64 protein-coding genes, 2 tRNA genes and 2 pseudogenes (1 of these 68 running past the window's edge) are annotated in these 57671 nt (G+C 29.4%); 39 read left to right on the top strand and 29 right to left on the bottom strand.

The window, feature by feature from the left end:
• From guaA to HZY31_RS02005, 3 genes are all read right to left on the bottom strand, one after another.
• Window positions 1-435 carry the 5' portion of a glutamine-hydrolyzing GMP synthase gene (gene guaA, locus HZY31_RS02015; RefSeq protein WP_297317803.1) on the bottom strand. 498 nt of this gene lie to the left of the window's left edge, so 435 of the gene's 933 nt are visible here — the first part of the coding sequence; its start codon is at window positions 433-435; the stop codon falls past the left edge of the window.
• 14 nt (window positions 436-449) lie between these two features.
• Entirely contained in the window at window positions 450-800 is a 351-nt protein-coding gene (locus HZY31_RS02010) for a UPF0058 family protein (protein ID WP_297317802.1), read from the bottom strand.
• Between the two features lie 80 nt (window positions 801-880).
• Window positions 881-2224: a phosphomannomutase/phosphoglucomutase gene (locus tag HZY31_RS02005; protein WP_297317801.1), complete on the bottom strand. Its 1344-nt coding sequence runs from the start codon at window positions 2222-2224 to the stop codon at window positions 881-883.
• 122 nt (window positions 2225-2346) lie between these two features.
• Between HZY31_RS02005 and HZY31_RS02000 the strand changes: the two genes are divergently transcribed.
• On the top strand, window positions 2347-3168 hold the full coding sequence (locus HZY31_RS02000; RefSeq protein WP_297317800.1) for a 2-amino-3,7-dideoxy-D-threo-hept-6-ulosonate synthase: 822 nt from the start codon (window positions 2347-2349) through the stop codon (window positions 3166-3168).
• Window positions 3169-3268: 100 nt separating this feature from the next.
• Here HZY31_RS02000 and HZY31_RS01995 read toward each other — a convergent pair whose 3' ends face one another.
• From HZY31_RS01995 to HZY31_RS01980, 4 genes are read right to left on the bottom strand one after another with little or no spacing between them, the layout of a single operon-like run.
• Window positions 3269-3454 carry a 30S ribosomal protein S27e gene (locus tag HZY31_RS01995; RefSeq protein ID WP_297317799.1) on the bottom strand — a complete coding sequence of 62 codons (186 nt, stop codon included), beginning with the start codon at window positions 3452-3454 and terminating at the stop codon, window positions 3269-3271.
• A 41-nt stretch (window positions 3455-3495) separates the two neighbouring features.
• Entirely contained in the window at window positions 3496-3780 is a 285-nt protein-coding gene (locus HZY31_RS01990; RefSeq protein ID WP_297317798.1) for a 50S ribosomal protein L44e, read from the bottom strand.
• Window positions 3758-4264: a DNA replication complex GINS family protein gene (locus HZY31_RS01985; protein ID WP_297317839.1), complete on the bottom strand. Its 507-nt coding sequence runs from the start codon at window positions 4262-4264 to the stop codon at window positions 3758-3760. Before HZY31_RS01985 ends, HZY31_RS01990 begins: the two co-directional genes overlap by 23 nt.
• A gap of 18 nt (window positions 4265-4282) precedes the next feature.
• Entirely contained in the window at window positions 4283-5026 is a 744-nt protein-coding gene (locus HZY31_RS01980) for a DNA polymerase sliding clamp (protein WP_297317797.1), read from the bottom strand.
• Between the two features lie 156 nt (window positions 5027-5182).
• On the opposite strand from HZY31_RS01980, the gene HZY31_RS01975 reads away from it, so the two are divergent.
• From HZY31_RS01975 to hemC, 15 genes are all read left to right on the top strand, one after another.
• Entirely contained in the window at window positions 5183-5470 is a 288-nt protein-coding gene (locus HZY31_RS01975; protein ID WP_297317796.1) for a chorismate mutase, read from the top strand.
• 21 nt (window positions 5471-5491) lie between these two features.
• Window positions 5492-5680: a 30S ribosomal protein S17e gene (locus HZY31_RS01970; RefSeq protein ID WP_297317795.1), complete on the top strand. Its 189-nt coding sequence runs from the start codon at window positions 5492-5494 to the stop codon at window positions 5678-5680.
• A gap of 13 nt (window positions 5681-5693) precedes the next feature.
• Window positions 5694-6563 carry a 4-hydroxy-tetrahydrodipicolinate synthase gene (gene dapA / locus HZY31_RS01965; protein ID WP_297317794.1) on the top strand — a complete coding sequence of 290 codons (870 nt, stop codon included), beginning with the start codon at window positions 5694-5696 and terminating at the stop codon, window positions 6561-6563.
• A gap of 35 nt (window positions 6564-6598) precedes the next feature.
• Window positions 6599-6847, top strand: a complete 249-nt coding sequence (gatC, locus tag HZY31_RS01960) for an Asp-tRNA(Asn) amidotransferase subunit GatC (RefSeq protein ID WP_297317793.1) — start codon at window positions 6599-6601, stop codon at window positions 6845-6847.
• A gap of 299 nt (window positions 6848-7146) precedes the next feature.
• Complete coding sequence (locus tag HZY31_RS01955; RefSeq protein WP_297317792.1) at window positions 7147-7584, top strand: Rrf2 family transcriptional regulator; 438 nt, start codon at window positions 7147-7149, stop codon at window positions 7582-7584.
• 6 nt (window positions 7585-7590) lie between these two features.
• A complete protein-coding gene (gene cyaB, locus HZY31_RS01950) occupies window positions 7591-8121 on the top strand; it encodes a class IV adenylate cyclase (protein WP_297317791.1) in 531 nt (176 codons plus the stop codon).
• Window positions 8122-8311: 190 nt separating this feature from the next.
• Window positions 8312-8383 (top strand) — tRNA-Arg (locus HZY31_RS01945).
• A 281-nt stretch (window positions 8384-8664) separates the two neighbouring features.
• Window positions 8665-9972 (top strand): diaminopimelate decarboxylase, encoded by a 1308-nt coding sequence (gene lysA, locus HZY31_RS01940; protein WP_297317790.1) that lies wholly within the window; start codon window positions 8665-8667, stop codon window positions 9970-9972.
• A gap of 187 nt (window positions 9973-10159) precedes the next feature.
• A complete protein-coding gene (locus HZY31_RS01935) occupies window positions 10160-10447 on the top strand; it encodes a hypothetical protein (RefSeq protein ID WP_214400032.1) in 288 nt (95 codons plus the stop codon).
• Window positions 10448-10482: 35 nt separating this feature from the next.
• Window positions 10483-12057, top strand: a complete 1575-nt coding sequence (locus tag HZY31_RS08145) for a DUF2202 domain-containing protein (protein ID WP_297317789.1) — start codon at window positions 10483-10485, stop codon at window positions 12055-12057.
• A gap of 90 nt (window positions 12058-12147) precedes the next feature.
• A complete protein-coding gene (locus HZY31_RS01925) occupies window positions 12148-12384 on the top strand; it encodes a hypothetical protein (RefSeq protein WP_297317788.1) in 237 nt (78 codons plus the stop codon).
• A 4-nt stretch (window positions 12385-12388) separates the two neighbouring features.
• Entirely contained in the window at window positions 12389-12673 is a 285-nt protein-coding gene (locus HZY31_RS01920; RefSeq protein ID WP_297317787.1) for an ArsR/SmtB family transcription factor, read from the top strand.
• A gap of 15 nt (window positions 12674-12688) precedes the next feature.
• The gene (gene argC, locus HZY31_RS01915) at window positions 12689-13714 is read left to right on the top strand and encodes an N-acetyl-gamma-glutamyl-phosphate reductase (protein ID WP_297317786.1); all 1026 of its coding nucleotides are present in this window, start codon (window positions 12689-12691) and stop codon (window positions 13712-13714) included.
• A 40-nt stretch (window positions 13715-13754) separates the two neighbouring features.
• The gene (locus HZY31_RS01910) at window positions 13755-14426 is read left to right on the top strand and encodes a diphthine--ammonia ligase (RefSeq protein ID WP_297317785.1); all 672 of its coding nucleotides are present in this window, start codon (window positions 13755-13757) and stop codon (window positions 14424-14426) included.
• Between the two features lie 12 nt (window positions 14427-14438).
• Window positions 14439-15317 carry a hydroxymethylbilane synthase gene (gene hemC / locus HZY31_RS01905; protein WP_297317784.1) on the top strand — a complete coding sequence of 293 codons (879 nt, stop codon included), beginning with the start codon at window positions 14439-14441 and terminating at the stop codon, window positions 15315-15317.
• 7 nt (window positions 15318-15324) lie between these two features.
• Here the strand turns inward: hemC and HZY31_RS01900 are convergent, their stop codons facing one another.
• Window positions 15325-15705 carry a metal-dependent transcriptional regulator gene (locus HZY31_RS01900; RefSeq protein WP_214400026.1) on the bottom strand — a complete coding sequence of 127 codons (381 nt, stop codon included), beginning with the start codon at window positions 15703-15705 and terminating at the stop codon, window positions 15325-15327.
• Between the two features lie 111 nt (window positions 15706-15816).
• On the opposite strand from HZY31_RS01900, the gene HZY31_RS01895 reads away from it, so the two are divergent.
• The 3 genes from HZY31_RS01895 to HZY31_RS01885 are packed head-to-tail and all read left to right on the top strand — an operon-like array spanning window position 15817 to window position 18558.
• A complete protein-coding gene (locus HZY31_RS01895; protein ID WP_297317783.1) occupies window positions 15817-16038 on the top strand; it encodes a FeoA family protein in 222 nt (73 codons plus the stop codon).
• Window positions 16039-16059: 21 nt separating this feature from the next.
• Window positions 16060-18096: a ferrous iron transport protein B gene (gene feoB / locus HZY31_RS01890; protein ID WP_297317782.1), complete on the top strand. Its 2037-nt coding sequence runs from the start codon at window positions 16060-16062 to the stop codon at window positions 18094-18096.
• A gap of 21 nt (window positions 18097-18117) precedes the next feature.
• Window positions 18118-18558 carry a hypothetical protein gene (locus HZY31_RS01885; RefSeq protein ID WP_297317781.1) on the top strand — a complete coding sequence of 147 codons (441 nt, stop codon included), beginning with the start codon at window positions 18118-18120 and terminating at the stop codon, window positions 18556-18558.
• 7 nt (window positions 18559-18565) lie between these two features.
• Here the strand turns inward: HZY31_RS01885 and HZY31_RS01880 are convergent, their stop codons facing one another.
• Both HZY31_RS01880 and HZY31_RS01875 read right to left on the bottom strand, forming a co-directional pair.
• Window positions 18566-19534, bottom strand: coding sequence for a respiratory chain complex I subunit 1 family protein (locus HZY31_RS01880; RefSeq protein ID WP_297317780.1), 969 nt, complete (start codon window positions 19532-19534; stop codon window positions 18566-18568).
• A 26-nt stretch (window positions 19535-19560) separates the two neighbouring features.
• Window positions 19561-20004 carry an NADH-quinone oxidoreductase subunit B family protein gene (locus HZY31_RS01875; RefSeq protein WP_297317779.1) on the bottom strand — a complete coding sequence of 148 codons (444 nt, stop codon included), beginning with the start codon at window positions 20002-20004 and terminating at the stop codon, window positions 19561-19563.
• Between the two features lie 645 nt (window positions 20005-20649).
• On the opposite strand from HZY31_RS01875, the pseudogene HZY31_RS01870 reads away from it, so the two are divergent.
• Window positions 20650-20916: pseudogene (locus HZY31_RS01870) on the top strand (acylphosphatase); the annotation flags it as partial.
• Window positions 20917-20934: 18 nt separating this feature from the next.
• Here the strand turns inward: HZY31_RS01870 and HZY31_RS01865 are convergent.
• On the bottom strand, window positions 20935-22041 hold the full coding sequence (locus HZY31_RS01865) for a GTPase (RefSeq protein ID WP_297317778.1): 1107 nt from the start codon (window positions 22039-22041) through the stop codon (window positions 20935-20937).
• A 188-nt stretch (window positions 22042-22229) separates the two neighbouring features.
• Here HZY31_RS01865 and HZY31_RS01860 point away from each other — a divergent pair, with 188 nt between their 5' ends.
• Both HZY31_RS01860 and HZY31_RS01855 read left to right on the top strand, forming a co-directional pair.
• Complete coding sequence (locus tag HZY31_RS01860) at window positions 22230-22931, top strand: TIGR00703 family protein (RefSeq protein ID WP_297317777.1); 702 nt, start codon at window positions 22230-22232, stop codon at window positions 22929-22931.
• Window positions 22932-22965: 34 nt separating this feature from the next.
• Window positions 22966-23214: a hypothetical protein gene (locus HZY31_RS01855; protein ID WP_214400017.1), complete on the top strand. Its 249-nt coding sequence runs from the start codon at window positions 22966-22968 to the stop codon at window positions 23212-23214.
• A gap of 10 nt (window positions 23215-23224) precedes the next feature.
• On the opposite strand, the gene HZY31_RS01850 is transcribed toward HZY31_RS01855, so the two are convergent.
• Window positions 23225-24478, bottom strand: coding sequence for an ammonium transporter (locus HZY31_RS01850; RefSeq protein WP_297317776.1), 1254 nt, complete (start codon window positions 24476-24478; stop codon window positions 23225-23227).
• Between the two features lie 252 nt (window positions 24479-24730).
• On the opposite strand from HZY31_RS01850, the gene glnA reads away from it, so the two are divergent.
• Both glnA and queC read left to right on the top strand, forming a co-directional pair.
• Window positions 24731-26077, top strand: a complete 1347-nt coding sequence (glnA, locus tag HZY31_RS01845; protein WP_297317775.1) for a type I glutamate--ammonia ligase — start codon at window positions 24731-24733, stop codon at window positions 26075-26077.
• Window positions 26078-26167: 90 nt separating this feature from the next.
• A complete protein-coding gene (gene queC / locus HZY31_RS01840; RefSeq protein WP_297317774.1) occupies window positions 26168-26866 on the top strand; it encodes a 7-cyano-7-deazaguanine synthase QueC in 699 nt (232 codons plus the stop codon).
• 4 nt (window positions 26867-26870) lie between these two features.
• On the opposite strand, the gene HZY31_RS01835 is transcribed toward queC, so the two are convergent.
• From HZY31_RS01835 to HZY31_RS01815, 5 genes are all read right to left on the bottom strand, one after another.
• Entirely contained in the window at window positions 26871-27950 is a 1080-nt protein-coding gene (locus tag HZY31_RS01835) for a Coenzyme F420 hydrogenase/dehydrogenase, beta subunit C-terminal domain (protein WP_297317773.1), read from the bottom strand.
• Between the two features lie 65 nt (window positions 27951-28015).
• Entirely contained in the window at window positions 28016-28792 is a 777-nt protein-coding gene (locus HZY31_RS01830; protein WP_297317772.1) for a GltB/FmdC/FwdC-like GXGXG domain-containing protein, read from the bottom strand.
• 67 nt (window positions 28793-28859) lie between these two features.
• A complete protein-coding gene (locus HZY31_RS01825; protein ID WP_297317771.1) occupies window positions 28860-30392 on the bottom strand; it encodes a glutamate synthase-related protein in 1533 nt (510 codons plus the stop codon).
• Between the two features lie 53 nt (window positions 30393-30445).
• Window positions 30446-31534 carry a class II glutamine amidotransferase gene (locus HZY31_RS01820; protein ID WP_297317770.1) on the bottom strand — a complete coding sequence of 363 codons (1089 nt, stop codon included), beginning with the start codon at window positions 31532-31534 and terminating at the stop codon, window positions 30446-30448.
• Window positions 31535-31670: 136 nt separating this feature from the next.
• Window positions 31671-32426 (bottom strand): ATP-binding protein, encoded by a 756-nt coding sequence (locus tag HZY31_RS01815; RefSeq protein WP_297317769.1) that lies wholly within the window; start codon window positions 32424-32426, stop codon window positions 31671-31673.
• Between the two features lie 97 nt (window positions 32427-32523).
• Between HZY31_RS01815 and HZY31_RS01810 the strand changes: the two genes are divergently transcribed.
• The 9 genes from HZY31_RS01810 (at window position 32524) to HZY31_RS01755 (ending at window position 44900) form a co-directional block, all read left to right on the top strand.
• Window positions 32524-33636, top strand: a complete 1113-nt coding sequence (locus tag HZY31_RS01810) for a pyridoxal phosphate-dependent aminotransferase (RefSeq protein WP_297317768.1) — start codon at window positions 32524-32526, stop codon at window positions 33634-33636.
• Between the two features lie 70 nt (window positions 33637-33706).
• On the top strand, window positions 33707-39493 hold the full coding sequence (locus HZY31_RS08140; RefSeq protein WP_463671213.1) for an RtcB family protein: 5787 nt from the start codon (window positions 33707-33709) through the stop codon (window positions 39491-39493).
• A gap of 143 nt (window positions 39494-39636) precedes the next feature.
• On the top strand, window positions 39637-40473 hold the full coding sequence (locus HZY31_RS01785; protein WP_297317767.1) for a transketolase: 837 nt from the start codon (window positions 39637-39639) through the stop codon (window positions 40471-40473).
• Window positions 40474-40516: 43 nt separating this feature from the next.
• Window positions 40517-41224: a ribulose-phosphate 3-epimerase gene (rpe, locus tag HZY31_RS01780; RefSeq protein WP_297317766.1), complete on the top strand. Its 708-nt coding sequence runs from the start codon at window positions 40517-40519 to the stop codon at window positions 41222-41224.
• 17 nt (window positions 41225-41241) lie between these two features.
• Complete coding sequence (locus HZY31_RS01775) at window positions 41242-42207, top strand: transketolase family protein (RefSeq protein ID WP_297317765.1); 966 nt, start codon at window positions 41242-41244, stop codon at window positions 42205-42207.
• Between the two features lie 20 nt (window positions 42208-42227).
• On the top strand, window positions 42228-43220 hold the full coding sequence (gene pdxS, locus HZY31_RS01770) for a pyridoxal 5'-phosphate synthase lyase subunit PdxS (protein WP_297317764.1): 993 nt from the start codon (window positions 42228-42230) through the stop codon (window positions 43218-43220).
• A 29-nt stretch (window positions 43221-43249) separates the two neighbouring features.
• Window positions 43250-43516: a PLD nuclease N-terminal domain-containing protein gene (locus HZY31_RS01765; RefSeq protein ID WP_297317763.1), complete on the top strand. Its 267-nt coding sequence runs from the start codon at window positions 43250-43252 to the stop codon at window positions 43514-43516.
• Between the two features lie 17 nt (window positions 43517-43533).
• Entirely contained in the window at window positions 43534-44478 is a 945-nt protein-coding gene (locus HZY31_RS01760) for a radical SAM protein (protein WP_297317762.1), read from the top strand.
• Window positions 44475-44900, top strand: a complete 426-nt coding sequence (locus HZY31_RS01755) for a UPF0146 family protein (protein WP_297317761.1) — start codon at window positions 44475-44477, stop codon at window positions 44898-44900. The genes HZY31_RS01760 and HZY31_RS01755 overlap by 4 nt, the downstream gene beginning before the upstream one ends.
• A gap of 1 nt (window position 44901) precedes the next feature.
• Here the strand turns inward: HZY31_RS01755 and HZY31_RS01750 are convergent, their stop codons facing one another.
• From HZY31_RS01750 to HZY31_RS01730, 5 genes are all read right to left on the bottom strand, one after another.
• Entirely contained in the window at window positions 44902-45057 is a 156-nt protein-coding gene (locus tag HZY31_RS01750; protein ID WP_297317760.1) for a 50S ribosomal protein L39e, read from the bottom strand.
• 9 nt (window positions 45058-45066) lie between these two features.
• On the bottom strand, window positions 45067-45660 hold the full coding sequence (locus HZY31_RS01745; RefSeq protein WP_297317759.1) for a DUF7411 family protein: 594 nt from the start codon (window positions 45658-45660) through the stop codon (window positions 45067-45069).
• Between the two features lie 6 nt (window positions 45661-45666).
• Window positions 45667-45996 carry a DNA-binding protein gene (locus HZY31_RS01740; RefSeq protein ID WP_297317758.1) on the bottom strand — a complete coding sequence of 110 codons (330 nt, stop codon included), beginning with the start codon at window positions 45994-45996 and terminating at the stop codon, window positions 45667-45669.
• Window positions 45997-46007: 11 nt separating this feature from the next.
• Window positions 46008-46454, bottom strand: coding sequence for a 30S ribosomal protein S19e (locus HZY31_RS01735; protein ID WP_297317757.1), 447 nt, complete (start codon window positions 46452-46454; stop codon window positions 46008-46010).
• Between the two features lie 159 nt (window positions 46455-46613).
• Window positions 46614-46688, bottom strand: a tRNA-Cys gene (locus tag HZY31_RS01730).
• Window positions 46689-46917: 229 nt separating this feature from the next.
• On the opposite strand from HZY31_RS01730, the gene HZY31_RS01725 reads away from it, so the two are divergent.
• From HZY31_RS01725 to HZY31_RS01700, 6 genes and pseudogenes are all read left to right on the top strand, one after another.
• Window positions 46918-47103 carry a 50S ribosomal protein L37e gene (locus tag HZY31_RS01725; RefSeq protein WP_297317756.1) on the top strand — a complete coding sequence of 62 codons (186 nt, stop codon included), beginning with the start codon at window positions 46918-46920 and terminating at the stop codon, window positions 47101-47103.
• A gap of 31 nt (window positions 47104-47134) precedes the next feature.
• Complete coding sequence (locus tag HZY31_RS01720; RefSeq protein ID WP_297317755.1) at window positions 47135-47563, top strand: translation initiation factor IF-2 subunit beta; 429 nt, start codon at window positions 47135-47137, stop codon at window positions 47561-47563.
• 18 nt (window positions 47564-47581) lie between these two features.
• Window positions 47582-48361 carry a hypothetical protein gene (locus tag HZY31_RS01715; protein ID WP_297317754.1) on the top strand — a complete coding sequence of 260 codons (780 nt, stop codon included), beginning with the start codon at window positions 47582-47584 and terminating at the stop codon, window positions 48359-48361.
• A gap of 29 nt (window positions 48362-48390) precedes the next feature.
• A pseudogene (locus HZY31_RS01710) lies at window positions 48391-48797 on the top strand (DUF2209 family protein).
• Between the two features lie 25 nt (window positions 48798-48822).
• Window positions 48823-49743 (top strand): methanogenesis marker 7 protein, encoded by a 921-nt coding sequence (locus HZY31_RS01705; protein WP_297317753.1) that lies wholly within the window; start codon window positions 48823-48825, stop codon window positions 49741-49743.
• Between the two features lie 15 nt (window positions 49744-49758).
• On the top strand, window positions 49759-50187 hold the full coding sequence (locus HZY31_RS01700) for a hypothetical protein (protein WP_214399363.1): 429 nt from the start codon (window positions 49759-49761) through the stop codon (window positions 50185-50187).
• Between the two features lie 7 nt (window positions 50188-50194).
• On the opposite strand, the gene tfrB is transcribed toward HZY31_RS01700, so the two are convergent.
• From tfrB to HZY31_RS01665, 7 genes are all read right to left on the bottom strand, one after another.
• Entirely contained in the window at window positions 50195-51667 is a 1473-nt protein-coding gene (gene tfrB, locus HZY31_RS01695; RefSeq protein ID WP_297317752.1) for a fumarate reductase (CoM/CoB) subunit TfrB, read from the bottom strand.
• Complete coding sequence (locus HZY31_RS01690) at window positions 51667-52593, bottom strand: calcium/sodium antiporter (RefSeq protein ID WP_297317751.1); 927 nt, start codon at window positions 52591-52593, stop codon at window positions 51667-51669. Before HZY31_RS01690 ends, tfrB begins: the two co-directional genes overlap by 1 nt.
• Window positions 52594-52606: 13 nt before the next feature.
• Window positions 52607-53824: a U32 family peptidase gene (locus tag HZY31_RS01685; protein WP_297317750.1), complete on the bottom strand. Its 1218-nt coding sequence runs from the start codon at window positions 53822-53824 to the stop codon at window positions 52607-52609.
• Between the two features lie 270 nt (window positions 53825-54094).
• Window positions 54095-55183, bottom strand: coding sequence for a WD40 repeat domain-containing protein (locus HZY31_RS01680; RefSeq protein ID WP_297317749.1), 1089 nt, complete (start codon window positions 55181-55183; stop codon window positions 54095-54097).
• A gap of 54 nt (window positions 55184-55237) precedes the next feature.
• Window positions 55238-55993, bottom strand: a complete 756-nt coding sequence (locus HZY31_RS01675) for a hypothetical protein (protein ID WP_297317748.1) — start codon at window positions 55991-55993, stop codon at window positions 55238-55240.
• Window positions 55971-56096: a hypothetical protein gene (locus HZY31_RS01670; RefSeq protein WP_297317747.1), complete on the bottom strand. Its 126-nt coding sequence runs from the start codon at window positions 56094-56096 to the stop codon at window positions 55971-55973. Before HZY31_RS01670 ends, HZY31_RS01675 begins: the two co-directional genes overlap by 23 nt.
• Before the next feature lie 168 nt (window positions 56097-56264).
• Window positions 56265-57008 (bottom strand): ATP-binding protein, encoded by a 744-nt coding sequence (locus tag HZY31_RS01665; protein ID WP_297317746.1) that lies wholly within the window; start codon window positions 57006-57008, stop codon window positions 56265-56267.
• Window positions 57009-57671: the final 663 nt, after the last annotated feature.

Raw genomic sequence — 57671 nt, 5'->3', positions numbered from 1 at the left:
ATGATGACTCTTTATATTTCCTTTGGTTTCAATCCAATCTGGAGCAATAGTTCCTTGAACTAAAACCTCTGCCTTAATTTTTTCAGCGATTTCTTCAAAAACTTCAATGAATAATTTTCCAATAATTTTTCTTTTTTCTTCTGGATCTTTAATACCTTTTAAAGCATTTAAAAATCTATCTTTTGCATCAACAACTATTAAATTTAATCCTAACTTATCTCTAAATGTTTTTTTAACCTCTTCTTTCTCTCCCTTTCTCATTAAGCCAGTATCTACAAATACCGCAGTTAATTTATCTCCAATTGCCTTATGTGTTAATACAGCCGCAACTGAACTATCAACTCCACCACTTAAAGCAATTACTGCCTTTCTATCCCCAATTTGTTTTTTTATCTCTTCTATTGACTCTTCAATAAATTTCTGCGGATTAAACATAATAATTTCACCTTTTATTTTTCAATCTCATCGTTATATTCTTCTAAAATATTAACTTTCTCTAAAATATTCTTTTTATTACAAATAAGTAAGTGTTTAATAGCGTTTTCTTTAAGTTTTTTAGCTAAATTTTCTGGAACGTTGTCTAAATTATTGGCTAAAAAACTGGCTACATAAGCAGATAATAACAATATGGCCGCTTTCTGTTCATTTTTAAGTCGATGAATATGATGAGGTCTTATATCTAACATTTCATATAATCTAAGCAATTCTTTACAATCTCTATTTAGATTATTATCCTCATTGATATCCTTTACAACATAAACAAAAAATTGATGTAATTTCATTAACTGCTCTTTATCCATAATATCACGAGTAATAAAAATAAAAGTTATTAAAAATATCTATTTGGACTTCTAATTTTTAAAAATAATTTTTAATAAATTTAAATATATTCAATTTCTTTATTATATTTCTCAATAAGATTTTTAATTTCTTCTACCTTCTCCTTCATTATATTTTCATTGTCTGCCTCTAAGTTTAATCTCAATAATGGTTCTGTATTAGAAGGCCTTAAATTGAACCAGAAATCTTTACAATAAACTGAAATTCCATCTAACTCTTCAATTTTGCAATTTTTAAAGTGTTCTTTTATTTTTTCCATTATATATTTTTGGTCTCTTACTTTAAAGTTTATTTCACCACTATGTGAATATTTATTATATACTTTATTTAATTCAGATAATTTTTTATTTTCTTCTTCCATTGCCTTTAAAATATAGTTTAATGCTAATAAAGGACTTTCAAAATATCCAATTTCTTTAAAGTAGAAATGATTACTCAACTCTCCGGCAAATTCTGCATCTATTTCATGCATTAACTTTTTAATAAAGTAATGTCCTACTCTACTCTTTACTGGAATTCCCCCATACATTTTAATAATTTCTGGAACTATTTTAGAACATCTTAAATCATAAACAATCTTAGATTTTGGTTTTTCTTTTAAAATTTCTTTTGCTATTATTGCAGTTAAAATATCCCCTCTTAATACATCTCCATTTTCATCAACAATTCCTAATCTATCCCCATCTCCATCAAAGATTAATCCCAAATCACAGTTATTTTCTTTAACAGCCTTTATTATATCTTTTAAACATTCCATCTTTAAAGTGTCTGGCTGATGACTTGGAAAATTTCCATCTGGATAGTCATTTATAAAAATAGCATTTTCAAATAATTCCGATAATATTTCTTTTTCAGCAATTGTTGTAGAGCCATTTGCAAAATCAACCGCTATTTTTACATCTGATGAACTACACCTATTTAAAAAAAACTTTTTATAATCTTTTATAATATCTACTCTAAAATCTTCCAAATTTAGATTTTCTGCCTCTAATTTTATTTTATCATTTAACTCATACTCTTTAAATATTGGTTTAATTTCCTCAATTGGAGATATTGGAATAGCGTTTTTATCACACATCTTAAATCCAGTATATTCTGGTGGATTGTGAGAGGCTGTCAATATAACTCCTAAATCATATTTATCCTTGGTTCCAAAATACATTAATGGTGTAGATATAGTTCCAGCATAATAAACATTTGAATGTTCCTTTAAACCTACAATAAAGTATGGTAGTAGTTTTTTAGAACCAATTCTTACATCATTTCCAACTAATATATTTTTATCTTCATATTTTTTTCCTAAACATTTTCCTAAGGAGTATGCAAATTTTTCATTTAAATCTTTACCATATATTCCCCTAATATCATATGCCTTAAATACCATCTAATCACCATAAACATAAATTTTAAATATTAATGGGCAACATTTTTCTATGACTACAACTACTTTTATTAAATTAATAATATATATAGGTTAAAACAAAAAACTACTAAAAATGTGATAGTATGAAATTATTTGCTAATATTAAAAATCTAGGAAAACTTGTAAGGTTGGAAAGAATATTTAATAAAGATAGTGAGAGAACAGTAATTGTTCCAATGGATCACGGAGTGTCAAATGGTCCAATTAAGGGATTAATAGATATGAAGAAAACTGTAAATGATGTAGCTGAAGGAGGCGCTAATGCAGTTTTATTACATAAAGGGATTGTTAGACATGGATATAGAGGCTATGGCAAAGATATTGGATTAATTATTCATTTATCAGCAGGAACCTCAATATCACCAAATCCTTTGAAGAAAGTTATTGTTACAACAGTTGAAGAAGCTATTAGAATGGGAGCAGATGCTGTTTCAGTTCATGTAAATGTAGGTTCAGATGAAGACTGGGAAGCATACAGAGATTTGGGAATGATAGCAGAGACATGTGAATACTGGGGAATGCCTCTAATTGCTATGATGTACCCAAGAGGAAAACATATTAAAAATGAGAGAGATCCTGAATTAGTTGCTCATGCAGCAAGATTAGGGGCGGAGTTAGGAGCAGATATAATTAAAACAAGTTATACAGGAGATATCGATTCATTTAGAAATGTAGTTAAGGGTTGTCCAGCTCCGATTGTAGTTGCAGGAGGTCCAAAAACTAATACTGATGAAGAATTTTTACAAATGATAAAAGATGCCATAGAAGCAGGAGCTGTAGGAGTAGCAGTTGGAAGAAACATATTCCAACATGATGATGTCGTAGGAATGACAAGGGCTGTTTGTAAAATAGTTCATGAAAATGCTGATGTTAAAGAGGCTTTAAAAGAGATTAAGAGATTATAAAAGTTATCTCTTTTGCTTTTTATTTAATTAATTACATTTATATATTTACATATTTAGATACCAAATAAAATAATAAAAAATAAAAGAAAAAAATTAAAATTTAACCTAATATTTCTAAGATTTTTGCTTTAACTCTACCCTTACCTCCTCTTGGCTCTACCAAAACTTTTCCACATGTTAAACATTTGACTACAGTTGCTGGACTTCCAAATACTATCTGCTCATTGTTACATTCAGGACATTGAACTTTTAAGAATTTACTTCTTGGTTTTGGGATTAAGTCCATCATCTCCCCTCTTTCAAATTTTATTTAATTTTAGCCTAAAATTATTTTTCAACTATTTCAAATCTTCCAGATCTAAAGCAACCATTAGCCTTTGTATGCATTTTTCCACAAACTGTACATTTAAATCTTAAATCAATTTTTTTAACTGGCTTGGATCTGTCTGGTAAAGGTCTTGGGAAACCTCCATAACCTGCTGTAACTCTTCTGAACTGTCTCTGACCCCAAGTTAATTCACTTGGTTTTCCTTTTTTTGCTTTTTCTACAATGTGTATTGTGTGTTTTTTACAATATGGACAGTATCTTCTAATCTTCTTTGGCATCTTCATAACTTTCACCTATCTTTGATACAATGTTGTGTTTTTGTAAAATATTAACTATTTTTTTATTTAAAGAGATTACATCATTTTTATTTAAGTGATATATAAAAGTGCCATCTGTGAAAGGAGGAAAGTTTTTGTCTATCTTTACAACATCAATATCATTAGTTGTATATATAGATTTTGGTATATCTATATCTTCATTTTCTTCTTTAAGTTCTTTAATTTTAACTTCAATATCAATATCTTCAATAGATTTTATAATATTATCCTCTTCTGGAAGTAAATACTCTCTACATTTATCCAAATATAAGGCTTTATATATTCTTAACTTTCTAAGTTCTTTAAAATAGTATTTAACTCTCTCGATTTCAATTTCATCATTTATTTCATTTATATACTTTCTAATGTCTTCATAAAAATTGTCAGGTAGTTTTAATAATTTGTCTGATTTAATTTCTTCAAAAAAATAATTTTTTAATAGATTATAAATATTATCCATAATCTCACATTAACTTTCGATTCTTGGAGCTAAAAGGAATGTTAAATTTACCCCTGCCAAAGAATATTCTATTTTTACAGGCATGTCAGTTCCCAAATAAATTTTAATTATATCCCCTTTACTAACTCCTTTAACCATATCCATTAAATAATCTAAGTTAAATGCACTTTTTGCCTCTTCTTTTACATCTAAACTTATTATTGCTGAACTATCTTTTTCAAATATAGCCTCACTTTCATTTAAGTCACTTTTTGCATGTACTACGAATTTTTCCTCATCCACTTTTAAAATTACATAATCACTGAATAAATCAGCATCTTTTAATGCCTCTTTAAAGGCATCTCCTTTAATCATTATTACATTTGGATATTCTATATCTGGAACTTTTATTGATGATGAACTAATATCTAACAATGCCAAACTAAATTTTCTCTTACCAGTATTTTCAAATATAACATTTAATTTATTTTTATCTTCATCTAATTCCAAAATCAATTTATCTTTTGATTTTGCTCTATTCATAACTTTTTTAAATGCCTCTAAATCAATTCCAATATCATGAGAATCTGCTTCATACTCTTCAAATGCTAATCTTGGTATTTCTAAACTTACTAATGCTACGTGACTTGGATCCATTGCCGCTGCTTTAACACCTTCTTCATCTACTTCAAAGCAAATTTCATCTAAAAGTGTTGCTACTGTATCAACCACTTTTTTAAACTCCTTAGCACTTTCTAAAACTCCCCTAAACATATTACATCACCAACAAAAATATTTATGTAACTTCTAAATATAATTTTGTATCTATATGATATTGAAAACATTTTTATATCCCTTTCTATTTTTTAAATATTGCTTATTTTGTTATTAAAATTAAACTCTCTATAGTAAATTTTTAGGAGAGTTAAAATGATAGAGAAACTTAGTGAAATTAGAAAAAGAATTGATGAAATTGACAACCAGATATTAAAGTTAATTGCTGAAAGAAATAGTTTAGCCAAGGAAGTTGCTAAAGTTAAAAAGGAACTAGGAATTCCTATTAATGATCCAGATAGAGAAAAATATATATACAATAGAATAAGAAAACTTTGTAAAGAACATAATGTTAATGAAGATGTTGGTATAAAAATATTTCAAATATTAATTGAACATAATAAATACCTCCAAAAAAAATATCTGAAAGAAACACAAAAATAAATAACTTAGGTAGGTGAGAAAATGGGAAGAGTAAGGCAAGCATTTATTAAAAGAACTTCTATGGAGTTAATTAAAAAATATAGAGATTTATTTACAACTGACTTTGAAACCAATAAAAAAGTTTTAGAAAAAGTTGCTGTAATATCTACAAAAAGATTAAGAAATAGAATCGCTGGATATATAACTCACAAAATGAGACAGATACAATAATAAAGGTGAAGATATGTTTAAAGGGGTTTATCCCGCAATTGTTACTCCTTTCAAAAATAATGAAGTAGATTATGAGGGATTAGAAGAAAATATAAATTTTTTAATTGAAAATGGAGTTAGTGGTATTGTAGCAGTTGGAACTACTGGAGAAAGTCCTACACTATCTCATGAAGAGCATAAAAGAGTTGTTGAAAAAGTTGTCGATATAGTAAATGGTAGAGTTCAGGTAATTGCAGGTGCAGGATCAAACTGCACAAGAGAGGCTATTGAACTATCAGTATTTGCTGAAGATGTAGGAGCAGATGCTGTTTTATCTATAACTCCATACTATAATAAACCACCTCAAGAAGGTTTAAGAAGACATTTTAGTAAAATAGCTGAATCTATAAATATTCCTATTATTTTATATAATGTTCCTTCAAGGACTTCTGTTAATTTAGAACCAAAAACCGTTAAAATGTTGGCAGAAGAATATAGTAATATTTCAGCAGTTAAAGAGGCTAATCCAAATCTCTCTCAGGTTTCTGAATTAATATATGATGCCAAAGTTACAGTTCTTTCAGGAAATGATGAATTAACCTTACCAATAATTGCGTTAGGAGGCAAAGGAGTTATAAGCGTTGTAGCAAATATAGTTCCAAAAGAATTCGTTGAAATGGTTGATTCTGCACTTAAAGGAGATTTTGAAAAAGCGAGAGAGATTCATTATAAACTCTTTCCCTTAATGAAAGCAATGTTTATTGAAACAAATCCAATTCCAGTTAAAACTGCTCTAAATATGATTGGAAGACCAGGAGGAGAGTTAAGACTTCCTCTATGTGAAATGAGTGAAGAACATAAGAAAATATTAGAAAATGTTTTAAGAGATTTAGGTTTAATTTAATGTTTAATTTTCTATTAATTTTATGGTGAATTAATATGGACGAAAAAACTATTGAAAAGTTAAAGAAAGAGGCTGAAGAAATAATTAATAAATTCAGCGAAGTTTTAGAAAAATATAACTTAGAGATGGAAGAAAGTTACTATATTATTGATAGTAGAAATGTTCTTAGAGATGATGAAGCAGTAGAAAGCGATCCAGAATTTAGAGAAAATTTCTTAAAAATAGCCCCTAAGGCAAATAAAGAAGGTTATATCATAGTAGAAAAAGGTAGTTGGCTAAAATAAAAATATATATAATACCTATCACTATTACATCTTAACAATTTACTTCTAAAAGTTTTATAAATAGAAAAAAATAATATAGAGGGTGATACTATAAAGAGAAGTTCAAGAAGATGGAAAAAGAAAGGTAGAATGAGATGGAAATGGTATAAGAAAAGATTAAGAAGGTTAAAGAGAGAAAGAAGAAGAGCAAGAGCATAATAAATTTATAAATTAATATTTTATTTTTTCTATTGTTTTTAATTATTTTTAATTTTTATCAGATAATTCATTAATAAATTTAAATGGATAATTGTGAGAGAATGAAAGTTGAAGGATTAACTAAAAAAATTATGGAAAATTTAAAAGAACCAACTACAATTAAAGAACTTGCTAAAAAACTTAATATTCATCCTAAAAACTTAGATGTTAAAATCAGAGTTTTAAGAGATTTAGGATTAGTAGAAACAAAAAAAGGTAGAAATGGCTGGGTTAGATTATCAAAAGAAGGATTATACTTATTAGAAAAAGGAGAAATTAAATTAAATTCTTTAAAGTTACAAATAGTGGCTAAGGATAGAATCGGGTTATTGGCAGATATTACATCAAAAATCTCAAAAATTGGTGGAAATATAACTTCAACAATTCTTGAAAGAGATGGAGAAGATGTTATTATATATTTAATTGTAGAAAATGTAGAGAAAGAAGAAATAGAAAACGCATTAAAGGATATTGTTAAAAAATTCTCTATTATATGGTGAAATATTATGATAGAAATTGAAATTAAGGTAAAAATTGATAATAAGGATGAAATAATAGAAAAATTAAAAAAACTCGGATTTAAATTTATTAAAAAGAAATTTCAGGAAGATATTTATTTTAATGGAAGTAATAGAGACTTTAAAAAAACTGATGAAGCTTTAAGGATTAGAGACGATAATGGAACTTTTTTTATTACATATAAAGGACCAAAGTTAGATAATATCTCAAAAACCAGAGAAGAAATTGAAGTAAAAATTGAAGATAAAGAAAAGATGAGATTAATTTTAAAAAAACTTGGATTTAAAGAAGTTCCTCCAATAAGAAAAATTAGAGAAATATATAAAAGAGGAGATATTATAGCCAGTATTGATAATGTAGAAGGATTAGGAATATTCTTAGAATTGGAAAAATCAATATCTGATTCTGAGATTACCAAGAAAGATGAAATTTTAAATGAACTATTAGATTTACTGAAAAGTTTAAATATTAGTAAAGATAAGATTATTAGAAAATCATACTTGGAATTAAGGGGATAGTATGAAAACTTCCAAAAAATCTAAATCAAAATTAACTAAGAGGAAAATATTAGCAATATTTGTAGCTATAGTTATGATGCTTTCTATAATTCCTGTATTTTTAATAGGGCTTTAAAGCAAAAAACTTTTTTATTATTTCTAATTAATTTTTTGTATCATATATTCCAATTTACAATTATTTGTAGTTTTTGCCCCGGTGGGGTAGCGGATATCCTTTGACACTGCGGATGTCAAGACCCGGGTTCGAATCCCGGCCGGGGCGTATTTTTTATTCCATAGGGGGAAACCCCCTATTGGTATACCCCACGTCCATTAAGTTGCCCCTTTCAGGGGCAATTAATGTCCAAGTTTTGCTAAGAGACATTGCCAAGCGTTAGCGAGGTAATGCATCCATTTTGATGAACCTTTTACTAAAAGGTTCGTTTGAATCTCGGCTGGGGCGTATTTTTTATTCACATGAACCTTTTAAAAAAAGGTTCATCAAAAATTTGGGTATACCAATAGGGCGAAGCCCTATGGTTCTAAAAAGTTTCAGGTGAAAAGATGTTTTTAGGTAATGATACAGTAGAGATAAAAGAAGGGAGATTTTTTATAGATGGTTATGATGCTATAGAATTGGCTGAAAAGTTTGGAACACCTTTGTATGTTATGTCAGAGGAGCAAATTAAAATAAATGTAAATAGATATTTTGAGGCGTTTAAAAGATGGAAAGAAGAGACTGGAAAAGATTTTATTCTTGCCTACGCATATAAAGCAAACGCTAACTTGGCTATTACAAGATTATTAACTAAATTAGGATGTGGGGCTGATGTAGTCAGTGGAGGAGAACTATATATAGCAAAGTTATCAAATGTTCCTTCAAAAAAAATAGTTTTTAATGGAAACTGTAAAACAAAAGAAGAAATTATAATGGGAATTGAGGCAAATATTAGAGCCTTTAATGTAGATAGTATAAGTGAATTAATTTTAATAAATGAAACTGCAAAAGATTTGGGAAAAGTAGCAAATGTAGCTTTTAGAATAAATCCAAATGTAGATCCAAAAACACATCCAAAGATTTCAACTGGCTTAAAAAAGAACAAATTTGGATTGGATGTTGAAAGTGGTCTGGCATTAAAGGCTATAAAAATGGCTATGGAAATGGAAAATGTTAATGTGGTTGGAGTTCATTGTCATATTGGTTCTCAATTGACAGATATAAGTCCATTTATTGAAGAAACAAGAAAAGTTATGGATTTTGTCGTAGAATTAAAAAATGAGGGAATAGAAATAGAGGATGTTAATTTAGGAGGAGGTTTAGGAATTCCTTATGAAAAAGATAAAAAAATACCTACTCCAAAAGATTTGGCAGACGCAATAATAGATACGATGCTAAAATATAGTGATAAAGTTAAAATGCCAAACCTAATATTAGAACCAGGTAGAAGTATAGTTGCCACTGCTGGCTATTTATTGGGGAAGGTTCATCACATAAAAGAAACACCAGTAACAAAATGGGTTATGATTGATACTGGAATGAACGATATGATGAGACCTGCTATGTATGATGCATATCATCACATAATAAACTGTAAAGTTAAGGATGAAAAAGAAATTGTCAGTATAGCAGGAGGACTTTGTGAAAGTAGTGATGTTTTTGGTAGAGATAGAGAATTGGACAAAGTTGAAGTAGGAGATGTATTGGCTATATTTGATGTTGGTGCTTATGGAATAAGTATGGCTAACAACTACAATGCAAGAGGAAGACCAAGAATGATTTTAACAAGTAAAAAGGGAGTATTCATAATTAGAGAAAGAGAAACTTATGCAGATTTGATTTATAAAGATATTGTTCCCCCTCATTTATTGTAATTTTCCATTTCTATTTTTAATTTGATTTAATTTGTTTTAAATTTACCTTAATTTTTTATTTTTACAGTTGTGATTAATATTTGAACAACTCCGTAATATATAAATATATGTTGCATAACATAATAATGTGTAGTAAAAATACTACATATTGTTAAATAATAAAACAGATATTAATAGGGGGAATAAAATGACACTTTTTAAAAGTAAAATGCTAAAAGGTATCGTTGCTTTGGGGGTTCTTTGTTTGATAGGCGTTGTATTTGCATGGGTTCCTTATGGATATTGGGGCTATCATGCCTATCCTCCAAATTATTACTATCCTTCTCATTATTACCCTTACCCAAATGATAATTCAATTAATGATAACATTAGCGACTACTACCATTCACCTTTTGATAATTACCATCCTCCATATGGTTATTGTCCTTGCTGTGGTTATTGTAGATGTGGATGTTGTTGGGGATGGTATAGATAAAAATAAAATATAAACAATAATCAGGTGATAAGCCTATGATAATAAAGAAAATGGTAGTTCTATTATTATCATTAGTAGCTCTGCCAATAGTATCAGCCACAGATGTTATATTAGTAAGTGACAACTGTGCAGATCAGGCAACTGCTCTTGAATTAGCAAAGGCGTTAAATGCTACAGTTGTAACAACAACTTGGGGAGTTTATGACGAAAATGTTGTAAATAAAATCTTATCATTAAAACCTGATAAGGTTATAATAATTGGAGGACCATTAGCAGTTGTTGAAAACTATACAACAACTTTGGAAAATGCTGGAATTACTGTTGAAAGAGTAGGAGGACAAACAAGATATGAAACTAATGCCAATGTAACATTAAGATTCCAAAATCAATTTAAAAATGCTTTTGGAAATAATGTATCAGCATGTGTTTGCTATGGATTAGATGACATAGCATTAAATGAAAGTATAGAAAAAATTAAACAAGGAAACTATTTAGTGTTATTATATAATGGTACTAATTTATCAGTAAATCCTGAAAAATTGCAATTAAGGATACAAAATATTGACATTATTGAAAATCCAATTTGTCCATTTTGTAATTATTCAAAAATCACAAATATGTTAATGCATAGAGGATTTAAGGTTAAGGTATCTAAAATTTCTGATGAAAGAGTAAAATTAATGTTACAAAATAGAATTAGAGTAATAGAAATGAAAATTGAAAAATTAAAAAATCTAGGTATAAATACCACAGAATTAGAAAACAAACTGAAAACAGCAATACAACTAATGAATCAAAACAAATATCAAGAAGCATACCAAATTCTTGTTCAACTCCAAGAAATGCAAATGATGCAAATAAGAATGCACTTCCATCCAATGGGTCATGGAATGTATAATAATGGTAGAATGTCTGTAAATATCTCACATATGAACTATATGAATGCTTCAAGAGGAGGATTTAAAGGAAGAAATGCCCAAAATAACCAAAATCCACAAAATGTAGGACAGGGAGTAATTATAGGAAGTAATGGAGCAATAAATGATAGTTTAATGTGTAAAATGATAATGGAAATGCCTAAACAGCCAATAAGTGAAGAAGAGAAAGAAGGATTAATAGAAATGAGAGAAGAAGAAAAATTAGCAAGAGATGTATATTTAACCTTATACAATAAATGGAAATTACCAATATTCAAGAATATTGCAAATGCTGAGCAAACTCACACAGATGCTATTAAGTGTCTATTAAGGAAATACAATATCACAGATCCTGTAAAAACTGACGAAGTTGGAAAATTCTCCAATCCAAAATTTGAAGAACTATATAATAAGTTAGTTGAGGAAGGAAGTAAATCAGTTGTAGATGCTTTGAAAGTAGGAGCAACTATTGAAGATTTAGATATTGCTGACTTACAATATTGGATAAACAGGACTGATAACGAAGATATAAAATTCGTATATGAAAACTTAATGAAAGGTTCAAGAAACCACATGAGAGCCTTTGTCAGAATGTTAGAACAGTATGGTGCAAACTATACTCCTCAATATATAAGTCAACAAGAATATGAACAAATTATAAATACTCCTACTGAAAGAGGCTATGCAAAATAATCTAGTTTTTTTATTTTAAAATATAACAAATTTTCTATTTTAAAATTCTTTTTTATTTTATAATTTTTCCTATTTTTTGAGGTGGTTACAATGCCTTATGGTGCTGGAATGAACCATATTGTTGATACTCATACAACAATGGGACATATATTTGCAGGATACGAATATATTATAATAATTCTTTTAGTAATTATCATACTAATGTTAGGATACTTAATATTCAAAAAACCAAGTAGTGAAATAGAATTAGCAAAAATAGAGAAAGATGTGGAGGAAATAAAAGAAATAGTTAAAGATTTAAAGAAAAAATGGGAAGAAATTGAGTGATTTTATGGATTTAGAGAAAACTGTTAAGATAGGAACAGCATTATCTAATCCCGTAAGGATTAAAATATTATATCTTTTGAATAAAAAACCGATGAGTATTTATGAATTAGCTAAAGCTCTAAATCTATCGAGGCCTGTGTTATATACCCATTTAAAAAAACTGGAAGAGGCTGATTTAGTGGAAAGTTATTTAATATTAGATGATGCAAGGGCTAAGAGAATGTATAGAGCAAAAAAATTTAAATTTTATATAGACAATGATAAAATAAATGAATTCTTTGAGAAATAATTTTTTGGTGATATTATGATTGAAGTATCTATAATTGGAGCTACTGGATATACAGGGGCGGAACTCTTAAGATTGTTGTCAAACCATAAGGAGGTTGAGGTAAAGTATATAACTTCAAGAAAAGAAGAGGGAAAAAATGTTTTTAAAGTTCATCCTTATTTAAAGGGAATTAAAAAGTATGAAAATTTATATTTTACTAATGATTTAGATAAAATTGATGTAGATTTAATATTTACTGCAACACCACACGGAGCTTCAATGAATATAGTTCCAGATTTTATTGAGAGGGGAATTAAAGTTATAGATTTAAGTGGCGATTACAGATTTGAAGATATATCATTGTATGAAAAGTATTACAAAATAAAGCATAAGGGTCTTGTAGATGCAAAAATTGCCTATGGATTGCCTGAATTACATAGAAAAGAAATAAAAGAGGCTCAATTAGTAGCAAATCCCGGATGTTTTCCTACTGGATGTATTTTAGCAGTAGCACCATTGGTAAAAGAAAGAATTATTGAGGAGAGAATTATATTTGATTCAAAAACTGGAGTCAGTGGAGCAGGAATAAATCCAACAGAAACTACCCATTTCCCTAATGTGAATGAAAATATAAACCCATATAAAATAACAACTCATAGGCATACACCAGAAATAGAAAAAGAATTAAAAAAACTTGGAAATGTTAAAGTTTCATTTACTCCTCACTTAGCTCCAATCACAAGGGGTATTTTGACAACAGCACACACATTTTTAGTTGAAAATTTGGATAGAGAAGATATAATTAAGATTTATGAGAGATTTTATAAAGATGAAATTTTTATTAGAATATTTCCAGAAGAGATTCCTAAATTAACTTGGGTTAGAGGAACGAATTTTTGCGATATTGGTGGGTTTGAGATAGATGAACACAATAGATTAGTTATTATTTCAGCAATAGATAACTTAGTTAAAGGAGCCAGTGGGCAAGCAATACAAAACATGAATATAATGTTTGGATTTGATGAAAAAGAAGGGTTGTTTAATGTTGGGTTACATCCTTAAATTTTAATTCTTATTTTTAAATATTTTTAGGTGATTATAAATGGATGTTGCTGTTCTATATTCAGGAGGAAAAGATTCAAATTATGCATTATATTGGGCATTAAAGGAAGGATTTAATGTGAAATATCTTGTAAATGTAGAGAGCGAGAATAAAGAAAGTTATATGTTCCACATACCAAATGTGCATTTAACTGAACTCAGTTCTAAGGCTGTTGGAATACCTCTTGTAAAGATTTATACAAAGGGTGAGAAGGAGAAAGAAGTTGAAGATTTAAAAAAAGGCTTGGAAAAGTTAGATGTTGAGGGAATTGTTACAGGAGCTGTGGCAAGTGTCTATCAAAAATCAAGAATTGATAGAGTTTGTGAAGAACTTGGATTAAAATCTTTTTCTCCATTGTGGCATAAAGATCCAGAATGGATTTTAAGAACTGTAAGTAATCTTTTCGATGTGAGAATTGTTGGAGTTTATGCCTATGGATTAGGTAAAGAGTGGTTAGGAAAGAGAATAACAAAGGATAATATTGATAAACTACTAAATATTTGCGAAAAGTATGGGATACATAAGGCATTTGAAGGAGGAGAGGCAGAAACATTTGTATTTGATTCACCTGTTTTTAAAAAGAGAATTGAAGTTGTTGAAGCAGAGATTGAGTGGCATGAAACTTGGGGAATATACAATATAAAAAAAGCTAAATTGGTTGATAAGGAATAAAAATGGGAAACTATGATAAGAATAGGAACGAGAGGCAGTAAGTTAGCATTATATCAGGCAAATAAAGTATCTGAAAAACTAAAAAATTTAGGTTATGATGTTGAAATAAAAATAATAAAAACTACTGGGGATAGAGTTTTAAATAAAAAACTCTCAGATATTGGTATTGGTGTCTTTACTAAAGAGTTGGACTTGGCATTATTAAATAATGAGATAGACATAGCTGTTCATAGTTTAAAGGATATTCCAACTGTGTGGAATGAAAACTTAATAATTGGAGCAGTTTTAGAAAGAGACAGTTACTATGATTTGTTAATATGGAATAAAGATAAAGATTTTGATGAAGATAGTGAAATAGTTATAGGAACTTCAAGTTTAAGAAGGAGAGCTTTTTTAAAGTTTCTATATCCAAATGTAAAGTTTAAACTCCTCAGAGGTAATGTAGATACAAGATTAAGAAAACTAAAAGAAGGTTTATATGATGCTATTGTCTTATCTGAGGCAGGAATAATAAGATTGGGAATTGATTTGAGTGATTTCAAATATAAAAGGCTAAATATTCTCCCAGCTCCTGCTCAAGGGATTATAGCCGTTGCTTGTAAAAAAGATGACAAAAATTTAAGAAAAATATTAGAAAAAATAAATGATGAAAAAACTTACTTAGAATCGACATGTGAAAGAACAGCTTTAAATGAATTTGGTGGAGGTTGTAGCGTTCCGATGGGTGCATTAGCAATTTACGATGAAAAAGATGAGTTATTAAAATTAGATGCAGGGGTTATTATTAACGATAAAATAAAAAAAGCCTGTGGAGAAATAAAATGTAAAGTAAAAGATATTGATAAGGCAGTTGAATTAGGAAAAAAAATTGGTAAAAAATTGAAAGAATAATTATTTATTATTCAACTAAATCCTTATGTTCCTCCATAAATATCTTTAATTTTTTCAAAACTTCATCAGACATTGCATGTTCTAATTTACACGCCTCTTTTGACGCCATTTCTTTATCTATTCCTAAATATTTTTCTAAAAATGTCTGTAAAGTTTGATGTTTATCTAAAACTTTTTTGGCAAGATCTAATCCTTTTTTTGTTAATGTTATTCCTATATATGGCTCATACTCAACATATCCTAACTTACTTAATTTTTGTGCCATACTTGTAACTGCTGATGGCTTTATATTTAACAACTTTGCTAATTCCGTAGTTTTTATAGGTCTCTTATTTTCTTTAGTAAAAATATATATTTTTTCTAAGTAATCTTCAATACTTTGAGACATAGTATCACAGAAAGGTATTTATACCCCTATATAGTTACTTAATATTTAACCATACTTAAAAAATTTAATTATAATTAAAAATTTTAATCATATATAAACGTTGTGGTAACTATGTATCCGTTAGCGTTTGCTAAAGAAGGGGAAACAGTTATTGTAAAGAGTATTAATGCAGGATTTGGCGTAATTCAAAGATTAAGTAGTATGGGATTGAATATTGGGAGTAAATTAAAGGTTATCAGAAATCAGAATGGCCCAGTAATTGTCTCAGTGAGAGGTTGTAATATAGCCGTTGGAAAGGGTTTGGCTATGAAAATAATTGTTGAGAGAGTTTAGTTCAAAAAATGGTGAAAATGTATGTCTAATAATGAAGATAAATATGAAATTGCCTTAATTGGAAACCCAAATGTAGGTAAATCTACATTATTTAACGCCTTAACTGGAGAGAATGTATATATAGGAAATTGGCCCGGAGTAACTGTTGAAAAAAAAGAAGGAGAATTTACATACAATGGAAAAAAATTTAAAGTTGTAGATTTACCCGGAGTTTATAGTTTAACTGCCAACTCTATTGATGAGGTCGTTGCAAGGGATTACATATTAAATGAAAAACCAGATTTAGTCGTTAATATAGTTGATGCCACATCTTTGGAAAGAAATTTATATTTAACTTTACAGTTAATGGAAATGGGCACTAATCTATTGTTAGCATTAAATAAAATGGATTTAGCAGAAAAATCTGGAATAAATATCGATATAAATAAATTAGAGAAGCTATTAGGGGTTAGAGTTGTTCCAATATCCGCCGCAAAGAAGATGGGAATTGAAGAGTTAAAAAAGGTTATTTCAGAAGCTGTAAAAAATAAAAAATTTACTAAAATTGAATATCCTAAATTAGAGCCATACATAAAAAAAATTGTCTCTATCTTGCAAAAGGATGAAAATTTAAAAAAATACAATTTAAAGTATCTTGCTATAAAATTCCTTGAAAGAGATAAATATATAGAAGAACTAATAAAAAATAGCAAAGTTTGGAATGAATTAAACTCAGTTTTAAATAAAATAATGGAAGAATTATCTAAAAAATATGGAGAGCCAGAGTTGGGAATAGTTGAGGAAAGATATAAGATTATTGATAAAATCATCAGTGAGGTTGTTAGGAAAACTTCTGGAAAATTAACAACTACTCAGATGCTTGACGATGTTTTAACTGACGAAAAAGTGGGAATTTTACTGTTAATTCCAATGCTATGGATGTTGTTTAAATTTGCCTTTGATGTTTCAGCTCCATTTTCTGCTATGATTAATTATGGATTTGGAGTTTTAGCAGACATTGTTAAATCATCTATACCAAACAAATTTATTGCCTCCTTGTTATCTGATGGAATTATTTCAGGAGTTGGGGCTGTTTTAACATTTTTCCCAATATTGGCATTTTTGTTTTTTGCTCTCTCTCTATTGGAGGAAAGTGGATATATGGCAAGGATTCCATTTATTGCAGATAGGATTATGAACAAATTTGGTTTGCCTGGAAAGGCAATAATTCCATTAGTTATGGGTTTTGGATGTAATGTCCCAGCAATTATGGCTACGAGAACTATAGAAAACGAGAAAGATAGAATTTTAACCATTATAATAAATCCTTTGATGTCTTGCTCTGCAAGATTGCCAATTTATGCCTTCTTTGCAGGGGCGTTGTTTCAAAAGTATCAGGGTTTGGTTGTTATAAGTATGTATGCCCTTGGATTGTGTTTAGCGTTAATTTTAGCAGTTTTATTTAGAAAGTTTATTTTTAAATCATCTCCTATGCCTTTAATTGTAGAACTTCCTCCCTATCATCTCCCAAATTTAAATGTAGTTTTAATGAACACGTGGGATAGAGTTTATGACTTTTTAAAGAAGGCAGGAACTATTATAGTATTTGGAGTTATGTTAGTTTGGTTTTTATCTGTATATGGTCCTTCAGGATTCTTAGTAGTTGATGCATTACAAAATCCACAACTTATTGAAAAATCTTATGTAGCAATTATTGGAAAAACTTTAACTCCAATATTTAGTCCGATGGGTTGGGATTGGAGAGCGTGTTCAGCATTAGTATTTGGATTCATAGCAAAAGAAGTAGTTGTAGGTTCTATGGCTGTCTTATATGGAGTAGGAGAAGAAAATTTAGTAAGTATTTTATCGAAAGTATTCACTCCAGTATCTGCCTACGCATATATGGCATTCTGTTTAATATATACCCCTTGTTTGGCGACATTGGCAGTAATAAAACAGGAAATCGGTTGGAAGTGGGCAGTATTTACTTTAATCTATGAACTTGTATTGGCTTATATTGTGGCATTAATAATAACAGTAGTAGGCTCAGGAATTTTGCAACTCTTTTCAGTTATTTAATAATTTCAAAGGTGTTAAAATATGGAACTAAAAAATATTAAAGAGGTTAAAAATACTTTACTGGCATTATCTTTAATCTTTGGAGCATTGTTTTCAACTTCAGGAATAATTGAAATTTTAATAGGTTTTTCTAATTCAATACTTAATATAAAGATAGAATTTCCATTATTTGTAGGAGATGTATTTGGAGGATTTGCATTATTGGCAATAGGAGTAACTTATTTTTTAGGAGTAAAAAAAGCAGTTATTGGAGATATAAAGGCAGTTTCTTATTTATTTACTGCTTCAATCATTGGTTTGGGTATAGGAATAGTATCTATTTTGTTGTTATTATCTAATGCTATTGGATTTTTGGTTGGATTGGAAGATTGGAAAAATTGGAGTTTATTTAAAGATATAACTATATATTTAATTTTAGGAGTTTTATCAATAATCCCATATAAAATTGCTAAATCTTTATAAAATTAAATTACCATCCTAACAATGCAAATATAAATCCAATAACTCCAAATAGAGTGGCTATAAATGAAATAGGATATATTTGTTTAAATAACAATAGAGGGGAAAATGCTCTAACAATTGCCGCCAATATTGGGAATATTAATGCAATAGCAAAGTTTTCAATTATAGTTATTGGATTACTAACATCTGGGGCTATTCCTAAATATAAAGTGGCGAATAAACTACCCAATGTTATTAAAAGAAGTTCATAACTTGCTAAATATAATGCCCTATACTTAGCCATTAACTCCAGTGTTGGACCCTCAATAACATCTGCCTTAGTGTGAGTTATTGAGAAAGGATATTCTTTAACCATAATAATATACCCAATGAAATAGCATATAGCCCCAAATATTCCTCCCAATGAAAATAAAAATGGCTCTCCAACAATATCTTTTAAAAATATACTATGCTTATTTATAAATGGTAAAAATGTTGCTAAGTAAAATGGAAATGAACCAATAGTTATCATTTTAAAACATCTTACAGCCCCTAACTGCTCTAATGATATTTTTAAAGTTTTTATAAATGGAGTTCCTTTACATTCATCTATGTAAGGCATTCTCCAACCCATAATTGAAAATGATAGAGAGCCGAGAATTATATACATCATTTCCTCTAACTTTAAAAGTCCTACAATTCCTATTTCATTTGAAAGAATATGAAAACTTGTAAGTGAAGTTATAGCCAATATAGTCCATAAAACAACTATTGATAGTAATGGTAATCTATTATACAAATTTGGTAAATTGGCATCTGGATTATCAACTTTTTTAAATAAAAACTTAAAAAATGCCCAAAATCCAGGGGCTAATATACTTGGTCCTATTCTTTGTTGAATTCTTGCCTCTATCTTTCTCTGAATTCCAGGAATGTATGTTGATATAACAAACGCCAATGAAGGAATTCCTAAAATTGAAATAACTTCTTCAATCATAATATTTCCCCCAAAATATGTTGTTTTCATCCTTCAACAACTTTATGAATTGCCTTGGCAATTCCAGCAATAATGTCTTCAGGTCTTGGAGCACAGCCAGGCACTTTAACATCAACTGGAATTATATTTTCAACAGGTCCTGCTATAAAATCTGAAGTTCCCAAATCTCCTCCTATATTTTTATAAACTCCTCCCATTAACGCACAGGAACCAACAGCAACAACTGCCTTAGGCTCAGGAATTTTTTCATAAATCTTTCTTAAGGATTCTTCAACAAACTTAGTTACACATCCAGAAACTACTAAAATATCTGCCTCTCTTGGATTAAAAGTTAAAAAAACATTATATTGTTCAGCATCGTAAAATGGAGAAAATACTGCATTAACTACTTCAATATCACAACCATTACATCCACCAGTATAAACAAGCATAATGTGAATACATTTTTTTCTTGCTATTTTTTTAATCATAATGCCACCAGTAATTTATCATTATCTTTAATGATAAATTATAATTTAAATATAAATAAGTTATGCTTCTTTAAATTTTATTAACTTTTTTAATAATGCATATTAATAATATTAATTTTACTTTCTTGCTTTTATAAAGGGGTTGTTTGGATTTGGTACTAGAAAAATGGTAAAAAGTATTACCAATTTTTTCCTATTAAAATTTAGATTTTTTAGAGATTTTGATTGTTTGTTTTTATTTTGTGTATTTCATTGTTAGATAAGAGTTATTTTATATAAAATCTCTTCTTATTGTGCTTATTTTTTCTTATGGTTGTTCATTTTATTTATAAATAGTTAGCACAACCTTTCTTACTCTTATAAATACTTTGATAATCAGGCAGTCAGAAAAATCGAGTGTTAAAAGAAAGATTTATATAAGAGTTCGAGTATAAAATAAGCAATAGTTAGTAGGGTTTAAATCGGTAGTCCATTAAAATAAGGATTAAAACAAGGAATAACAAATAAAAAATAGAATACTCTGGGGGTATACCAATAGGGGGCTCCGCCCTATACCCTAAATTAAAAAAGCATGCTTAATATGGGAGGTATACCAGGATGGAAACATGTTATATAGAGAGGTAAAAATATGGCAACGACTTATGAGTTAAAAATATGTCTAAAAAAGATAACCTTATAAAAATAGAGAAGATTGAGGAAAGAGCATTGAATACCTATATTGAGTTTCCAGAGGGCATTAATAGAATATCGGCAGATGATTTAATAGAGTTAAATAAAAAGTTGGATGAAGGAGTGAAGTATATTAAGTTTATATTTAGCGAGTTAGAAGAACATAAAAAGATTTTAATTGAGATGAAAGATACGCTATATGAAATAAAGGAAATTCTTAAAAATAATAAAAACATGCGATAATTTATCTAAATACCTAACCTATTTTTTAACTTTTCTCCCAACAGCCACATATATATTATTATTACCAATTTTATCTCCAAACTTTGAAATAATCTCAATATTTTTACTTTTACAAAAATCTTCTACTTTTTTCCTTCCAGTATCTTTAGTTTTTTCTCCAAAGGATATAACAACAATATTCCCATCTATTTCTTCAAAACCTAAAACAGGTTTTTTTATTCTCTTATATAGTTCTTTAAAGTCTTTTAAATGAGTGATAATCATTTTAGCATCTTCAATAAATGGAAAATCTTTTAAATACTTTGTTATAAATGAAATATCCTTATTTCTATCTTGACCATACTTCTTTAAATCTACTTTGTAATAGTTGAGCTTTCCATCTTGGTATTCTTTAATAATTGTTCTGGCTGTTCTAACTAAATCTACTTCCCCTCCTTTTATTAAATAACCTCTTTTTTCTCCTATCTTTTTTAGTGTCTCTTCATCAATCTCTTTATAGTTAATATTGAAATATTCCCTTACTATTGACTTATCAAAATTATCTATTCTTTTTAAGATTTTTAAGGCAGGAGGAATTGGATTCTCTACCTTTTCTAATCTCAATGCTCCACTTATAACTAAGTCATCCTCATCCTTCATCTCTAAGACTCCGGGAGTGTCCATAAGTTTAATATTTTTTGTTAATCTAACCCACTGCTCTCCTTTTGTTAATCCTGCTATTGAACCAGTTAATGCCTTTCTCTTTCCAGTTAATGCGTTAATTATAGATGACTTTCCGACATTAGGATAGCCAACAATTCCAACTTTTCCCTCTTTTTTGTTCATCTCTCTTAGAGATTTTTTTATCATATCTCTTAGTATCTTAGTTCCCAATCTTCTTTTAGCAGAGATAAATACAGTATTTTCTCCAAATACATTTTTCCATTTTTCTAAAATCTCCTTAGGAACTAAATCTGCCTTATTTAATACATAAATTAATTTTTTCCCTTTGTTTTTAATTTTATTTTCTAATTCTCTATTCCTTGTCATCTCTGGATCTCTTGCATCTAAGACCAATAAAATTACATCACACTCATCAATTATTTTATTAACAATCTTTTTAACTGGAACTTTCTTGTATCTCATAATTATCACCTATTTTTAGTTCTATTTTTAATATTTCTCTATTTTTACTATTTTAAACCTTTTAGCATTTAATATAAATATATAAATTAACAAATTATAGAAAAGTATTTATAGAACTTCAAAGACATATACATTTTGTAAATATATAAATAAAATTTAATTAACAAAATTCAATAAAAGGTGATATATTGGTTGTTGATGCAAAAGAAGTCGAAGTTGTAAATACTTTAGTTTTTGAAACTCTTGGAAATCCAGAAAGAGAAAGAGAGTTCAAATTAAAGTCATTGAAAAAATGGGGATTTGATTTAATATTTGGTAAGATTGATGGTAAAGAGACATACTTTACTGTAGAATTAGATGAAAGAAAGGCTGGAGATAAATTTACAAAGGATGGAAAGGAGTATGAAGTTATTGAAGTTCTTGAAGAGTTACCAAAGAATAGGGAATTATATGCACATATTGAGATGGAAATGGGTAGAGCATATATAGTTTGTCAGTTGAGAGATGAAGATAACCAAAATATAGAAGTTTTAAGAGTTCCAGCGGCTTCTTTATTGTTGGCATTCTTTAAAAAGAATAAATTAGGAAACTTAATAAAAGCTATAAAAAATGTTGGAATTAGTTCAGAGTTGTATATGCAGAATGGTGTTGGAGGTAAGCCATACAGTTATGAAGAACTTCCAAACATTGCAAGGAGATTTTTAAGAAGTGCGAGAAAAGTTGAAAAAGAAACAGGATTTGGTAGATTGTCATTTGCATACTACGGAGAAACTAAGGATGGAGAGCCAAGATTTTGGTTCTCTTGGTTATTGCCAACAATCGCACTGTTTGACTTAGACATTGCAAAAAAGACAAATGACACATTAGGAATATTAAAAACTTCAGAATAAAATAAATATTAAAATATTATGATGAGGTGAAATGATGATTTATGGAATCTTACTAAATATTCCTGAAAAACATGCTACTAAATATGAAGATTTAATAAGAAGAATTATAGGAGAAGGTATTGCAAGAGGAGATATATTGTCATTTACAGAAGCGAGATATCAAGGAGATATTGCTTTTGTCATGCTTGCAAGATCAAGAAGAGCCGCTCAAAAAGTTTATGAGCAATTAAAAGAGCATCCAATATATGTAAAAGTCATAGAAATCGAAGGTAAAGGAGATTAAATTTTTAAAATTAACCAAAAGAAGATTCTTCTTCAGGATATGCAGGCATCTTGTGTTCTGCTAAATCAAGACCCATTCTTTCTTCTTCTTCACTAACTCTTAATCCTCCAAGTACTAATCCTACGAGTTTAGCAAGTATGTATCCTAAACCAGTTCCATAAACAATACAGAATACTGAACCTATTATTTGATCTAATAAGCTAACTCCTCCAGCTCCACCAAATACTTTCATTCCTAAAATTCCTGTTAAGATTGCACCTACAACTCCTGAAACTCCATGAACTGGGACAACCCCACAAACGTCATCCAATCCACATTTCTCAATCAGTTTATAAACTATTGGAACTTGTAATCCAGCAATTAATCCAATTATTAAACCACCAACTGGACTTACCACATCAGTTCCTGAACAGATAGCTACTAAACCAGCAACAATACCGTTTGCTGTAAATAAAACATCATTTTTAGATGCTATCAAGGCTCCTAATCCTCCTCCAGCCATAGCCATTGTTGTTGTAGCACAAACTAATCCTGAAATATCACCCAATGCCAATGAACTTCCTACGTTGAATCCATACCAACCTATTGCTAAGGCAAATGCCCCAAACACTGCCATTGGAATGTTGTGCCCTAAAATCGGAATTGGTTTTCCATCGACAAATCTACCAATTCTTGGACCTAATGCCATTATAGCTCCTAAAGCTAAAAATCCACCTAATCCGTGGACTACTAAACTTCCTGCATAATCGTGCCATGGAACAATACTTGCTCCCCAAGGTCCTAAATAAACAAACAATGGATATATTAATGCTGTAATAATTAATGAAATCAATACATAAGCACTGAACTTAATCCTTTCTGCAACTCCACCTGAAACTATAGTTGCCGCTGTTGCACAGAATACTAAACCAAAAAACCAACTTGCTAAATCTAACCCATTGTTTGGCCAATTTGTATTGAATATTTTACTCCACCAGTCAATATATGCTGAAATATCAAATCCATGTTTCCATAATATTCCACCAATAAACAACCATGCAACACAACCAATTAGCCAATCAACCATGTTTTTCATCATAACATTGTTAGCGTTTTTCTTTCTAACTTGTCCTCCTTCGAGCATCGCAAAGCCCCACTGCATCATGAAAACGAGAACTCCCATAACTACAAGGAAGAAAACATCACTCGCATTTGCCAATGTTATTAGTGCTTGAACTATTGAATGTATATTTGTAGCGTGTGTAAATAAATCTGCTGTAGCCATTTTTTCACCTTTATATTTAGAGCGGAAGCATTATTCCTATGTAAAAGGAAACTTATTTCCTATTATAGAAGTATGCAATATATAAATTTTTCTAAAAATCATAGATTTAAAAGAAAGAATTAATAATATTTTGTAATCTATATTCTTTGGTTAATACTGAATTATACCGTAAATTATATATATATGGAACCAGGAAACTTATTTCCAGATTGTTTTAGCAAACAACATTAAAAATACATTAAGGGGATAAATATGAATGTTGAGCAAGCGATTGAGTATGTAAAAAAGAACAATGTTAAATTTATAAGGTTCCAGTTTGTCGATATTTTAGGGTTCCCAAAAAATGTAGCGTATCCAGTAAAAAGTGGAGAAAAGGGAATTGAAGAATTAAGAGAAATATTTGAAAACGGAGTATGGTTTGATGGCTCATCAATTACAGGTTTTGTTGGAATAGAAGAATCAGATATGTTATTAAAGCCAGATTTATCCACACTCTCTGTTTTACCATGGAGACCTGAAGAGAAAAGTGTTGCAAGAGTTATCTGTGATGTTTATAGAAACGAAAAGACTCCATTCGAAGGAGATCCAAGAAGTAGATTAAAAGCTATTTTAAATGAATTAAAAGAAGAAATGAATGGAGAGTTCTTTGTTGGGCCAGAACCAGAGTTCTTCTTGTTAAAGAGAGACCCACACAACCCACACAGATGGATTCCAGCAGATGATGGTGGCTACTTTGATGTTGAGCCATTAGATGAAGCTCCTGACATAAGGAGAGATATTGTCTTAGCATTAGAAAACCTTGGATTCCACGTTGAGGCATCACACCACGAAGTAGCTCCTGGACAGCACGAAGTTGATTTCAAATTCGATAACGCTTTAAAAACTGCTGATAGCGTTGTAACATTCAAAATGACAATTAAAAACATTGCTAAGAAACATGGATTAAGAGCAACATTTATGCCAAAACCATTCTTTGGAATGAATGGAAACGGTATGCACTGCCACCAGAGTGTTTGGTTTAACGGAGAACCATCATTCTACGATCCAGAAGGACCATACAATGGGTTAAGTGAAACCTGTTTAAGTTACATTGCTGGAATTTTAAGCCATGCTAAGGCATTAGTTGCTGTAACAAACCCAACAGTTAACTCATACAAGAGATTAGTTCCAGGATACGAAGCTCCAGTAAACATTGCATGGGCTAACAAGAACAGAAGTGCTATCATCAGAGTTCCAGCTGCAAGAGGTAAGGCAACAAGAATTGAGTTCAGAGCTCCAGACCCAACATGCAACCCATACTTAGCATTCGCCTGTATGTTAGCAGCAGGTTTAGATGGAATTAAGAATAAAATGGAAGCTCCAGAGCCAGTTGAGAGAAACATCTTCAAGATGTCAGAAGAAGAGAAAAAGCAGTTAGGAATTGAGTCAGTCCCTGCAAACTTAGCAGCAGCATTAGATGAATTAGAATGTGACGAAGTATTACAAAAAGCATTAGGTAAATACATCTATGAGAAATATATGGAAATTAAGAGAGCAGAGTGGGATGAGTTCAGAATATCAGTTACTGACTGGGAAGTTAGTAAATACTTAATCTACTAAATTATTTCTTCAAATTTTTTTATTAAACTAAATTTCCATAAATTTAAATTAATTTTTTTGAAAAAATAAAATTATTATTATTGTGATACTATGAAAGCGGTAACTGTTTTAAGTGGTGGATTAGATTCTACTGTAGCGACATTAATAGCCAAAGATTTAGGTTATGACCTTACAGCAGTTATTTTTAACTATGGGCAAAAAGCGGCTAAAAGAGAGATAAATTCAGCAAAAAAAATTTGTGAAATATTAAATATTAAACCTATTGTCGTTGATTTGCCATTCGTTAAACAATTTAAAAAAAGTTCCTTAATTACTGACAAAGAAATTCCTACTTTAAAAATAGAAGAATTGGATAGTGAGAAAGTTTATGAAACTATGAAATCTGTATGGGTTCCTGCAAGAAACTTAATAATGTTTAGTATTGCTAGTGGTTTTGCTGAGGCATTAGATGCAAAAAAAGTATTTATCGGAATAAATAAAGAGGAAGGAGTAACATTTCCTGACAACACCATAGAGTTTGTTAATGCATTTAATAAAGCTTTAGAATATGGAACACTAAATAAGGTTAAAATAGAGGCTCCTTTATATGATAAAACAAAAGAGGATATTGTTAAAATTGGTCATGAGATTGAGAAAAAGCTTGGCGTAGAGGTTTTAAAATATACTTATTCGTGTTATAAAGACAATGGAGAAGATTTTTTACACTGTGGAAAATGTGAAAGTTGCATTAGAAGAAAAAGAGCCTTTTTAATGGCTGGTGTTGAAGATAAAACAAAGTATATTGAATAAATTATTATTTTTTTACTCTTGATTTCTTCAATTCAGATAGTTTTTTAACTGCCTCTAAATCTACATCTTCATCATAAGTTAAGTAACCATTACAAACTGCCCTTTTAAAGAAACCTTCTCCCCATTTATTTCTTATTAAAACTGTTGAATATCCTTCCTCACTACCAACATTACCTACTGAAATATCAGATGTTAATCCAGTGAAATCACCACAAACCTTACAACCACTTCTCATTAAATCCTCTAAATCTTTTAATTTGTATTCAACAACATCTCCATTTATTAACTTAATTTTTAATTTTCCAGATTCAATATCCATTTTTTTAATCTCCCATGGTTCTATACCTTCTGATTTTAGTTTTTTAATCATTTTATTGTAATCATAAGTTTCAAAACAGAATATGGCAATCTTTAATCTTATGGCATTTTTAAATGGTTTTAATAAATCATTATCTGATGCCATTATTTGAGTGATTGCATTAATTACACATGGAGTTCCTACTACTGCCAACTTCTTTAATTTTTTCTCCATAACAGCAGTTTTTAATGATTTTAATATAGGTCCTTTCCAAAGATATTTACTTCCTGCTGCTTTTATAACATCTTCTTTTGATAAAGATAAGTATGATTTTGGCTCTAATGTAAATTTATCATCTATCATAACAAGGGCTCCGTCAATTAATCCTTCTTCAAAGGCATTTGCCAATATTGCTGTTACAACTCCACCATTTTGGGCATTTTTTATTTCTATTAAAGATTTTGCCTTTACTGCTTTTAATATATTTCCTAATCCCTCCTTCTTAGGAATAGTAATTGAAGATTTTTTTATCCTCGGGCAAGCATCATAACAAGATCCACATGGGACATCATACACAACTGTTTTACAAAATTCTGCAGAAATTGGATGTTCAGTAGTCATGTCAGTTGGTATTAAGATACAAGAACATTCGTCGCATTCAAATTTTACTGGGCTTTCCTCTACAAAATATAAGTTATTTACTGGACATACTGCTACACAGGCACCACAGCCACTACATCTATTTGTATCCCAAACTTCCTCTTTTAGATTTTTATATGATTTCATTAATCTCACCTAATCCATCTTAATTTTTAAAACATTACTGATTCTAATTTAAATAAAACGAATTATTACATTAAATCAGGAGTATAGAGTTTTCCAAATGGTCTTTTTGAAATTGGTGCTATTTTTGTCCATTTTGAATTTAATAATTTGTTTTTAATTTCATCTGAAAGATTAAACCATTTACAAAATTCTTCAATATATGGCTTAATTTTTTCTAAATCCTCTTTGATAAATTCTTTTATATCTGCGGCAACTCCTAATTGGTCTTTATCAACATTACCTCTAATGTATATTGCTCCACCATGAATTCCAGTTCCTATCATTCTCCCTTTAACTTCTCCTAAATCATTTCCTTTTTCATCTATGTTTAAAACTATTATAATACCTCCTGCCATATATTCTCCTAAGAAATCTTTTGCTCTCCCACCAATAACAAGAACAGGAACCTTATCTTTGTATGCCTTCATATGTATTCCACTTCTATATCCAACATCTCCTCTAACAAAAACCTTTCCTCCTCTCATAGAGTGGGCGGTTACATCTCCACTACTTCCATAAATAACTATTGTCCCGTCATCCATTGTGTTTCCTGGAGCAAATTCAGCATTACCATGAACTATTATTGTTGGACCACTCATAAACATTCCTAAGTCTCCACCAGGAATACCATAAATTTCAATAGTTAAATCTTTTTTCTGCAATCCATTTCCAATAAATCTCTGTCCTAAAACATTTTTTAGTATTATCTTTTTAACATCTGGATTTTTCCTTAAAATTTCATGAATCTTCTCATTTAACTCCCTATAATGCATATCCTTTGCATCTATAACTACCTCTTCCATAATTTTTCACCTTCTAAAAATGTAAATTCTAAAAGATAATAGAAGAGAATAAACAATAATAGCTTTATTATTCTCCTGCCGCTTTTATTCCTAAAATTTCAAGTTCTTTTTCATTTAATCCTACTCCTCTTAATCTATCTCTGTTACCTCTTAAACTTTCTATTGAGTTAATTCCTGCCGCTCCTAACAATTCTTTAATTTCGTGAGTCCATGCCTTAATTAAATTTGCCACCCTTTTTGCTCCAACATCAGGATCTAATCTTTTAACTAATTCAGGTTTTTGGGTAGCAATTCCCCAAGCACACAAACCAGTGTAACATCTTCCACATACTCTACAGCCAAGAGCAACCATTGCAGCAGTTCCAATATAAACAGCATCTGCTCCCAATGCAATTGCCTTAAATACATCTGCTGAACATCTAATTCCTCCACTTGCTATAATACTTATTTCATTTCTCAATCCTTCTTCTCTCAATCTTCTATCAACTGCGGCAATAGCCATTTCTATTGGAATCCCTACATGGTCTCTAAATACCTTAGGAGCTGCTCCAGTTCCTCCCTTATATCCATCAATAACTACTGCATCTGCATCACTTGTAGCAATTCCAACCGCAATTGCAGGAGCGTTGTGGACAGCGGCTATTTTAACAAATACTGGCTTTTTCCATCTTGTGGCTTCTTTTAAACTTCTAACTAATTGAGCTAAGTCTTCAATTGAGTAAATGTCATGATGAGGAGCTGGAGATATTGCATCACTACCTTCAGGAATCATTCTCGTTGCTGAAATTTCTGCTGTAACCTTTTCTCCTGGTAAATGCCCTCCAATTCCTGGCTTTGCTCCTTGACCTATTTTAATCTCTATTGCCGCTCCTTTCATTAAATATTCTTCATTTACTCCAAATCTTCCACTTGCTACCTGTGTAATTATATGATCTGCATAGGGGTAGAGTGCCTTTGGCAAACCTCCTTCACCAGTTCCCATAAATGTTCCACATTCTTTAACGGCCTTTGCAAATGATAAGTGAGCATTTAATGATAAAGCCCCATAAGACATGTGTGCAATCATTATAGGAGTATCCAACTTTAAATTTGGAGCTATTTTTGTTTTTAACTTGGCTTTTTTAATCTTTTTACCATCTATTTCTTCCTCAACAAATTCAAACTCTAACTGCTTAGGTTTTTTACCAATATATGTTCTTAGCTCCATTGGCTCTCTAAGAGGATCAATAGATGGATTTGTAACCTGACAGGCATCTAATACAATATGGTCAAAGTATATTGGATGATTTTTAGCGTTACCCATTCCACTCAACAAGATACATCCAGTTTTTGCCTGATTGTATATGTCAGTTCTCGCATCAATATCCCACAGTGGATGACTTCTCCAAGAAATAGCGTTTTCTTTAATTGTAATTGCATCTCTTGGACACATTACTACACATCTGTGACATGCTCCACATCTATTTGAATAACTAATAATTCTATCTCCCTCTCTTCTATGCACTCCCCAAGAACACTCTACTGTGCATCTCTCACATAGCATACATTTATTTGGATCTACCTCTACTTTATACTTTGGAGGAACATAGCTTGGAATCATGCTTTCACATCCAAAAATTTTTTAATTTTTTATTATTGCTTATAATAATAAACTTACTTCCAAATTCTTGCAATTACTGGAACTCCTGCATCAGGCATCCAAACTCTATCTAAGTCTGGGCAAATTCTTCTTATCGCAGATTCCTCACTTGAAATAAATATCAAGTCATCTTTTTCAGCGGCAATTAGTGGTCTTAACTTAATTCTATCTGTTAAACCAAACATTATAGTTTCTTTTTCAATATCTCCATTCATAAAGATTAAACCACTTGGTGTTCCAACTGCAATGGCAAATGGACCATTTAACATAGCCCCTCCATAAGTTAATCTTATTGCTGTATGCAACTCTCTCTCTTCCTCTGGCATTTTATCAATTTCATCCCAAAATCTTGGGGCTAAGGCTGATAAGGCATATTCTACTGGAACTTTATGCTTTCTCATTAATAAATCTAAAATATATGTAACAACTTCAGTGTCAGTTAATAATCTACACTTATAGCCAAACATTTCAACAAACCTTTTATTAGTTCCATAACTTGTTATCTCACCATTATGCACTACACTCCAATTTAATAAATTGAAAGGATGAGCTCCTCCCCACCACGCCTTTGTATTTGTTGGATATCTTGCATGGGCAAGCCATAAATAACCTTCATATCTATCTATTCTATAAAACTCTGCCACTTCATTAGGCCATCCTACTGCCTTAAAAACGCCTAAATCTTTACCACTTGAAATAACAAAGGCACCATCAACTTTATCGTTAATTTCCATTACAATATCTACTATAACATCCTCCTCTCTATCAGAATATTTTTCATCAACTTCATAGAAGTATCTCCAAGGAATATGAACTTTTTCAATTATTCCTTCTTCTGTTGGTATTTCCTCATCTTTAACAATAGTTCCATACTCTTCCAATATATTTTCAACATTTATTTTTATTTTTTCAAATTTTGGAGTGTTGTCAAATAATATATGAAATGCATAGCAATCTTTATATTTTGTTGGATAAATTCCATAACCTACATATCCAGACCCTTTACCATTACCTCTCTCTTTTAAACTATCCAGTGCTAATGCTATTTTATCTCCTTTTATCATTCTTTTTTTTCTACTCATAAAACCGATAATTCCACACATAAACAACCCTCCATAAATTGGGTATAAAAAAGATAAGATTATTTAGGTTTTAAAATATTATTCAAGGTTATATTTATATAATATGGTTTTAATGTAGAGGTTGTAAATTTAAATAAATGAATAAAATAAAAATTTTTTATTTTTTAATTATTTTCTCAGATATCTCTTCAACTTTTTTATAAACCTCATTATCCTCTGGAAGGTTCCAGAGAGGAATACCTTTTAAGTCATACTCTGCTATCTCTTTATTGTATGGTAGTTTTCCAATCAAATTTAATCCAAGTTCCTTTGCATATTCTTCAATTAATTTTTCATACTCTGGCTTAACTTTATTTGCCACTACATAAATATATTTAAATTTAACCTCTAACTCATTTGCCAATTTTTTTATTCTCTTAGCAGTCCCTAAACCTCTCTTTGATGCATCAGTTATAACAATCATAACATCTACATTCTGAGTAGTTCTCCTACTAAGATGCTCTAAACCCGCTTCTGTATCTATAACAACAAATTCATAATATTTAGATAAATTATCAATTATTTGCCTTAGCCAGTTATTTACACTACAATAACAACCACTACCTTCTGGTCTTCCCATAACCAATAAATCATAATTATCTGTCTCAACTAAAATTTCGTATATTTTACTTTTTAAATAATCAAATTTTGTCATTCCTGAGGGTATTTCATTTTTTTCAATTAACCTTTTTAATTCCTCTCTAATGTCTCCAACAGTTTTTTCTACCTCAACACCTAAGGTTTCTGGTAAATTTGAGTCGGGATCAGCATCTACAACTAAGATACTGTTTGTTTTTTTCGATAACGCTTTAATTAACAGTGTTGTAAATACAGTCTTTCCTACTCCTCCTTTTCCACTAACAGCAATAATCATTTTATGTCACCATAGTAAGATATTTGATTTAGGTTGAATTTATTGGTATTAATAATTAATAATTGTTTGTTTTTAATATTTATAATGGTGATGTATAATGCTATCAAAGCGACTTTTAAATTTTGAATCTTTTGAAGTTATGGATATTTTATCATTAGCTCAAAAATTAGAAAAGGAGCATAAAGTTATACACTTGGAAATAGGGGAACCAGATTTTAATACTCCAAAGTCAATAGTTGAAGAGGGAATTAAATCTTTAAAAGAAGGATTTACTCATTATACAGACAGTAGAGGGATTTTAGAGTTAAGAGAAAAGATTAGTAATTTATATAAAAATAAATATAAAGCAGATATAAATCCAGATAACATAATCATTACAGGAGGTAGTTCCTTAGGTTTATTTTTTGCTCTATCTTCAATAATTGATGAGGGAGATGAAGTTTTAATTCAAAATCCCTCATATCCATGTTATAAAAATTTTATTAAGTTTTTAGGGGGAAAACCAGTATTTTGTGATTTTACAGTTGAAAGTTTAGAAAAGGCAATATCTAATAAAACTAAGGCAATAATCATAAATTCCCCATCTAATCCATTAGGAGAGGTTATAGATAAAGAGATTTATGAATTTGCTTATGAATATATTCCTTACATTATCTCAGATGAAATCTACAACGGCTTAGTTTATGAAGGAAAATGCTATTCAGCAATTGAGTTTGATGAAAATTTGGAAAAAACAATATTGGTTAATGGATTCTCTAAATTATATGCGATGACTGGATGGAGAATTGGTTATGTTATATCAAATAAGAAAATTATTGAAGGAGTATTAAAATTACAGCAAAATTTATTTATCTCTGCCCCAACAATGTCTCAATATGCCGCGTTAAAGGCATTTGAAAAAGAAACTGAAAAAGAAATAAATAATATGATAAAAGAATTTAATAGAAGGAGAAAATTGGTTTTAAAATATGTTAAATATTTTGGATGGAAAGTTAATAATCCAATTGCTGCCTATTATGTCTTTCCAAACATTGAAGAGGATGGTAGAGAATTTACTTACAAATTATTGAAAGAAAAATATGTTGCTTTAACTCCTGGAATAGGTTTTGGAAGTAAAGGAAAGAATTGTATTAGAATAAGTTATGCAAATTCATATGAAAACATTAAAGAGGGTTTAAAAAGGATTAAAGAATTTTTAAATGAGAGATAAAATATTTAAGTTAGATCAACGCTAATATAATTAATAGAATAAAGGTTTTAATGATTATATGGTGAGAATTATGACTGATATTAAAAGTATTTTAAAGAGAGTTTCTGATGTAGTTTGGGAATTACCTAAGGGTTATAAAGAATGTATGAGAGTTCCTGGAAGGATATATTTAAATGAGATTCTTTTAGATGAGTTAGAGCCAGAGGTTTTAGAACAAATAGCTAATGTTGCATGTCTCCCTGGAATTTATAAATATTCTATCGCTATGCCTGATGTGCATTACGGATATGGATTTTGTCTTCATCCAAATGCAAAAGTATTAACAGAATATGGTTTCTACTATAAAATAAAAGATTACGAAAACTTAAAAGATGAAAAAGTTAAGGTTTTCAATACAGAAGACAAAAAAATAGAAAATACAGATGTTGAAAGGTTCTTCAAATTAAAACCATACTGTAAAGTTTATAGAGTTAAGACAAAATTAGGATATGAAACAATAGCCACAGAAGACCATCCTTTCTATACACCAAATGGAATGATAGAACTCAAACACTTAAAGATTGGTGATTTTATAGGAATTTATCCATTTGAAGGAATTAAATATGAGGAGCCATCAGATGAGATAATTATTGATGAGAATGATATAATTGAATGTATGAATGACTTAAAGTTAAGTGAAAAGAGTAAAGAAATAATTTTAAGGAAATTGAAAGAAAAGGGCTTAATTCCATTAACATACAATCATAAAAAACTACCTTACCTATTAAAAATTATAGGCTTTATCTTTGGAGATGGCTCTATGAACTTCATAGGGAAAAGAAAAGATGGAATAATTCAATTTTCTTCAAAAAATCCAAATGACTTAGAGGAGATTAGAAAAGATATTATAAAATTAGGATACACTCCTTCAAAAGTTTATGAAAAGAATAATTGCTACTTCTTTGTAGTAAATTCATCCAGTTTATTGGTTTATCTCAATACTTTGGGAGTTCCAATAGGTAATAAGACATTAAAAGGATATGACTTTCCAAAATGGATATTTAAATGTAAATTATGGCAGAAGAGATTATTTTTAGCGTCATTCTTTGGAGCAGAGTTAAGAAAACCATATCCAAGAAAAGATAGGAAAGCCCTCTTTACATTCCCAACATTAGAAATGGTTAAAGATGTAAAAATTAAAGAAGATGCTTTAAAATTCTTAGGAAATATTGCCAAATTGTTAAGTGAATTTGGTATTGAAGCAACAATTAAAAAGAGAAATTCAACACACAAAGGAAAGGATGGTGTAGAGACAGTTAGATATGTTTTAACAATAAATGGAACTTCTAAGAACTTAATAAATCTATGGTCTAAGATTGGCTATGAATACAATAGAGAGAAACAAGAACTCGGATGTTATGCAGTGGCATATATAAAGTATAGAGAAAGAGAAATAAATAGAAAAAAAGAACTCGTAGAAAAAGTAAAAGAATTATTTAAAAAAGGAAAAAAACTTTCAGAAATTATAAAACTATTAAATGTAGATAAGTCAGATGAAAGATTTGTCAAAGATGTTTGGAATAAATTAAAAAATGGAAAAGATATTAATGAGATAAGAATTTCCTCAAAATTCCCAAGATTTGAAGAATTTATTAAAGAAAAAAAGGTCGGAGATGGACTAATTTGGGATGAGATTGAAAGTATAGAGGAAGTTGATGATATAGAGGAGGTTTATGACTTTACTATAAATCACAAAGACCACAACTTTATAGCAGATAACTTCTTAGTTTCAAACTGTATCGGAGGAGTAGCGGCTTTTGACCAGAGAGAGGGGGTTATAAGCCCCGGAGGAGTAGGTTTTGATATAAATTGCCTTACCCCAGAGGCGAAAATATTAACAGAAGACGGATATTTCATAAAATTGGAAAAACTAAAAGAAAAGTTAGATTTGTATGTTAAGATTTACAACACAGAGGAAGGAAAAGAAAAATCTTCTAATATATTATTTGTTTCTGAAAGGGATGCAGAAGAAAAAATAATAAGAATAAAAACAGAATCTGGAAGAATCTTAGAGGGTAGTAAAGACCATCCAGTTTTAACATTAAATGGCTATGTTTCAATGGGTATGCTAAAAGAAGGAGATAATATAATAGTTTATCCATTTGAAGGCGTTGAATATGAAGAACCATCAGATGAAGTAATATTAGATGAAAAAGATTTTGCAGATTGTGATAAACAAATAATTAAATATCTAAAAGATAGGAATTTATTACCATTTAAAATGAACAATAGAAATATTGGAATTATTGCAAGGTTGTTGGGCTTTGCTTATGGAGATGGAAGTATAGTTAAAGAGAATGGAGGTAAATTATATTTAGAATTCTATGGAAAGAGAGAGACACTTATTAAGATTAAAGAAGATTTAAAGAAATTGGGAATAAAATCTTCAAAAATATATTTAAGGAAGAGAGAAATTGAGATAAAAAATGCTTATGGAGATGAATATACAAGTTTATGTGAAGACAACTATATAAAAATAACTTCAAAGGCATTTGCGTTGTTTATGCATAAATTAGGAATGCCAATTGGTAAAAAGACAGAACAAAAATATAATGTTCCAGAGTGGATAAAAAAAGCACCAAAATGGGTAAAGAGGAATTTCTTGGCTGGTTTGTTTGGAGCAGATGGGAGTAGAGTAGTGTTTAAAAACTACACACCATTGCCAATAAACCTAACAATGTCAGAGGTAAAAGATAACATTTTAGAGTTTTTAAATGAAATTAAGCATTTGTTGAAAGAATTTGAAATTGAAAGTGTAATTTATGAGATAAAATCATTAGATGGAAGAGTTTCATATAGATTAGCAATTGTTGAAGAAGAGAGTATAAGAAACTTCTTAGGAAAAATAAACTATGAATATGCAGAAGAAAAGAAAGTTATTGGATTATTATCTTATGAATACTTAAAGAGAAAAGATGCTATAAAAGAGATAAGGAAGAAATGTGTTGAAAAAGCAAAAGAACTATATAACAAGGGGTTATCTATTTCAGAAATTTTAAAGATGGATGAATTCAGAAATGAGTTTATAAACAGAAGGTTAATTGAAAGAGCAATATATGAAAAGTTAGATGATGTAAGGGTTTCAACAAAATTCCCAAAGTTTGAAGAATTTATTAAAAAATATGGGGTTAGAGGAGGATTTGTAATAGATAAAATAATAAAAATTGAAGAGATTCCTTACAAATCAAAATTATATGATGTTGGAATTGTAAGCAAGGAGCATAACTTTATAGCAAACAATATAGTTGTTCACAACTGTGGAGTTAGATTAATAAGAACCAATTTAACAAAAGATGATGTAGAACCAAAAATAAAAGAGCTTATAAAAACATTATTTAAAAATGTTCCTTCTGGTTTAGGTAGTAAAGGGATTATAAAGTTCAGTAAGAGTGTGATGGACGAAGTTTTAGAAGAAGGAGTTAGATGGGCTGTTAGAGAGGGTTATGGTTGGAAAGAAGATTTAGAGTTTATTGAAGAGAATGGATGTATAGAAGAGGAGGCAGATTCTTCTTATGTATCAGATAAGGCAAAAGAGAGAGGAAGAGTTCAGTTAGGTAGCTTAGGTAGTGGAAATCACTTCTTAGAAGTTCAGTATGTTGAGAGAGTATTTGATGAAGAAGCGGCAGAAGTTTATGGAATAGAGGAAAATCAAGTCGTTGTTATGGTGCATTGCCTACCGGAAGATGCAAAAATAATGACTGAATATGGATATTATGTAAAAATTAAAGATTTAGAAAACTGTTATGATAAAGTTAAACTTCTAATCTATGACAAAGAAAATAAAACATTAATTCCAGCAAAAATTAAAAAGTTTTGGAAATTCAAAAATAATAAGAAAATATATAAAATAAAAACTTTCACTGGAAAAGAACTTATTTGCACAGAAGACCATCCAATATGGACACCCTCAGGATGGAAACAATGTAAAGACTTAAAGATAGATGATTTAGTCTTAATATATCCATTTGAAGGTGTTGAGTATGAAAAACCAGACGATATTACAATAGTAGATGAGGAAGATATCATTAAAGCAGGGGGAACTCCAAGAATGATTAAAAATCTAAAGAAAAAAGGATTACTACCTCTAAAATTAAACCATGAAAAGATAGGAATTATTGCAAGATTGGTAGGATATGCCATTGGTGATGCATGGATAGGTGGAAAAAGACCAACAGTTAAATTTATTGATAATTTAGATGTATTAAATGAAATAAAATCTGATTTGGAAGAGTTGGGCTTTTCATCAACATTAGTAAAATTAAAGAAACATAAATCAGAAATAACTCACATTAATAGTAATGGAGACCTAATAAAGCATAATTTTGAGGGAGAAGGATATCAATTAGTAGTTAGAGCCCCATCCTTTGCCATATTCCTAAAAGCATTGGGAGTTCCATATGGTAAAAAATCAGATATTCCATTCTCTGTCCCAGAATGGATAAAACAAAGTCCAAAATGGATAAAAAGATTGTTCTTAGCTGGATATTTCGGGGCTGAAATGAATATTGTTAGTCCAAGAAAAAATGAACCATATAGAGTAGAAAACCTAAAAGTGTCTTTAAATAAAGTTGAGGATTTAGTAGATAATGGAATTAAATTTATGGAAGAAATTAAACAATTATTAGAAGAATTCGATATTAAAGAAAGTATCTATGTAAAACCATACACCAAAAGAAAAGATGGAAAAACAAGTTACAAAATAATACTAAAATTGAGTGGAAAAATAGATAATGTTATAAAATTTGCAAGTAAAATTGGATACGAATACAATAAGAAGAGACAGTCAATGCTAATGAAATCATTACAATATTACATATACAAGAAAAAAATTATAAAACAAGAGTCAATTGAAACTGGAATAAGTGAAGAAAAATTACTAATAACTTCATACAAATATAGAAAAACAAAAATGGAGAAATTTGACACATATATATCAAAGTATTCTAACGGGGACTTAACCTTATGGGATATTGTAGTATCAGTAGAAGAAGTTAAAGAAAACATAGATATAGTTTATGATTTAACAATAGATAACGAAAATCATAACTTCATTGCAAATAATTTCATAGTTAGTAATACAGGTTCAAGAGGGTTGGGTCATCAAATTTGCACAGATTATTTAAGAATTTTAGAAAAAGCCGCAAAAATATATGGAATTAAACTTCCAGATAGACAATTGGCATGTGCTCCATTTGAATCAGAAGAAGGGCAGAGTTACTTTAAGGCAATGTGTTGTGGAGCAAACTATGCGTGGGCAAATAGACAGATGATTACTCACTGGGTTAGAGAGAGCTTTGAGGAAGTATTTAAAATACATGCTGAGGATTTAGAAATGAGTATAGTTTATGATGTGGCACACAACATTGCAAAGAGAGAGAAGCATAAAATTGATAATAGATGGGTTAATGTTATAGTTCATAGAAAAGGAGCCACAAGGGCATTTCCACCAGGGCACGAGGCGATCCCAAGAGAGTATAGAGATATTGGACAACCAGTATTACTTCCAGGAGATATGGGAACAGCATCATATTTAATGAGAGGAACTAAAATAGCAATGAGAGAAACTTTTGGTTCTACCGCTCATGGTGCAGGTAGAAAGTTAAGTAGAGCAAAGGCATTAAAGTTGTGGAAAGGTAGAGAGATTCAAAGAAAATTGGCTGAGATGGGAATTATTGCATTGAGTGATTCAAAGGCAGTATTGGCTGAGGAAGCACCAGATGCTTATAAAAACATAGATTTAGTGGCTGATACATGCCATATAGCAGGAATATCTTTAAAAGTTGCAAGAATGAAACCATTAGGTGTTATTAAAGGATAAAATTTTTTTAATTTTTTAAATTTTAATATTAAAGTAAGTTTTAAATATAACTATTAGTTATTTTTGTATAAAGCAATTTTATGGATTTTTTATTTTAAATTACACAATGTTTTTGAAATTTAACTAATAAAAAGGTGGAAAATATGAACAATAAAGTTGATAAAGATGAAATTGAAAAACTAAAAAAAATTGCAAAAAGGGTTAGATATAAAATCGTTAAAATGGTTGGATTAGCAAAGTCAGGACATCCAGGGGGAAGTTTATCAGCAACTGATATAATTGTATCTTTATATTTTAAAATAATGAATTACGACCCAAAAAATCCTTATAAAAAAGATAGAGATAGGTTTGTTTTAAGTAAGGGACATGCGGCTCCAGCATTGTATGCAGTATTCTCTGAATTAGGACTTATTGAAGAAGAAGAACTTTGGAAATTAAGAAGATTAGAAGGAAAATTACAAGGACATCCTTCAATGGATACTCCTGGAATAGAGATATGTACAGGTTCATTAGGGCAAGGGTTTTCAGCAAGTGTTGGAATGGCTTTGGGTTGTAGATTAGATAAATTAAACAACTATATTTATGTATTATTGGGAGATGGAGAATGCCAAGAAGGCATTGTATGGGAAGCGGCAATGGCAGCATCTCATTACAAATTAGACAACTTAATTGCATTTATAGATAGAAATATGCTACAAATAGATGGGAATACTGAAGATGTTATGAGTTTAGGGGATTTAAAAGCTAAATTTGAGGCATTTGGATGGGATGTTTTTGAAATAGATGGCCATAACTTTGAAGAAATTATAAATACTGTTGAAATGGCTAAAAGTTTAAAAAATGGAAAGCCAAAAATGATTATAGCCTATACAATTAAAGGTAAAGGAGTTTCATTTATGGAACATAATGTTGGATTTCATGGAAAAGCTCCAAATGAAGAGCAGTTAAAACAAGCATTAGAAGAGTTGGAAAATGAATAATAACGATTTTATTAGTTTTTATTATTGCTTTTTGGTGGTTTAAATGATTAAAATTGGAGCCTCAATATTATCTGCGGATTTTGGGCATTTAAAGGAAGAGATTAAGAAGGCTGAAGAAGCAGGAGTTGATTTCTTCCATGTGGATATGATGGATGGGCATTTTGTTCCAAATATAAGTATGGGTATTGGGATTGCAAAACATGTTAAAAAATTAACAAACCTCCCTATTGATGTTCATTTAATGGTTGAGAATGTTGATTTATTTATTAATGAATTTGAAGAAATGGATTATATAACTTTCCATATAGAGGCTGTAAGATTTCCATTTAGAATTATAAATAAGATTAAAAGCATTGGAGCTGAGCCAATAGTTGCTTTAAATCCAGCAACACCTTTGGATATGATAGAATATATTTTAGATGAAGTTTATGGAGTTTTAGTTATGACAGTTGAGCCAGGTTTTTCAGGACAGAAGTTTATTCCAGTGATGACAAAAAAGATTAGAAAATTGAAGAGTATGATAGTCGAAAATGGTTATGATACAAAAATCTTTGTTGATGGGGGTATAAATGTTGAAACTGCCCCATTAGCAGTTAAAGCAGGAGCAGATGTATTAATTGCAGCATCAGCAATATTTGGAAGTGACGATGTTAAAACAGCTGTTAAAAATTTAAGAGAATCAGCCTTAAAAGCTTTAAATATAGAAAATCAGAACTTTTTGACTAAAAATTTTAATATTAATAAAGATTAATTGTTAGGTGGAAAATTATGGTTAAGTTGAGTGGAGTTTATAAAGGAATGAGAAAAGGTTATGGAGAAACACTCATAGAGTTAGGAAAAAAATATGAAAATGTTGTAGTTTTAGATGCTGATCTATCTGGCTCTACACAGACAGCGATGTTTGCTAAGGAATTTCCAGATAGATTTTTTAATGCAGGAGTGGCAGAGCAAAATATGATAGGTATGGCAGCAGGTTTGGCTACTACTGGAAAAATTGTCTTTGCTTCATCTTTTGCAATGTTTGCCAGTGGAAGAGCATGGGAGATAATAAGGAACTTAGTGGCATATCCTAAGTTAAATGTTAAAGTAGTTGCAACACACGCAGGAATAACTGTTGGAGAGGATGGAGCATCTCATCAAATGTGTGAGGATATTGCTATAATGAGGGTTATTCCAAACATGGTAGTTATTGCTCCAACTGATTACTATCACACAAAAAATGTGATTAGAACCATAGCAGAGTATAAAGGGCCAGTTTATGTTAGAATGCCAAGAAGAGATACTGAGATAATTTATGAAAATGAGGAAGAGGCTATATTTGAGATTGGGAAAGGGAAAATTTTAAATGATGGTGATGATTTAACTATAATAGCAACAGGAGAAGAAGTACCAGAAGCTTTAAGGGCGGCAGAGATTTTAAAAGAAAATGGAATCTCTGCTGAAATTGTAGAGATGGCTACAATAAAACCAATAGATGAAAAGATTATAGAAAAATCAAAAGATTTTATTGTTACAGTTGAAGATCACAGTATTATCGGAGGTTTAGGAGGGGCTGTATCTGAGGTTATTGCATCAAAAGGTCTAAACAAAAAACTTTTAAGAATAGGAATAAATGATGTATTTGGAAAAAGTGGAAAGGCTGATGAGTTATTAAAATACTATGGCTTAGATGGAGAGAGCATAGCAAAAAAAATAATTGATATATATATAAATAATTATCAAAAATTAAAATAAAAATTTTTTAGAGTGATAGTATGAAAAAAGGAACTGATTTATTAAAAAAAGGATTTGCCAAAATGGTTAAACATGGAGTAGTTATGGACGTTACTAATGTTGAACAAGCTCAAATAGCTGAAGAGGCAGGGGCTGTAGCAGTTATGGCTTTAGAAAGAGTTCCTGCAGATATTAGGGCAGCTGGTGGAGTTGCAAGAATGTCAGACCCAGCTTTAATTGAGGAAATAATGGATGCAGTTTCAATTCCTGTCATGGCTAAGTGTAGAATTGGACATACAAAAGAGGCAGAAGTTTTAGAAGCAATTGGAGTGGATATGATTGATGAAAGTGAAGTTTTAACCCAGGCAGACCCATTCTTCCACATATATAAGAAAAAATTTAACGTTCCATTTGTTTGTGGGGCAAGAAGCTTGGGAGAGGCAGTTAGAAGAATCTGGGAAGGAGCGGCAATGATAAGAACAAAAGGAGAGGCAGGAACTGGAAATATAGTTGAGGCTGTTAGACATATGAGATTGATGAATGAAGCTATAGCTCAACTACAAAGAATGAGCGATGAAGAAGTTTATGGAGTTGCTAAATTTTATGCTCAAAGATATGCAGAACTATCTAAAACAGTTAGAGAGAGTATGGGATTAAATCCAACAGTTTTAGAAAATGAGGTAGTTTATGAAGGATATACATTATCAGAAATTATCGATGGATTGTATAAAGTTTTATTAGAAGTTAAGAAATTAAACAGATTACCAGTAGTTAATTTCGCCGCTGGTGGAGTTGCTACACCAGCAGATGCGGCATTAATGATGCAACTTGGTTCTGATGGAGTATTCGTAGGTTCAGGAATATTTAAGTCAGAGAATCCATTAGAAAGGGCAAAGGCAATTGTTGAAGCAACATACAATTACGATAAACCAGAGATTATCGCAGAAGTTAGTAAGAACTTAGGAGAAGCTATGAAAGGGATAGACATAACTCAAATAAGCGAAACTGAGAAAATGCAATATAGGGGAGATTAATTATAATATTAAGTTAAGGTGATATAAAAATGTGGTATCCTCCAATGTGTCCTCCTTGGGGGTATAATTATGGCTTTTATGGATTTCCATTCTTTAATTTTGCATTTTTTGGATTTATATGGTGGATAATAAAAATATTTGTTTTTATAATAGTTGTATTGGACATTATAAAAAGAGATGATTTAAAGACAATTGAAAAAATATTGTGGCTTTTAGTAGTTTGGTTTTTAGGAATTATAGGGGCAATAATTTATTTCCTTCTATCAAAAAGAGAAAATAAACAAAATAATAAATAAATTTATAGTGATAAAAAATGTTCGTCTATGGTCCAGTTCCTTCGAGAAGGTTAGGTTTATCCTTAGGAATAGATCCAGTTTATTACACTTGCACATTTAACTGTATATACTGCCAACTCGGAAGGACGAGATATCTATTAAATTCTCCAAAAGAAATTCCAAAGGAAGTTTTAGAAAAGTTTCCAACTGATGAAGACATATATAGAGAAGTCAAAAAGATAGTTTCTGAAAATCCAAATATTGATTACATAACTTTTGCTGGTAGTGGAGAGCCAACATTATCTCCTTATTTAAAAGAATCTATTGAAAGATTAAAAGAATTCAATATACCAATTTGTGTTATAACTAACTCATCATTGATGAACTATAAATCTGTTAGAGATGCATTAAAAAATGCTGATTTAGTTTCTGCAACTTTAACTTCAACAAATCAAGAAATGTTCGAAAAAATTCATAGGACAAAGATAAAACTTAAAGATGTTATTAGAGGATTGATTAAATTTAGAAGAGAGGCAGATGAAACTATCTTAAATATAGAGCTAATGGTTTTAGAAGGGATAAATGACGATGATGAAACAATATACAAACTCAAAGAGATATTTAATAAAATAAATCCAGAGAATATTGAAATAAACACTCCAATAAGACCTCCATGCGAAAAGTATGCAAAAAAAGTAAAGTATGAGAGGTTAAAAGAGATTAAAGAAATTCTCGGGGAAAAAGCATTTATAATATGTAAAAAAAGTCCAAAGAAATATAAAGAGTCGTTGAATTCTAATATTCTCGAAAGAATTTCATCAATATTAAAAATAAGACCATGCACAGTTGAAGATTTATCAAACGCTTTGGGATTGCATATTTCAGAGGTTGGAAAGTATCTATATGCATTAAAAAATAGTGAAAATTTAGAATATATAGAAATTTATGGAAAGAAATATTACTTTATTAAAGTGATAAAATGAATATAGATACAATAGTTGAATTTATAAAAAATTATGCAGAAAAATACAAATCCAAAAAAATTGCTGAGGTTGGGATTGGTTTTAAATTTGACATTGCAAAAGAGTTAAGTAAGTATTTTGATGTAATGGTTACAGATATTAATAAAAAATCTGTTGAAAAAGGTAAATTGTTGGGATTAAACGCTTATGAGGATAATCTATTTAATCCAAATATTGAAATGTATAAAAATATTGATTTAATATATTCCATAAGGCCTCCAAGAGATTTACAGATATATATTTTAAATTTATCAAAAAAAGTTAATGCCAATTTAATAATAAGACCTCTCTTAAATGAGGAAGTTATAGAAGGATTAAAATTAAAATCGTACAAAGGAGAAGTGTTTTATATATATGAAAATAAAAAACAATACTCTATATAAATTATGCCTTTAATTTAGTTCTTCTCCAATATCTCATTTTTGGATGATATTTTACAGATCCTCTTGTTTTAACAATAACAAACAATGGAACTCTTCTATTCTGCTTTAATGCCTTAGCCAATCTCAACTTTTTTCCTAATGGCTTGTTGCTTCCCATTTTTCTCACCTAAATTTTCTTTTTTAGGCCAACTACTCTTGTTTGTTTATGTTCAGGGAAATATTTTTTAGGATCTTCTCCTCTCTCTTTAAGAATATGTCTAATTTCAGCCTCGTAATCAGAACTTAGTTTAGTTCCACTTTTTATCTCTTCCATTATAAAGAATTCGTTTGCCAAATCTCTCAAAGTTTTATATCCAAAACCCATAAGTGGTGTTATATATTGAATATTTTTCCTCATCTCTAAACTTTGAACTTCTGAATAGTTAAGTTTTGGAACTTTATCATCTCTTCTTGTTCCATCTGCTAAAATCTTGTAATCATCTGCCAATGTTTCTAAGACAGTTTTATGAACATACTGTATTGCAGGAGAGGGATATTTATATTCAACAACCATATCAGCCGCTTTTTCAACAATTTTTCTATCCAATGTTATAACTTTATGCTTAAATCCCAAAATCTTGGCTGTCTCCTCAGCCAGTTTATATGAGTCAATAATCCCAAAATTTATTGTTATTAGATGAGGATTGTATCCAAGTTTTTTTAATATAACCGCCGATAGGGAACTATCCTTCCCTCCACTAAATAGAACATAAGCATCCATACTGTTTCACTTTCTAATGATTTTAATATTTCTCTTCTTCTTAGTCATTGCACTTAATTTTTCAAGTAATGCTTTAAATTCTTTATCTTTTAGAGGAATTGGTAATTTTCCAAGTTGAGCAAGTTGGATTAATTGAACTTCTACCATTTCAGCAAACTCTGGTCTTGCTAATCTTATTCTCTCTAATCTTTCTCTGGCTTCAGGAGTTAGTATTTTTCTTAATAATGCTCTTTTTTGAAGTTCAGCCTCTAACAATGCCTCTTCTTGCTGTTGTTGTTCAGCTAATTTTTTTTGTAATTCAAGAAGTTTTTTTCTTTTAATTTCTTCAATATCCATAAAATATCCCCTTAGTATTTAGCAAGAGCTGGGATTTCTTTAACTATTTCGTCATAAACTTCTTTGGCAATGTTATCCAAGAAACTTCTACCTTTTGAAGTTATTACTCTTCCTTCTGGTCTCTTTTCAACTAAACCTAATTTTTCTAATTCTTGTAAGGCTTTCCTTATAATATTTCCACTACCCTTATAAAAGTGCTCTGGCTCGTGTCCTCTGTTCTTTCTTCCACCGTAGGCAGTTCTTAATCTTGAAACTCCAACAGGGCCGTATATGTATATTTTTCTTAAAATAGAAGCACATCTAATATACCACCAGTCCTCTTGCTCAGGTCTTCTCTCTCTACTAACCCCTGTTTTAACAAAAGGAACCCACTCTGGGACTTCTATATCCATTTCTTTTAATTTTTCAGCAGTTTTTTGAATTAATTTATCTGCTGGAACATCATAGACAGTTACCATTTTTACACCTCTAATTATAATTTTTAATTCTAAATTTTAAATAAATTAAAAACTTAGTAATAATTTGATAAGGTTATATTTATATCTTATTATTTCTACTATAAAAAAAACAAAAAAAGAAAGTTAGTAAATTAGTTATTTAAAAAATCTATAAAAAAATGGAGCCGGGGGTGGGATTCGAACCCACGTAAGGCGGATCTGCAGTCCGCTGCCTAGCCCCTAGACTACCCCGGCTCTTTACATCCTATCAGATACTTTGCATACATTAACTATAAAGAAGTGATATATAAATTTTATGGTTCAGCATTTATATAATCAGAAATATATCGCAATAAAAGTAAAGTTTAAATAGCACAATATTATATTACATCATTTAATATTTTAATCTTAAATAAAAAAAATTTTTATTATTTTTTAGATAGGTGAAAAATAAACACTAATTAAGATTTTAAGGTGATAAATTATGTCAAAAGGTACTCCATCAATGGGTAAAAGAAACAAAGGTTCATATCACATTAGATGTAGAAGATGTGGTAGAAGAGCATACCATGTAAGAAAAAAGAGATGTGCTGCATGTGGTTATCCAAATAAAAGAATGAGAAAATACTCATGGCAAAACAAAAAAGTTAATGGAAAAAGAATTAAATAAAATTTTTTTCTATTTTATATTTGGTGATAATATGAGTATTGAAAATATCGATTATTATGATTATAAAGCATTATTAAAGAGAGCAAGAAGTCAGATTCCAGATTATGTTTTTCAGAAAGATAGATTTGAACTCCCTCCAATTGAAATATTAATAGAAGGAAATAGAACTATAATTAGAAACTTTAGAGAATTAGCTAAGGCAGTTAATAGGGATGAGGAGTTTTTTGCTAAGTATCTTTTAAAGGAAACTGGTAGTGCTGGTAACTTAGAGGGAGGTAGATTAATACTTCAAAGAAAAATCAACCCAGAACTATTGAAATCAAGAATTAATGATTTTCTAAAAGAATATGTTATTTGTAGAGAGTGCGGTAAGCCTGATACTAAAATTATCAAAGAGGGAAGAGTTCATTTACTTAAATGTATGGCTTGTGGGGCAATAAGACCTATAAGAATGATTTAACAATTACTTAGTGAAAATATGAAGGAAAAATTGATAGATTATTTTATAAAATATCTGTCTTTAAATATTATTAAAAAAGTTTTTATAACATATCTCTTATGTTGGATTGGGTTTTTATTTTCATTTTCACTTGGAAAATTTTTATTATATTTATCATCTATTTTAAAAAATAATTATATATTAAAACCAGCCAAAGTTGCTCAAACTATTGGAACGGCTAAATTTACTACTGTTTCTCATACAATATCAAAAACAGTTGGCGTTAAAAATATGTATTTAGATTATTCTCTATCTTATATAATTTCTAATTTTACCAGTTGTTTAATTATAATTTTTGCTTTAGCTACTCTTGGATATTTATATAAAAAAGATTTAGAGAAAGTAAGATCAATTAAAGAAAAAGAAGAGATAATTAAAAACTACACAAAATATTTATTTATACTGTTTGTATTCACTGTTATAAATCCTCTAACTGGATTAATTGGTATAAATCTTAAATATTTAGATTTAATCGTTGTTTTACCTCATGGTTTATTTGAATTTTTAGGATTTGCAATAGCCATAGTTGTAGGATTAGAAATAGCAAACAAAATTTGTCCAATAGTTAAAAAAAATATATCTTACAAAAAAATTATGGCATTAATTTTATGTTCATTTATTTTTATTTTCATTGCTGGAATGTTAGAACCTATAGATTGGGCAATATATTACTATTCACAAATATATAACATTCCATTATTACATGCTATTATAACAATATATAAACATCTACTTTTAAGTTTAGTATATATTATTTAGTTTTATTTTGAGGTGATAAGATTAAAGTATTGGCTATAGATATTTCTGGAAGACATCACGAAGATGATAAATTTTTTAGAGTCTATGCTGGAGTTTTAGTAGAAATTAAGGCAGATAGAATTGTCCATGTTGAAAAAATAGATATTATGGTTAAAGAGAAAGAATCTCAAAAGTTGAGAGATATTATTAAAGAGGTTAAAGAACTAATTGAAAAAATTGGGAAAGATTTTGACTATATCCTTTGTGAAAAAGGGGAATTCTTTAATATATCTAAGGATATAATATCAACTATTTTAAAAATTTAAAAAAAGAAGTTATTCATCCAAAGACACAGGGAGAGTTTGAAGCTATAAATATTGCTCATCATGTATCATATTCAGTTAGAAAGATATTAATAGAAAAACAGAAAATATGTAAAAATAAAAACAATAAATAACTGTAAATAACTGTTGGTGATTTTGATGTATGAAATAGTTAGATATGAAGGAGGAGTTTATAAAAACAACATTTTCAAAGAATGGATTGAAGATATTGGGGGTTTTATCTTACAGGAACATATTATGCAGTTAGATGTTTATATAACATTAGCAATTCCACAAAATGAATTAGAAAATCTTAAAGAAGAGGCTAAGAAGTATAAGGGGAAGATAATAGAAACACCATTGGCTGGAACTGAAATAGCAGTTGTAGCCCCAAGTTTGTCAAGGCATCATCTTCCCCATATTGCCTGTGATGTTGCTGAATACTTAAGAAGATTTGGAGCAAAGTCAAATATGATTGGCTTAGCAAGAGGAGTAGGGAAAGATATTGCTCAATTAAGAGAAAAAGAGAAAAGATTAATAGAAGAGCATGATTTGGCTGTTTATGTAATGGGTAATTTTGAAGCGTGTATTAAAGATAAAACTCATTTATTTGATGTAGATATTCCAGTTGTAGTTACTGGAGGTCCTGAAAAGGTAGATATTCCTTATCCTTATGTTGGTAATTTAGGAAGGAGAAGTCATAGATTGAGACATGGAGAAGAAATTAGAGCCTTAAGAAAAATGGTTGAAGTGATAACTGAACTTATAAATGAAAAAAGAAAAGAATTGTCTTACGATCCTCCAATCGTTCCACCAGTAGTCGTTAAAGATGAAATTGAAAAGCAAGTTGATGAAATATATTCTATACTATCCCCTATGCCTATAGCTACACAGTTGGATGGTCTGAGAGTTAAGTTAGATTATGATAAATTTGTTGATAATATAAAAGAAGTTAAAGTTAAAAATTACATTTTGAAAGATATTGCAAACATTAAAAGAAGTGAAATGAAGAATTATATACTTATAAAGATAAAGCCAAAGTCAGAAGTAGAATTTGAAATGCACATTAAGAATGAATAATTTGGGGGAAATATTATGAGTAACTTTAATTTTAAATGCTATGATATTGATGAAAAGGAATTAGTTCTTCCTCCAGGTTTGCCTCAGTCAATAATCGCCAGATTAATAGAACTATGTGATGTAAAATTTGATGTTAGAGAGGATGAATTTTATAATGTAAAATATCCTGTCTTAATTGGAAAAGAGGAACAGTTAAAAAAAGCAAAAGAGTATTTAAAATTACTCACTGAGGCAAAGTTAGCGTTGAGAGATATTGCAAGATTGGCAAGGAAGTTTAAGGTTAAAGCAAAGATTTATACTGATGATGAAGAATTAAAATATATACTAAATGTTTTAAGCAATGATATTGCTAATAGAGATTATATTGAAATAGTTGAAGAGATGCCAGAAGGAGAAAAGGAAGTTATAGAAGTATTGGACAAAAAAATATATGTTGGAATTTAGAATTATTTTAAATCACTTTACTTAGTAATGAAACAATATTCATAACTTCTATGTCTTTTTTTAAGTTATTTTCTTCTTTGTATTTTTTTAAGGAATCTTTTAAGTGATACTCACAAAATGGGCAAACTGTAATTACTGCATCTGCATTAGTATCATAAATCATCTTAGCCCTTCTTTTACCAATTAAGTATGCAATATCTGGCTTTCCACTTCTCACTCCTCCTCCAGCTCCACAACATCTCGCCTCTATATCTATGAATTCAATTTCTGGAATACTCTTAATTATTTTTCTTGGTTGCTCATCTATTCCCTGTCCCCTCTTTAAATGGCATGGATCGTGATAGGTTACTCTAATTTTCAGTGGTTTGTATTTTAATAAGCCAACATCAGTTAAAACCTCTGTAATATCCTTAACTTCAAACTCTCTTTCATTTTTATAATCATTTTTTAATGTTGAACCACAGCCAGCACATATAGTAACTATATAATCAACATCTAATTTATTAAATATCTCCAAATTTTTCTTTTTTAACTTTTCAGCGATATCTCTCTGTCCAGTTCTAAAAAATGGAGAACCACAGCAAACTTGCTCTTTTGGTATATATACAGAGACACCATGAGCATTTAAAACTTTTATAGCATTTTTACCAACATCTTGTAATCTGAAATCTACCAAACAGCCGGTAAAAAACGCTACTCTTAACTTTTCATTTTCTGCTTCATAAATATTATTTACTTGCTTTAATAATGGTGTATCTTCCTCAACAACACTCCTATTGTATTTTAAAACATTCTCTCTAACTTTTAAGTGATTCTTTATTAAATAACCTTTACTAAATGATAACGCCCTCAATTTTTCTATTGCATTATGAACTATGTCAATCTCTTTTGGACAAACCTCAACACACTTGGCACAGGTTGTGCAATTATAAATATTTTCAAAATATGCAGTTATTTCTCTATTATCTTCATCTCTCCTATCAAAGGCAAACCTTGCAAGTTGCCTCATAAATGTTGGTCCAGGATATTCACTAACTTCTCTTGATGGACAGATAGATAGGCAGGATAAACAGTCAATACATCCCCTTAAATCTTTATTTTTTTCAACATACTTTTGAGGAATTATCTCTAAATTTTCTGGATATTCTTTTCTTACCAAATAATTCTTTATATTTAATAATTTTTTGTAGTATGATTCCCTATCGACAATTAAATCTATAATAACTTTAAATCCTTTTAGTGGTTCAATAACCATATTATTCTCTACTTTTGTCTCACACGCCAATCTTGGCTCTCCATTTATAGTCATTGCACAAGAACCACACTGTCCATTTCTACATGATGCTCTAAACAAAATATTCGCTCCATAGTTGTTATTTATGTATTCCAATGCCTCCAACACTGTTAAACCTTCTGGAACTTCATAACTTTCATAATAATCTTTTTTTCCATCAAATCTTTTAATCTTTATTTTTACCATTATCCCATCCTTAATGTTACTATTGAAAGTATATAGAGAATTAATAATATAAGTCCATGTAATCTATTAATCCTTCCAAATCTTGCAAATAGATATATTAAAAGACTCATAACTATTAAAATAACCATTTGAATGTTTGCTGAGGGTAGATTGGTAAATAAACAACTAACAGCCAAAGCCACTCCAATGTCTGCCATATTACTACCAATAACATTTCCTAATATTATGCCACCTAAATTTCTCTTCGCCGCCGCTAATGAAACCATCAACTCAGGAACTGAGGTTCCAAAAGCTACTAAGGTAAATCCAATAATTTTATCAGAGATATTTAAAGCAATAGCTATATTTTTTGCTCCATCAACAAATAGTTTTGCCCCTACTAAAACACCAATTAATCCAACAATTGATAAAACTAATGAAAAGGCTAAAGAAATATTATGTTTTTCAATATCTTTCTCTATTTCCTCTATTTCTATGTTATCAATATATCCATTTTTTATCGTCCATCTTAAATATATTAAAAAAATTAGCAATAATATAGTTCCATCAATCCAAGAAAATCCATTAACTCCAAGGATTGCCGTAAGAATAACATACAAAAGATAAAAGAGTATATTACTTCTTAAATTATTGTTAACCTTTATAGGATTTAAAATAGCACTAAGTCCTAAAACTATTCCAATATTACAAATGCATGAACCGATAGCGTTTCCAATCGCTATTCCAGAGATATGAGTATAAGATGCATAAACGGATGTTATTACTTCTGGTAGAGAGGTTCCTATAGCCACTACTGTAGCACCAATAACGAAATTAGATACACTAAAATACCTTGCTAATCTCTCACTACCTAATACAAACCAATCACTTCCATAATATAACAGAATAAGCCCCAATAAAAAATAAAATATTCCTAATATTAGCATTTTATCTCCCAAACTATTTACTAATTTCTTTTAATATATAAACTCTATCTCCCTCCCTAACTAAGTGATTTAATTTAACTCCAACTCTATCTCCTTTTTTTGCCACATCAACATTTTTATGATTTATTTGCATTGATTTCACTGTTTCTTCAACGCATCCAGTTGTTTTTCCTACTATCAATATAGTGTCTCCAATTTTTAAATCAGCCCATAATTCAATTTCTGCCACACTAACTTTTTTATAGAAATTAACTACTCTTCCTATTTCTATTTTTCTATACTTTGAAGCATTACCCTCTATATTGTATTGGAAATCATGACTTTTATTAACATCTCTAAAATAAAATCCTGTGTCATATCCTCTATTATATACTTTTTGAAGTTCTTTTTTGAAGTATGGGAGTTTTTCATAGTAAGTTCCATCAAAAACGCTATCAATTGCCTCTCTATAAATTTTTGTTGTTCTCATAACATAATCTACATTTTTAGATCTACCTTCAATTTTAAAGGAATCAAAAACCTCCAATAATTCTGGAATATGCTCTATCATGCATAAATCTTTTGGAGATAACAGATATTTTCCTTCACAAACTACTTCATAGGTTCCATCAAAATGCTCATTAATTAACTTCCACCTTCTTCTACATGGCTGTAAGCAGTCGCCACAGTTTGCATGCCTATTAAATAGATAAGAGCTTAAAAAACATCTACCACTTATAGCAACACATAAAGCCCCATGAACAAAGCCCTCTAATTCTAAATCTACATTATCTTTTTTTAAATTTTTTCTAATCTCTCTTATTTGATTTAAAGTTAATTCTCTTGATAATATAACTCTCTTAACAAATTTAGAGTAAAATTTGGCTGTTAAAGAATTTGTTATATTACATTGAACACTTGCATGAACTCTTAAACCATACTCTTTGGCTAACTGCATAGTTCCAATGTCTGAAACAATAACTGCATCAACCTCAGCAGAATTTGCAAAATCTAAAATTTCCATAACTTTTTTTAAATCTTTTTCATAAATAACTGTATTTGTGCAGAGATAAACCTTTTTATTATTATTGTGAGCATATTTAACTCCTTTAATTAACTCCTCTCTTGTAAAGTTCTTTGCATTAGATCTCATATTTAACTCTTTCAAACCACAATAAACAGCATCAGCTCCATAATCAATAGCTGTTTTTAGACATATTATATTATTTGCAGGAGATAATAACTCTACCATAATAATCACTTTATTTAATTTTATAAAATTAGATATCATCTATATAAATTATTTTGATAGAATAGGAGGAAAAAAGTTATTATTTGATTAAATAATTTTTAGTTAATCCTACAAATACTAAACAAATTATTAATAAGATCGCATATATAATATTATAAATCTATCGTGTTTTTGTCTTCTTTTGTATTTCCAATATTTGTATAAAAATAGTTAATTCCATTCCATAACTTAATAACAACATATTTTCCATCAGAACTCATATAAACATCATTAACTAATCCCCCATATAGAACTCCACAATAAACTTCCGTTATTGTTATATAATAGCACTTTCGCTGAAACTTTTCCTCCATAGGCAGATGATGGTGGAGGAGAGCCAGTTCCTATAACTATATATTTAGCATCTGGTGTCATAGAAAATGCTGTAATAACATTCCCGCTGTATGTATGATTCTCCCATAGCAATTTACCTTTATTGTCAAATACTAATATACCACTACATGATGGAATTATTTCCGGCTCTTCTCCACTAATAATATCATATATTACAATGATATACTTATCATCAGAAGATGTTTTTATTGAATCAATATCATACCAATTTGTAACCCATGTAGTATTTGCAAATACTGTATATTCATTATTTCCTAAAACATAACTCCATAACAGTTTTTCATTGCTAATATTATAAACTTTCAAGACCGTTTTGTTATTATAATCTACTGAGAAGACATAACTTCCATTAGTACTTACATAGGATATTTTTGTTGTATTCCACAATAAATTACCTTCTCTGTCAAATAAATAATTTTTATTTTTACATTTTATAAAAATGTATTTTCCATCAGATATTAAAGAGATCGAGTTAATTTTATTGCTTATATTTTTATACCATAACAATCCATTTTTTTGATTTAAAAAATAAATGTTGCTATTGTTATCTACTGCTAAAATATACTTTCCATCCTTAGTTATAAAAATTGAAGATATATGTTTCCCTAAATTACAACTAAAAACCATTCTTACGGATTTATTATTATTTTCAAATAAATAAATATTATTTTTATCCCCTACTATAATATATTTTCCATTAGGTGTTATAGTAAATGGACAATAGTAATTTTCTTTATAAGTCCATATGAGTTTCCCATTATTATCAAAGAGGTATATATAAAAGAGTTTATCAACTGTATGGTCATAAACTCCAACTCCAATATATTTTCCATCTTCGCTCATTAAAATTGAATCAATATGAATAAAATTACTACTATAACTCCATCCTCCACTTATATTTTCTCCAAAGGTTATTGGCACACATAAAAAAATTCCAAGGAAAAGAATTAGTATTGAATATTTCATTAATGACCCCCTCTTAATTTAGAATAAAATAATAAAAAAAGTTAAAAGATTAAGCTATTTTACCATCCATTGATATATACTATCAGACCATAATATTATTGGCCATCCTGTAATCGATGTATATCCAAATTTTCTTTCATATCTTGGTGGGTATGTATAATCATCATCACCATTAAAATATTTAAAGCCTGTAATTTCTTTGGATTTTTTGTCTATTAGGGCATAATATGGATAACCATTTGAAACATCAAATTCTTTACCAAATTCTTCAGAGGTATAATCCATTAGCTTATAACGTTGTGATGAATACCAATGCCATTTGTTATCCTTAGTGCAGTAATTAGCTTCACACCAAACCTCTAACCAATTATTTTCTCTTGGAGTGTCTAAATATCCATCTGATGAAATTTTAGTATATATTAGTTTCCATGCAAGAACATTATAGAAATATTTTACATGTATTGCTTTGCGATAATCTGCTAAAGATAATTCTATTGAAGATAAATCATTATCTTCTGATTCACTTATTATTGAATTAATATCATATAGTATTTTATCAACCATACTTTTAATTTCATTTAACTCCATACAACTTTCACAAGTTATTTCTATGTAATATAATGGTGCATCTGCATCTGGATGGACGTTGTCGGAGTCTTTGTCATATTTTTTAATAAAAGCTGCTCTAGTTTTTCTATTTTTATATGCATATGGATTATTTTTATCATAATTAGCATTTTTCAATATTTCATTAATTTTATTACGTATATTTTCATTTAAGTATGTATCATCTAAACCATACTGAAACATATATTCCAGAAAATACGATAACTGGCTTTATTCCTTCTGGCGTGGGTTCTCCTACAGGATAAACTTTCATTTCCAATTCTCCAGGTTTATGTGGTTTTACCATATTCCCACCTTGATGGTTATTAAAAAATTTTTGATTAATAATTTTTAAGGATACTTCTATATAAATATTATGGTATATTTTAATTATTATAAAGATAATTTTAAAAATAGTAAATTATTTAATTTTTTAAAGATACTTTTATTAGAATTTAATAGGTAAAAAGAGGATTTAATTTTGGTTAATTAAAAATTCGACTACTTTGTTAATTTCTGGAAGTTCAATATTTAGCTCTTCCCCTCTTAGACACAATTTTACTATATCTTTGTTTGTAGGAATTATAGCTATTACTTTATCTTTGTTAATATTTTCAAGAATTATGTCTTTTGTTTCATCATCTACCTTATTTACTATGAAATAAACCTTTTTACCAAGTTTTTCTCCAATTTCCTCTATTTTTTTTGCCAATCTTATAGACTCATAAGTTGCGTCAATAATTGCTATGATAACATCACAGCCTCCCTCTACACCTCTACCAAAATGCTCAATTCCAGCCTCAGTATCTACGATAACTATTTCATTATCTTTTAACTTTAAACTCTTTAATAGTTCTCTCAATAAAACACCCATTGGACATGCACAACCTTCTCCAAAATCGTGGATTTTACCCATAGCTAAAAGTTTTATATTGTCTTTCTCAACTATGTAATCTTTTGGTAAATCGTCAATTGTCATTTCATCAAATAAATCAACATTTTTTTTAGATTTTATCTTTTGCATAAATTTTTTTCTACCGCCTAAGTATTCTATAAAATCTTTTGGCTGATCTATTCCTAAAAATTTATGCAAACTTATATTAGATTCATCTCCATCAATTACTAAAACATTATAACCTCTTTTAGCAAATTCTTTAGCAATTAAAGAAGTTATTGTACTTTTTCCACATCCACCTTTTCCACATATAGAAATCTTCATAATAATCCCTACATATCTTGATTAACTAAAATAACTATCGTTTAAGTATATATAAATATGTTTGGAATATTATTTTTATAATGAATAATACTCATACTCGGAACTTGATAATATTAAATCATAAAAAAATTTGTTTTTTATTATAATAATATTACAATTTTGATATTTTTCATATTATTGTAATATTTTTTTGTCATTTATATGATTTAGTAATATTTAGATCGAGATTTTCTCAGGTGTCAGTATTATTCGTTAAATTTACAATTAATCTTCCCTTGCTAAAAATTTTTATTTTTTGATTTAGGGGGTTTTAATTTAATATTTTTAAATTTTAGGGGATTTTATCAAATTTCGAAGGGTCACCTGTTTTGATTAATTTGAATATTTAATTTTATTAAATTATTGAGATTTTTTGGAGATTTTATTTAATTGTTTTTATCTTCAATTTTCCCCGATAAATTAATATAATAATAAAAATTTAAAGGATTTTTAAGCAAATAAATCAAAATAGAAAAATTTATATATAAGTTCAGAGGTATATAAATAACAAGGGTAATTGACCCTCCGAACTATAACCCCTATATAAAGGAGAATAATAAAGTAATTTTAGAAAATTATCTCTTCAAATTGTGTCCTGTTTAAAATCAAGCCCCAAAGGGGATG

Origin of the sequence: Methanocaldococcus sp., assembly GCF_024490875.1 — an archaeon.
Classification (GTDB): domain Archaea; phylum AGJL01; class Methanococci; order Methanococcales; family Methanocaldococcaceae; genus Methanocaldococcus.
The sequence above is the reverse complement of the archived record's forward strand: the minus strand, read 5'-3'. Positions and strand labels throughout refer to the sequence as shown.

Excerpts from the sequence above, each read along its gene's own strand:
- HZY31_RS02010 (WP_297317802.1), bottom strand. The coding sequence starts at position 800 with ATGGATAAAGAGCAGTTAATGAAATTACATCAATTTTTTGTTTATGTT.
- HZY31_RS02005 (WP_297317801.1), bottom strand. The coding sequence starts at position 2,224 with ATGGTATTTAAGGCATATGATATTAGGGGAATATATGGTAAAGATTTA.
- HZY31_RS02000 (WP_297317800.1), top strand. The coding sequence starts at position 2,347 with ATGAAATTATTTGCTAATATTAAAAATCTAGGAAAACTTGTAAGGTTG.
- HZY31_RS01995 (WP_297317799.1), bottom strand. The coding sequence starts at position 3,454 with ATGGACTTAATCCCAAAACCAAGAAGTAAATTCTTAAAAGTTCAATGT.
- HZY31_RS01990 (WP_297317798.1), bottom strand. The coding sequence starts at position 3,780 with ATGAAGATGCCAAAGAAGATTAGAAGATACTGTCCATATTGTAAAAAA.
- HZY31_RS01980 (WP_297317797.1), bottom strand. The coding sequence starts at position 5,026 with ATGTTTAGGGGAGTTTTAGAAAGTGCTAAGGAGTTTAAAAAAGTGGTT.
- HZY31_RS01975 (WP_297317796.1), top strand. The coding sequence starts at position 5,183 with ATGATAGAGAAACTTAGTGAAATTAGAAAAAGAATTGATGAAATTGAC.
- HZY31_RS01970 (WP_297317795.1), top strand. The coding sequence starts at position 5,492 with ATGGGAAGAGTAAGGCAAGCATTTATTAAAAGAACTTCTATGGAGTTA.
- dapA (WP_297317794.1), top strand. The coding sequence starts at position 5,694 with ATGTTTAAAGGGGTTTATCCCGCAATTGTTACTCCTTTCAAAAATAAT.
- gatC (WP_297317793.1), top strand. The coding sequence starts at position 6,599 with ATGGACGAAAAAACTATTGAAAAGTTAAAGAAAGAGGCTGAAGAAATA.
- HZY31_RS01955 (WP_297317792.1), top strand. The coding sequence starts at position 7,147 with ATGAAAGTTGAAGGATTAACTAAAAAAATTATGGAAAATTTAAAAGAA.
- cyaB (WP_297317791.1), top strand. The coding sequence starts at position 7,591 with ATGATAGAAATTGAAATTAAGGTAAAAATTGATAATAAGGATGAAATA.
- lysA (WP_297317790.1), top strand. The coding sequence starts at position 8,665 with ATGTTTTTAGGTAATGATACAGTAGAGATAAAAGAAGGGAGATTTTTT.
- HZY31_RS01935 (WP_214400032.1), top strand. The coding sequence starts at position 10,160 with ATGACACTTTTTAAAAGTAAAATGCTAAAAGGTATCGTTGCTTTGGGG.
- HZY31_RS08145 (WP_297317789.1), top strand. The coding sequence starts at position 10,483 with ATGATAATAAAGAAAATGGTAGTTCTATTATTATCATTAGTAGCTCTG.
- HZY31_RS01925 (WP_297317788.1), top strand. The coding sequence starts at position 12,148 with ATGCCTTATGGTGCTGGAATGAACCATATTGTTGATACTCATACAACA.
- HZY31_RS01920 (WP_297317787.1), top strand. The coding sequence starts at position 12,389 with ATGGATTTAGAGAAAACTGTTAAGATAGGAACAGCATTATCTAATCCC.
- argC (WP_297317786.1), top strand. The coding sequence starts at position 12,689 with ATGATTGAAGTATCTATAATTGGAGCTACTGGATATACAGGGGCGGAA.
- HZY31_RS01910 (WP_297317785.1), top strand. The coding sequence starts at position 13,755 with ATGGATGTTGCTGTTCTATATTCAGGAGGAAAAGATTCAAATTATGCA.
- hemC (WP_297317784.1), top strand. The coding sequence starts at position 14,439 with ATGATAAGAATAGGAACGAGAGGCAGTAAGTTAGCATTATATCAGGCA.
- HZY31_RS01900 (WP_214400026.1), bottom strand. The coding sequence starts at position 15,705 with ATGTCTCAAAGTATTGAAGATTACTTAGAAAAAATATATATTTTTACT.
- HZY31_RS01895 (WP_297317783.1), top strand. The coding sequence starts at position 15,817 with ATGTATCCGTTAGCGTTTGCTAAAGAAGGGGAAACAGTTATTGTAAAG.
- feoB (WP_297317782.1), top strand. The coding sequence starts at position 16,060 with ATGTCTAATAATGAAGATAAATATGAAATTGCCTTAATTGGAAACCCA.
- HZY31_RS01885 (WP_297317781.1), top strand. The coding sequence starts at position 18,118 with ATGGAACTAAAAAATATTAAAGAGGTTAAAAATACTTTACTGGCATTA.
- HZY31_RS01880 (WP_297317780.1), bottom strand. The coding sequence starts at position 19,534 with ATGATTGAAGAAGTTATTTCAATTTTAGGAATTCCTTCATTGGCGTTT.
- HZY31_RS01875 (WP_297317779.1), bottom strand. The coding sequence starts at position 20,004 with ATGATTAAAAAAATAGCAAGAAAAAAATGTATTCACATTATGCTTGTT.
- HZY31_RS01865 (WP_297317778.1), bottom strand. The coding sequence starts at position 22,041 with ATGAGATACAAGAAAGTTCCAGTTAAAAAGATTGTTAATAAAATAATT.
- HZY31_RS01855 (WP_214400017.1), top strand. The coding sequence starts at position 22,966 with ATGATTTATGGAATCTTACTAAATATTCCTGAAAAACATGCTACTAAA.
- HZY31_RS01850 (WP_297317776.1), bottom strand. The coding sequence starts at position 24,478 with ATGGCTACAGCAGATTTATTTACACACGCTACAAATATACATTCAATA.
- glnA (WP_297317775.1), top strand. The coding sequence starts at position 24,731 with ATGAATGTTGAGCAAGCGATTGAGTATGTAAAAAAGAACAATGTTAAA.
- queC (WP_297317774.1), top strand. The coding sequence starts at position 26,168 with ATGAAAGCGGTAACTGTTTTAAGTGGTGGATTAGATTCTACTGTAGCG.
- HZY31_RS01835 (WP_297317773.1), bottom strand. The coding sequence starts at position 27,950 with ATGAAATCATATAAAAATCTAAAAGAGGAAGTTTGGGATACAAATAGA.
- HZY31_RS01830 (WP_297317772.1), bottom strand. The coding sequence starts at position 28,792 with ATGGAAGAGGTAGTTATAGATGCAAAGGATATGCATTATAGGGAGTTA.
- HZY31_RS01825 (WP_297317771.1), bottom strand. The coding sequence starts at position 30,392 with ATGATTCCAAGCTATGTTCCTCCAAAGTATAAAGTAGAGGTAGATCCA.
- HZY31_RS01820 (WP_297317770.1), bottom strand. The coding sequence starts at position 31,534 with ATGTGTGGAATTATCGGTTTTATGAGTAGAAAAAAAAGAATGATAAAA.
- HZY31_RS01815 (WP_297317769.1), bottom strand. The coding sequence starts at position 32,426 with ATGATTATTGCTGTTAGTGGAAAAGGAGGAGTAGGAAAGACTGTATTT.
- HZY31_RS01810 (WP_297317768.1), top strand. The coding sequence starts at position 32,524 with ATGCTATCAAAGCGACTTTTAAATTTTGAATCTTTTGAAGTTATGGAT.
- HZY31_RS08140 (WP_463671213.1), top strand. The coding sequence starts at position 33,707 with ATGACTGATATTAAAAGTATTTTAAAGAGAGTTTCTGATGTAGTTTGG.
- HZY31_RS01785 (WP_297317767.1), top strand. The coding sequence starts at position 39,637 with ATGAACAATAAAGTTGATAAAGATGAAATTGAAAAACTAAAAAAAATT.
- rpe (WP_297317766.1), top strand. The coding sequence starts at position 40,517 with ATGATTAAAATTGGAGCCTCAATATTATCTGCGGATTTTGGGCATTTA.
- HZY31_RS01775 (WP_297317765.1), top strand. The coding sequence starts at position 41,242 with ATGGTTAAGTTGAGTGGAGTTTATAAAGGAATGAGAAAAGGTTATGGA.
- pdxS (WP_297317764.1), top strand. The coding sequence starts at position 42,228 with ATGAAAAAAGGAACTGATTTATTAAAAAAAGGATTTGCCAAAATGGTT.
- HZY31_RS01765 (WP_297317763.1), top strand. The coding sequence starts at position 43,250 with ATGTGGTATCCTCCAATGTGTCCTCCTTGGGGGTATAATTATGGCTTT.
- HZY31_RS01760 (WP_297317762.1), top strand. The coding sequence starts at position 43,534 with ATGTTCGTCTATGGTCCAGTTCCTTCGAGAAGGTTAGGTTTATCCTTA.
- HZY31_RS01755 (WP_297317761.1), top strand. The coding sequence starts at position 44,475 with ATGAATATAGATACAATAGTTGAATTTATAAAAAATTATGCAGAAAAA.
- HZY31_RS01750 (WP_297317760.1), bottom strand. The coding sequence starts at position 45,057 with ATGGGAAGCAACAAGCCATTAGGAAAAAAGTTGAGATTGGCTAAGGCA.
- HZY31_RS01745 (WP_297317759.1), bottom strand. The coding sequence starts at position 45,660 with ATGGATGCTTATGTTCTATTTAGTGGAGGGAAGGATAGTTCCCTATCG.
- HZY31_RS01740 (WP_297317758.1), bottom strand. The coding sequence starts at position 45,996 with ATGGATATTGAAGAAATTAAAAGAAAAAAACTTCTTGAATTACAAAAA.
- HZY31_RS01735 (WP_297317757.1), bottom strand. The coding sequence starts at position 46,454 with ATGGTAACTGTCTATGATGTTCCAGCAGATAAATTAATTCAAAAAACT.
- HZY31_RS01725 (WP_297317756.1), top strand. The coding sequence starts at position 46,918 with ATGTCAAAAGGTACTCCATCAATGGGTAAAAGAAACAAAGGTTCATAT.
- HZY31_RS01720 (WP_297317755.1), top strand. The coding sequence starts at position 47,135 with ATGAGTATTGAAAATATCGATTATTATGATTATAAAGCATTATTAAAG.
- HZY31_RS01715 (WP_297317754.1), top strand. The coding sequence starts at position 47,582 with ATGAAGGAAAAATTGATAGATTATTTTATAAAATATCTGTCTTTAAAT.
- HZY31_RS01705 (WP_297317753.1), top strand. The coding sequence starts at position 48,823 with ATGTATGAAATAGTTAGATATGAAGGAGGAGTTTATAAAAACAACATT.
- HZY31_RS01700 (WP_214399363.1), top strand. The coding sequence starts at position 49,759 with ATGAGTAACTTTAATTTTAAATGCTATGATATTGATGAAAAGGAATTA.
- tfrB (WP_297317752.1), bottom strand. The coding sequence starts at position 51,667 with ATGGTAAAAATAAAGATTAAAAGATTTGATGGAAAAAAAGATTATTAT.
- HZY31_RS01690 (WP_297317751.1), bottom strand. The coding sequence starts at position 52,593 with ATGCTAATATTAGGAATATTTTATTTTTTATTGGGGCTTATTCTGTTA.
- HZY31_RS01685 (WP_297317750.1), bottom strand. The coding sequence starts at position 53,824 with ATGGTAGAGTTATTATCTCCTGCAAATAATATAATATGTCTAAAAACA.
- HZY31_RS01680 (WP_297317749.1), bottom strand. The coding sequence starts at position 55,183 with ATGAAATATTCAATACTAATTCTTTTCCTTGGAATTTTTTTATGTGTG.
- HZY31_RS01675 (WP_297317748.1), bottom strand. The coding sequence starts at position 55,993 with ATGTTTCAGTATGGTTTAGATGATACATACTTAAATGAAAATATACGT.
- HZY31_RS01670 (WP_297317747.1), bottom strand. The coding sequence starts at position 56,096 with ATGGTAAAACCACATAAACCTGGAGAATTGGAAATGAAAGTTTATCCT.
- HZY31_RS01665 (WP_297317746.1), bottom strand. The coding sequence starts at position 57,008 with ATGAAGATTTCTATATGTGGAAAAGGTGGATGTGGAAAAAGTACAATA.